Genomic DNA, 55,256 nt, shown 5'->3' on the forward strand with positions numbered 1-55,256 from the left:
ATATGATACTTACATTTCCATGTTGTGTGTGCTAAACTATTCTTATCCTGCATTTAGGATACGCCTCCTTTTGTTTTAAGATGTGGTAGGTCGGGAAACCAACTTCATCTTATCACTTTGGGAGGCTTTTTGTTACCTCGCTGTAAGCTTTCCAGAACCCCCGGCATAGCCAGGGGTTTTCAAAGAACGTTAAAAAAAGCCATTGCTTTGCGTTTTCACAAAGCAATGGCTTTTTTGTTGGTTTTAAACTACTTAAACCGGTACATAAATAATTTGTCCTTCTTCAACCATTGAAGTATCGAGCTGATTTGCTCTTTGAATTTTACTAACCTGAATCCCATACTTATCAGCAATTTGGTCTAATGAGTCATCTTGTTGCACAATATACATCTTCATTTGTGCATAGCGGTCTTCATCACTACCTTCATGATCAAATAAATCAAGTAAGGAAGTTGGGCGTGGCAGCGTTTCTTCAGGCTCTATTTCTTGCTCAGGCTCTACCCGGACCGCTTCAACAATCGGCTCTTCTTCGGGTACTCCGCGTTGTAAGACAACAATATTTGATTCTTCAATTGATTCTTCTTCTACTGGCGCTTCATCGTCGGCAACTTGTAAGTCACGATCCTGCTTTTCTTCGTTCTCAGTTGACTTTAATTTCAAATCAAATTCAATGCGTTCCTCTTCTTCCTCCGCTTGCTCATCAGCAATTGGCTCCTCAATCGAATTGATCCGCTCATGCTCTAAGCCTTGAATTACAACTGTCGCTTCTAATTCAAGCTTGCACGGCTCTGGTAAGTGGTAGTCGAAGCTATCAACACCAACAGATAAGTCCTCTAGACGACTTATACGTTCATGGGGAATCGAAATATCAACAGGAAAGTGATGGACAAACTCACAAATGCCGTCCTCGTCTCGTTCAACACTTTTAAAATACCTTAATTGCGGTGAATCGATTTCATCTATAGTCGTTTCACTTTGATCAATTTCTGATGGTAAGTATTCACCAGTTAGTGCAATAATTCCGCGAATCGCTACATGGTCTGGAAAATCCTGAATCGAAATTTCTGGGTCCAATCCTATTCCTAGCATTTCTGAAACCCCTTCTTGTCGATGGAAAAATAATGTTTCCGATAAATCAAACTGAAATGCTTTTGTTCCCTGATCAGTCACTCCTTCTCCTCCTTTCACCTCAACAAGTCCTCAATAACAGATATATGAATGACAAACTAAAATATGACAAGTTCTTAGGCAGAGCGCCTACATTATACCACTATTAATATAGTAAAAAAGCACGAAAGCTTATTAGCTCTCGCGCCATTTGTTTCGTATATTATACAAGACTTTTAATTTTAGAAAATGCTTGATCTACTGCTTCTATCGTTACCTGAATATCTTGCTCTGAATGAGCAGTTGATAGAAATACGCCTTCGTATGGTGAGGGCGGTAAAAAGATTCCTTGTTCAATCATAGCTTGGTAGTATGCCGTGAACAATTTATGATTAGATTGACTAGCCACCTGATAATTAATAACAGGCTGTTCATTAAAGAAGAAGCCCACCATCGAACCAGCACGATTTATTTGAAGCGGAACACCATGGGCATGAGCTATCTTTTGATAACCAGTTGCTAATTGTTCAAGGCGCTCATTCAACTGATCATAAGCTTTCATATCCATTGCATTGAGCGTTTGGTAACCTGCCATCATTGCGAGCGGATTACCTGAAAGTGTACCTGCTTGATAAATGGTTCCCGCTGGTGCTATTTGCTCCATAATCGAGCGTTTACCACCATAGGCGCCTACAGGTAGCCCACCCCCAATCACTTTCCCTAGGCATGTTAAATCTGGAATGACACCGTAGTGTCCTTGTGCACTATGAAATCCAACTCTAAACCCTGTCATGACTTCATCAAAAATAAGTAGACTGCCTGTTTGTTCTGTTAGTGACCTTAACCCTTCAAGAAAACCAGTCACTGGTGGTACAACACCCATATTACCGGCAACAGGTTCTACAATAACCGCAGCAATATCAGCTCCAAATTGCTCAAAGGCATGCTCAACACTAGCTAAATCATTGTATGGAACAGTAATCGTCTGTTCCGCAACAGAACGAGGAACACCTGGACTGTCGGGTAATCCGAGCGTAGCAACGCCAGAGCCTGCTTTAATTAATAACGAATCACCATGCCCATGATAGCAGCCCTCAAATTTAACAATTTTATTACGACCCGTATACCCTCTTGCTAACCGGAGCACACTCATAGTCGCCTCTGTTCCAGAGTTAACCATTCTAACCATTTCAATTGATGGCACACGTTCAATAACTAATGCCGCTAAATCACTCTCTAACTGCGTTGGCGTACCGAAGCTTGTCCCTTTCCTAACGACTTCAGTTAATGCTTCTACAACCCGATCATCTGCATGACCAAGAATAAGCGGTCCCCAGCTGAGGACATAATCAATATAGTCGTGTCCATCAATATCGGTAATTCTAGATCCTTTTCCTCGTTCCATGAAGATCGGATTCATCCCAACTGCTTTAAAAGCGCGCGCTGGCGAATTCACCCCACCTGGCAGTAGGTTCTTAGCTTGATTATAAGCGGCAATAGATTGTTTAAAAGAATGACTCATAATTACCCTCCCGATCGATCTGACTGAGCTTAAAGAATAACTCAAAATAGTACTTGGCTATTTCACTGTCCTCAGTCACACTTTGCATTTTTAATTGCTTGATTGACGGTTGAACAAGTTGATTCATTGCACTGAACATGTGCTTCTCAATTAATTGTAACTCCTGATCAGTTAGATGCGGCAGCTTAACCGTTATCCGTTTTACTGTATCGTCCTTCACCCGGTCGATCTGGTCATAGAGCTTGGCAATTGAAGGGGCAACTTGTTCAATTTTTTGATCAACTGAAAATTGTTTCAACTCCCTCTTGATTAGTATCTCAATTTGACTAGCCGCCTGTTTTCTTAAGCTGCTGTGCGCATCAATAACCTGATTGAGCTGGTCCAAATCAAATAACTGTATACCCTCAAGCGAGCGAACATCGTGGGCAATACTTCTAGGTACTGACAAATCATAGCAGATAAGAGGCTTCGTCACCACTGCTTGTATTTCCGAGCGGCCAAGTAATGGCTTTGGTGTTGAGACAGTACTGATCAAAACATCAACTTGCTTTAAATAATCTGACAATTGGTCGAGCCCTCCGTGTTTAATTTGATACGGTTTGGCCATTTGTTTTGCCTTATCAGAATCTCGATTAAGTAAAATAATCTGATGCTGGGATGAGTTGGATAGATAGTCAACCGCAAGCTGCCCCATTTTTCCCGCACCAAGAACGAGGAACGTTTTCGATGCAGTTTTATTTAGCAAGCGCTCAGCATGTTTTACTGCAGCATAGCTCAGTGAGATAGGATGATCGTTAATTTGCGTATGCTGATGGGCTTGCTTAGCAAAGCTAAGAACACGTTGAAATAAACGATTGAGTAGCTTAGATGTGGTCGAGTAATCAAGGGCAAGTTGATAAGCAACTTTAACCTGCCCGAGAATCTGGGTCTCGCCAAGAATCATTGCATCTAAACCAGTCGTAACCTTTAGTAAGTGCTCGACTGCTTGGACATTCTCGTACCAGCTAAAGAATGTGTTAATTTCAGCAGGCGATAGTTTAAATAGCTGTTGCAAATAACGCTCAGCTTTTCGTTTATTAAATAGATTTAGGTCAATAGCTAAATAAAACTCTGTTCGATTACAGGTTGACAGTACAACCGCTTCCTCTATCCCGCTAATATGTAACAGCTGTTGTAACACACCTTTTATCTCAAGAAGATTGAGTGCGCATCTTTCTCTGATGGCAATTGGCGCTTTATGATAGCTAGTTCCATACATAATAATTGCCATAGTTACACCTCCATTTATAAATAGGCAAACTGTTGTCTTTCTGATAAAATAAATAAAGACTTGTTCTGGCAAAAACCATGTTTTAAATGTGACAGAACAAGCACTCTAGTAACGTATCATATAACGCTATACCATTCAACAAAAAATCACCAGACAAGGAGGTAGCTATGCGTAAGCAAAACTACTTAACAGCATTTGTTCTAATTGGTGTCGGCTTATATTTTTTTCTGCAACAATTACACATCCCAATTCTAGCAGAGCTTGCAACCTGGCCAACACTTCTAGTCATCATTGGGGTTAGCTTATTGCTCCATAGCTATTTAACGAGGGATCATGACAAGCTCTTTCCTGGGGTCATCTTACTAGGTTTAGGCATACACTTTCTAGCCGTCTCTATGTATCCGAATTGGGTTGAGCACTGGAGTGTTTATGCCATCATCATTGGATTGGCTTTTCTAGTTCGTTATCAAAAGACTAAGTCTGGATTATACGCAGGCTTAGCTACATTATTAATTGGTCTATTCATGTTGTTAACCATTACAAATAATCAATTTTCAACAACCATACAACAATTTATTGGTATCCTTGAAGACTATTGGCCAATCAGCTTAATTATTCTCGGCATTTATTTATTAATCAAAAGGAAATAATAATTTTTGCAACAAAAAAAGAGCAATTGCTCTTTTTTTGTTGCTGCGGATAGGTGGTGCTTTGTATTGTTACAGATACAAGTTTAGCGACCCGGATTTTTACCTCTTTCAACTAATTAGTATAATAGTAAATTCTATTAATATAGCATAAAAGCAATGATGTCCCACAATGATTTATTTACCAGTACTCTTTACAAATAGGACTCGAGGACTCTCCAAGCTTCTTCCTTACCTTGTGCGGTTTCAGCAGAGAATGGAATAAGCTGATCATTTGGATCTAAATTTAGCGTCTGCTTAACAAGCTTAACGTTCTTTGCCACCTGTGCTTTTTTTAGCTTGTCTAGTTTAGTTGCAACAACAATGACTGGAATGTTATGATGCTTCAGAAATTCATACATCCTGATATCATCAGCTGTTGGCTGATGCCTAAGATCAACAAGTAATACGGCAGCCTTTAAATTCTCACGTTGGGTGAAATACGTTTCCAGCATTCTGCCCCATGCTTCACGTTCCGTTTTTGAAACCTTAGCATAACCGTAGCCCGGCACGTCAACAAAGTGAAAAGCTTCATTTATAATATAGAAATTTAACGTTTGTGTCTTGCCTGGTTTTGAAGACGTTCTTGCTAGGGCTTTGCGATTAATTAATTTGTTAATAAACGACGATTTCCCGACATTTGATCGACCAGCTAAAGCGATTTCTGGCAATCCCTCTGAAGGGTATTGCTTAGGCGCAACCGCACTAATCGTTATGTCTGATTTGGTTACTTTCATGTTTTTCCCCCACTAATGCATGTTCTAAAACCTGATCTAAATGACTAACTGCAATAAAGGCTAAGGACGCCTTTACACTTTCAGGTATTTCATCGAGATCCTGCTCATTATCCTTAGGAATAATAATTGTTCTTAAACCAGCACGGTGCGCACTTAATGTTTTTTCCTTTAAGCCACCGATTGGTAAGACACGCCCTCTTAAAGTAATTTCCCCTGTCATGCCAACCTCTTTCTTAACTGGTCGATTGGTAAGGCTTGAAATGAGTGCTGTAGCCATTGTAATTCCGGCAGACGGTCCATCCTTTGGTGTCGCTCCCTCTGGAACATGAATATGAATATCATGCTTTTGATGGAATGCTGGATCTATTTCTAACTGTTCAGCACGGGAACGAATATAACTTAACGCAGCCTGAGCAGATTCCTTCATCACATCGCCAAGCTTACCTGTTAACGATAATCGACCTTTGCCTGGCACAATACTGACCTCAATCGATAAGGTGTCGCCCCCTGCTGCTGTATAGGCTAGTCCCGTTGCTGTTCCAATTTGATCCTCTTCTTCAATCATACCATAGCGGAACATCGGCTTTCCTAACATTTTTTCTAATTGCTTTTCTGTCACAATAATGCGCTTTTTGTCACTCGAAACATACAGCTTCGCAGCTTTTCGACATAGAGCTGCTAGCTGTCGCTCTAATTGCCTAACGCCCGCCTCTCTTGAATATCTGCGGATAAGCTTTAATAAAGCAGCTTCACGTAACTGGAGCTGTCCATGACTCAAACCATGAACTTCTAGTTGTTTAGGCAATAAATGATCACGAGCAATATGCTGCTTTTCTACTTCTGTATAGCCTGGAATTGAGATAATCTCCATGCGATCAAGTAATGGTCGAGGAATCGTTTGTAAATTATTCGCAGTCGCAATAAACATAACCTTACTTAGATCATAGCTCTCTTCAATAAAATGATCACTAAATTGATTGTTTTGCTCTGGATCAAGCACCTCTAGCATGGCTGAAGCGGGATCACCACGAAAGTCATTTGCCATTTTATCAATTTCATCCAACAATAGCACAGGATTAATTGTTTCCGCTTTTCGCATGCCTTGAATGATGCGTCCCGGCATTGCACCAACATAGGTACGACGATGTCCACGAATTTCGGCCTCATCCTTGACTCCCCCTAAAGAAAGGCGGACAAACTTGCGATCAATTGCCCGGGCAATTGACTGAGCAAGTGAGGTTTTTCCAACCCCTGGAGGACCGACTAGGCAAAGAATAGGTCCTTGAAGACTGTTCGTTAATTGCTGAACGGCTAAATATTCTAACACCCGTTCCTTAACCTTATCTAAACCGTAATGGTCTTGGTTTAGAATTTTTTCCGCATGTGCGACATCAAGATGATCCTCTGTTTCCTTTGTCCAAGGTAAGGCAATTAACCATTCTAGGTAATTACGAATAACAGAGCTTTCTGCCGAACTTTGTGGTATCCTTTCAAAGCGCTTAAGCTCCTTAAGCGCTGTTGTTAAAATGCGCTCTGGCATACCTGCTTGCTCAATTTTTTCTTGTAAATCGGCAACTTCACCAGATTTACCGTCCTTGTCTCCCAATTCCTTTTGAATCGCCTTCATTTGTTCACGAAGATAATATTCTTTTTGTGTTTGTTCAATTGATTTCTTTACACGTTGTCCAATTTTCTTTTCCAATCTAAGTACTTCTTGCTCATTGGAGACCAGCTCAATTAACTGTTGTGCGCGTTCTTCAACATTAGTCATCTCTAATAAAACTTGCTTAATTGATAATTTAATTGGTAAATGTGAGCTAATTAAATCAGTTAAGTGCGAAGGGGCAGAAATATCCATAACGCTTTCATAGGTTTCTTTTGTTAATTTGCTTGATAAATCAACATATTTTTTAAATTGATCCAATAATGCACGTGTTAAAGCAAGCTGCTTAATATCATTCATCGTAATTTGCTCTTCTAATGGGATTATGTCAACGGAGAAATAATTTTCAGTCTCATGGTATGCTAATATTTCTGCTCTTTTTGTTCCTTCAACAAGCACACGAAAGGTTCCGTTTGGGAGCTTTAGCATTTGCTTTACATAGGCAATCGTACCAAAATTATAAAGGTCATCCTTAGACGGATCTTTAACTGCACTCTCCTTTTGAGCAACAAGCAGTATTTGGCGATCTTGCATCATTGCCATTTCTAAAGCTTCAATGGATGGCTTTCTGCCAATATCTAAATGCATGACCACCGAAGGATAGACCACCATCCCACGAAGTGGAAGAAGTGGAATTGTCATCGTCATCGTTTCTTTAGCCATAAATGTCCCTCCCTGTTCATTTATTTATAGAATACCCATTTTCTCACGAATGACAGTCTGTTGATAAGAAAAGAAAATCCCTTGCTCTATCACAAGGGATTAATAATTAAAATCATGCACTTTCTTTTGGTTCTTCATCTTCTGCAATGACTGAGCCATCTTCAAGTAATAGCTTTGGTCGATTATCTTCCAACTCAACTGTTTCTTTTGTAATAATGCATGTTTTAATGTCTTTTCTTGAAGGAAGTTCAAACATCACATCTAGCATGATACCTTCAAGAATTGACCTTAAACCACGCGCACCTGTATTGCGCTCCATTGCCTTTTTGGCGATGGCTTCTAGTGCATCCTCTTCAAAATCGAGTTCAACATGGTCAATGTTAAACAAACGCTTGTATTGTTTAACAAGAGCATTTTTAGGTTGTGTTAAAATCTGAATTAACGCACCTTGATCTAATGGCTCCAAAGCACCGATAATTGGTAGCCTTCCAATAAATTCTGGAATTAAACCAAATTTCAATAAATCCTCTGGTAATACTTTTTGTAATAGAGCTGATTTATCCAAATCACCAAATTCAGATTCAGCTCCAAAGCCAATAACTTTTTTACCGAGACGACTTTTAATAATTTGATCAATGCCATCAAAGGCGCCACCTACAATAAACAAGATATTGGTTGTATCAATTTGAATAAACTCCTGATGCGGATGCTTACGACCACCCTGAGGTGGTACACTAGCAGTTGTTCCTTCAAGAATTTTCAAGAGCGCTTGTTGAACGCCTTCACCAGAGACATCTCTCGTAATTGATGGATTTTCAGATTTTCGTGCAACCTTGTCAATTTCATCAATGTAAATGATGCCTTTCTCAGCCTTTTCAACATCATAATCAGCTGCCTGAATAAGTTTAAGTAAAATGTTCTCTACATCCTCGCCTACATAACCCGCCTCAGTTAAAGAAGTAGCGTCAGCTATTGCAAATGGAACATTTAAAATACGTGCTAGTGTTTGGGCAAGTAATGTTTTACCGCTCCCTGTAGGTCCAATCATGGCAATATTACTTTTAGCAAGTTCAACATCATCGGTCCCGCGTGAAGCGTTGATACGTTTATAGTGGTTATAAACAGCTACCGATAAGCTACGCTTTGCTTTCGTCTGGCCAATGACATAATCATCAAGAATATTACAGATTTCCTGTGGTTTAGGTACATCTTTAAATTCAACCTCTTCATCTGCACCTAACTCTTCCTCAACGATTTCTGCACAAAGATCAATACACTCATCACATATATAGACTCCAGGACCAGCAACTAATTTACGCACCTGATCTTGGCTTTTCCCACAGAAGGAACATTTTAATTGACCCTTCTCTTCATTAAATTTATACATCATTTTCACCTCTCAGTTAGATAAACAAGCACGCTCTCGCTTTTAAATTCAACCTTATCCTATCTATATTCGTTAAAAACTGTTACCAAAAGCTGTGGTGCTTTGCTGTCACAGTATCATCATAACAAATAATAGTTCAGATTCAAAACAATATCTCTTGTGCTGTGTTCTTAGTGTTACCAATTTATGAACGCGTTAAACGAGCTAACTTAAGTATATGTAGTTAGTATATGAAAAAAGAGTGCGAGTGTTAAGTTAATCAGCCGTTTTATTCAAGCAAAAGAGTATGCAAAACCTTACTACATAAGAAATGAAATAGAAAAAAGGTCTGTATGGTAGAAAACAAGGCGATAGTTATATTCGCCTTGTTTTCTATACATTTATTCATTCAAAAACACGTTCCAGTACTAGCGACTCATTATTTACTTTTGCTGTTTTCAGCTAAGAAGTCAATCGCTTTTTTAAATTTCAAGTCTTCTTTAATGTTATCTGTATTGCCACCAAGCATTTGCTTAAGTTGGTCTGGCTCAATTTGATACATTTCAGACATTGTTTTTAATTCTTCATTGACATCATCTTCAGAAACTTCTAGGTTTTCAGTTTCTGCAATTGCTTCTAAAACAAGATTTGTTTTAACACGTTTTGCCGCGTCTTCCTTCATCTGTTCTTTAAGAGCAGACTCGTCCTGACCTGAGAATTGGAAATACATATCAAGTGTCATACCTTGTTGTTGTAAACGTTGCTCAAATTCACGAAGCATACGATCCAATTCGGTTTTTTCCATTGCTTCTGGAATATCAATTTCAGCATTATCTGAAGCTTGATTAATAAGTGCTTCGCGCTTATTATTATCAGCTTCTGTTTTCTTTTGCTCTTCTAAGCGTACTTTTGTTTTTTCTTTTAATTCAGCTAATGATTCAACTTCATCATTGACATCTTTAGCAAATTCATCATCTAACTCAGGAAGTTCTTTCGCTTTAATTTCATGAATCTTCACTTTAAAGGTTGCTGCTTTACCAGCAAGCTCCTCAGCATGGTATTCTTCTGGGAAAGTAACCTCAACATCAGCCTCATCACCAGTAGTCTTACCGATTAGCTGCTCTTCAAAACCAGGGATAAATGAACCTGAACCAATTTCTAAAGAATGATTTTCTGCTTTTCCACCCTCAAAAGCCTCACCATCAACGAAGCCTTCAAAATCGAGTACAACAGTATCACCGGTTTCAATTGTGCCCTCTTCTTTAACAACAAGCTCAGCCAAGCCTTGGCGCTGATTCTCAATATCATTATCAACATCTTCATCTGTTACTGTTACATCAGTTTCTTCAACCTCTAAGCCTTTGTAATCACCTAGTGTAACTTCAGGCTTAACTGTAACTTCTGCAGTGAAAATAAATGATTTACCTTTTTCAATCTGAGTAATATCAATTTCCGGCTGATCAACTGGTGAAATGCCAGCTTCATCAACAGCATTTGCATATTCCTCTGGCAAAATAATATCTACTGCATCTTGATATAGCGACTCTACACCAAAACGCTGTTCGAACATACCACGCGGAATTCTCCCCTTACGAAAACCAGGTAATTGAACATCCTTTACTACTTTTTTAAATGCTTGATCAAGTGCAGCATTAAATTTTTCTGCATCTACTTCAACGGTTAGAGTGCCTAAATTGCCCTCTTTTTTCTCCCATTTCGCTGTCATACAATTTCCCTCCATATGCATACATGTAAATTCTATTTGCCGTTCATCCATCAGTTCATCTTATCGTGTTACAAGGCCGAACGCAAATTACAACCATTATATTATAACACAAACAAAGACGCTTTCAACTATTACTATAGAGAAGAGCGCACGAACTTTTATAACCTAACTACTTTTCTGCACTTTTCTAAAAAAAGCAGTTTTTAAAATGTAATAAATTATTTTTTATTCTTCCATTAGTGAAAAATAAATTTGCTCACATTCAAGTATTTGATTCATTCTATCCTTTACTTCAGAAGATAGATGATCCGCCTGTTGCTGATTAGAATGGTAAGAAGCTTTTACTAATGCTACAATTGCATCTTTTAGAATATCAACTTCATCCATGCTAGGAACCATAGGGTAATTCACGTAAAAAAAACGATCAATTAATTGGTTACTAAAGCGATAAAAAGATGGGTCATTATCTTCAATTGATGATAGTCGCTTTTTTAACTCAAGCTGAAAGGGGTGATCATTCATAAACGGAATCTGAATCGGATTAATGGTCCGTTGTTGATTGAATTTTCCCACTTTGAAAAGTCGATCAATTGATTGGGCCTGAAGCAAGCCGACAATAACGGTTTTCACAACAGGATGTACTGCTTCATTTATTAACATTTTCTCAAACAGTGTAAAGTAAGGGGCTAAATTCATTCTTTGCAAATGGTTAACAAGATGCCATTGGGCCATTGTATCTTGATTATCAAGTGCCTCTTCTAATTCGCGCTTTGTCACAAGCATTTCACGCTCAAGCTGTTCGTCAACAAGAGGTTGGTTAACTTCAAAAAGTTTCTTTAGTTGGTTATGTAATTGCTCAGGAATTTGTTCATTCCCTAAAACCTCTTCCAATAACTGACCGACTTCTTTATGTTTGTGAAACTGGAACAAAAGTGTTGCGTATATGTTTATGTATGAAAAATAATCATCATCTTCCCTTGCAATAAGTTCTTCACAAAGATCCTCAGCATCTCGATGTCTGCCTAATTCAATTAAACAGGTGAGCTTTCCCATCGAAATGTCCCGTTCAGTTATTCCATAGTCAATGAGCTGTTCAAAAATCTTTAATGCTTCTACAAATTGCTTACGGTGCAGCGCCTGCTCTGCTTGTTGTTCTAACTCTTTTCTTTGCTTAGGAAACAGGACAACATTTTTATGTTGCTGATCCATACAAGCACCTCCTTTCAGCTTGTTTCCTCTGGCTAAATTCATTCTTTAGTCATTCCTTCCCTATTATTAATCATTTCAAACAAACCAGTTGCCGAAAGTCCTGCTAGCCCACCAGACCATAGCCGCATAATTAATTCTAAGTCGGTAAATGGATAGGCGAGTGCACCTATTAACAACCCGATTAAGAAGCTTAGAAGCGGAATAATATTCTTTGGTAAATTAACTGTCAGTTTAATCATTTCTACAAGAGCCGAAATAACTGGTAGCAGAATCGTAGCAAATATTAATACCTGATCCATTAAAACGTCCCCCTTTATTATAAGAGAATACGCACTAAGACAGTCTTTCATTACGCCAAATTCAATAAATTAATTAATGATGTTGTCTTATTATAGCCCGAAAGGTAGACATTCATCAATTTTATCCGCTTTAAACTGACTTTAGAAAAATATGTGCATGAAGAGCTTGTTCCGTGACTATATTATATAGCGGGGGAGGATTTCTCCTCCCCAATTAGAACTTTAGATGACGTCTCTTTAATCTTCGGGGACGTCTTTTTCTCTTTCTAGTACTTAGCTTGATATCATTAATATCCTTCCATGCTGAGATAAAGTTCTTGAAAATGGTAGCAATTACCGCAACAAGGGTCAAAATCATCTCAACATCCATCATATCACCTCCTCCTATACTAATTCTATGCATTTCCATTTTTCGGCATGTGTAATTTGTTGAAAAAATTACATGAATAACCGAAAATACCCACATATTTAATTAGTTTTCGACTGCTTTTACCGAATAAGACTGACGGACGAGCTGATAATAAGTTTACCCTGATTAAGTAAGGTGGTGAAATAATGGACGCCCAGCGTGCACAGGAAATTACCATGGACCAAGAAATGATTGAAGTTACCTGCAACGGTGAGAAGATTTACATTGAACATGTTGATCAAAATCATGGCCTAGCAACAATTCATCCGCTTAGTAATCCTGAAGAGAAGAAAAGTGTTTCAGTGGAAGAGCTTATTGAGCATTAAAAGAACCGCCCCTAAAGGTAGCAAAAAAACATGCTATCATAGGTGGCGGTTTTTTTAAAAAAGACGGTTTGTCAAAGAGAATCTTGCTTACCTAGTATGACTAGTTAGCCTATTCGCCTACTAGATTATGAAGGTTTAAAAGCATCAATAATTAATGAAGGAAAAACAAGCATATTCTTATTGCGAGGATCAAGTTTTTTGGAGCGAAAAATAATACCAGCAGACTCATCCCAGTCAAGCCAATGAAAATCACCTTGTTCATCACAATACTCTAACAGATGGACATCGAACCCCACCTCATTAAATATATTGGTTAAGCTTTTATATTGATAAACAACTTTATGACTTGCCGCAGGATGATCAATAGAACCAGGCCCACCGACTTGAATGAGTTGTTGATATGAACGACTCCGAAAGTAACCGTCCGGTACCGCACATCTTATATAACCACCGGGCTTAAGATATTGATAACAAATAGTCGCAGCCCTGTTACCTTCTTCTAGCGTTAAATGCTCCCAAACATGTTCAGCCAAAAGAGCATCAATTGAATTTTTTGAGAACTTCCGCTCCCAATCTGCCTCATTCAGTAAACTTAATTCATCCTCTTGCGTATAAATCCAGCCCGGATTATTAAAATATTTACCAGCACCAAGTACAATCTTTCTTTCCATAGTCCAGCCCCTATTACATTATTACCTTAAGTATAACATGATCAGACTGTTATCAAGATGATGAATAAGAAGAACGCCCAGACAAGATGAGCGTTCTTCTTATTATTTAACTCTAAGTCGATCACCCGGTTGAATGATATAGCGCGGTCCGCTAACCTGGGGATTAAGCTGTTTAATGCGATTCAAACTAATCCGGTGACGTTGCGCAATAATACTCAGATTATCATTACGTTGTACAATATAATAATTCCCGTGACCATTTGGATTAATAACAAGTTGTTGACCAACACGAATTAAATTGCGATTGCGAATTTGATTCGCGCGCACTAATTGCTCCACTGTGGTTTGGTAACGTTGCGCAATTCCTGATAATGTATCCCCACTTCTTACGGTATAAACAACATCATTTACTTCATCTTTATGATCAAATTGATTAATATACTGAGTCGGATTTAAACAATTGTTGACACGATCTGCCTCCCAACCAAACTGCGGTGTTGTCCGCTTTCTCACTTCAAAGTGTAGATGTGATCCCGTCACATTGCCGGTTGCTCCTTGTCTACCAATAACAGTTCCCCGACTAATCTGTTGATTGACAACGACCAATACTTGATCTAAATGAGCATAAAGCTGACCACGACCATAACGATCCTCTAATAAGACAACATTGCCATAGCCACCTAAACCTGTTCCAGAACGTCCCATTCCCGAATAAATAACTTTTCCAGCTGTAAAGGCTTCTATTGGTGCACGATGACTTTTAACCAAATCAATTCCAGTGTGAAAATCACGACCACCTCTTATGGGATGCGTTCGCCACCCAAAAGGGGAAGTAATGCGATAGCCATTCCATTCTGCCATCTTAGTCACCTCCTTTGCCTTTTATAATAGATTCTTTCTTCATTCATCCTTAGTTTTGCCGGCACGATTATTAATCACAAGTTCAAATAGGCCTGTGCTCGCTAATCCAGCAAATCCTCCTGACCAGAGCCTTAAAACAAGAGATAATTCAGTAAATGGATAAGCAACAGCACCAATCGCGATACCTAAAATAAAGCTAATCACTGGGACAGCATTTTTTGGCAAATTAACAGATCTTTTCACAAGCTCTACCATTGATGTTACGATTGGCAACAAAATCGTTGCAAAGACCAAAACTTGCTCCATCGCAATCACCCCCTGCAATATAGTAGTCTAGCTTTACAAATATGATTATGCTCTTCACCCTGAGCTACCAAAAAACACGCTTTTATCCCGCTATATTGACAACATATTTAGCCAAATAAAAAACCCAGAAGAAAGAGACGAATTGACTCTCTCTAATCTGGTTAATTTACTTGGTTACAAGGCCACCAATTTTAATTGGACCATCCATTTCCCTAACAATGAATTGAACAGTATACTGCTTAGCAGGTAAATCGTTTAACAAAGTCAGATAACGATTCCCTCTATTTATTGAAGATAAATGAAGCTGTTGCAGAAATTCACCATCCAAGTACACCTCAATTAGTCCACCTTGATTGAAGAAATGTACAGCTAATAGCTCGCCTTCAAACTGAAAAATTAACGAGTCCCCCGCTGATTGAGCAATAAAGAAACCCTCTTCTTTCTCAAAGCCCGTTATTCGCGTTGGTTCATTCGAATATACGACCTGATCATAATTACTACCAGCAAATAAGGGATCATGATTAACATATTGAATTTCCTTTTCTCCTTCAGCTTGCTCAATTAAATATGAAGAAATTTGTTCAGCATAATACATATGACCATCCTCTGTTAGCTTAACTTCGGCTTGCTCAAATGTCAGATAGTCCTCTTCAGCATGCTCTTGTTTATCTGTTGCAGATAAAAATTTAAATCCATAATGATCAGCCATCTTAATGACTACATCTTCTACTTCTGACATACCTTCTTGCTCAATATCACCTTCAAAAATGGTAACAATTTCAGCCTTGTCATTGTGACTAATAATTTTGTCAAGCAATGTTTCTAATTGTAATTCATATTGATGAAAAGAATTTATTATATCACGATCCGCGTCTGATAGAACAAGGAAGACCAAATCATATGAAGCATCTTCAACTAAATCATTTAATTCAACAATACGCCCAAGCACATCGTTAGTATCAAATGATATATAATCCCCTTGCATACGCACATCAAACGCTTCTCTAAGTGATTGCTCGACTAGATCAGACCACCTTTCACCAGAATTAACATCCTGATAGCCAATATGATCACCTAACACTAAATAATTAACCGTTTCACCCTCATTGATTTTCCCGTATAAATCCATTTCAACTAGCCGCTGCTGCCTTTCCTTACGTTCATTAGTATAATTAGCATAAGTAACTTGAGCCTGATCATTAATATCAGCTAACTTCCCTTGATAATAAAAGAATCCAATTACAATAAACACACCAAATATAATGGTACTCAATAAAGCAACAAATAATGACTTCGCCTTCACAAAACCTCTCCCTTACACATCCATGTCTTAATAAGTATAATACAAAATTCAGGATTATCCTACATTAAATTCCCTGACTTCATATTCCATACACTGCCTAGTTCAGTCTACTAAATGCGTTCATGGTTTAACTCAATTTACTATTGAATTCACATTAGGGAGCATAAGACGATCGGCACATGTTTCCTTTTAATGTGTTTTAAAGCCGCACCTATTCCGTTAACAGCTAAACTTTTTACAGGTAGTTCTAAGGTTTTTGTGGTCAAAATACCATAATGGGTTACATACGATCATATGTAAGCGATTACTAAAAAGGAGGCAAGCTGAGATTTTCTAATTGATGATAAGGAGGTTTACGATTTGAAGAAAAAGAAAGTATTGCTTTCACTAATTATTTTTTTCACGTTAGCTATTCCTACTATTTTATATGCCCAAACGATAACAAGCAACAGTATTGGTAACCACAGTGGTTACGATTATGAATTTTGGAAGGATAGCGGTGGGTCTGGCAGTATGACATTGAATAGTGTTGGCACATTTAACGCTCAATGGAACAACATTAATAATATCCTGTTTCGAAAAGGAAGAAAGTACAATGAAACACAGACGCATCAACAAATTGGTAACTTCTCAATTAATTATGGTGTCAACTATCAACCTAATGGTAACTCATATCTCTGCGTCTACGGCTGGACCGTTGACCCGTTAGTCGAATATTATATTGTTGATAGCTGGGGGAGCTGGCGACCATCAGGTGCCAATTCTAAAGGAACCCTTACTGTAGACGGTGGTGTTTATGACATTTATGAAACAACTCGCGTAAACCAACCGTCCATTAAAGGAACTCGAACCTTCCAGCAATATTGGAGTGTGAGACGCTCGAAACGAACAAGCGGAACCATATCTGTAAGTGAGCATTTCCGTGCATGGGAAAGTAGAGGCATGCCCATGGGTAAGATGTATGAGGTTGCCTTAACAATTGAAGGCTATCAAAGCAGCGGTTCAGCACAAGTATACAGCAATACGTTAAGCGTAAACGGTCAAGCCATTCCAAGCTGGTAGTTCAAATACATGTGCTATTAACAAAAAATGAGCTGCTTTTTAAGCAGTTCTTTTTTATAGCATATAGCTCATAAAGCTTATTATAATTTCTCATAAAAACCACAAGAGTAAGAACCCACCTAAAATAAGCACCGATATTAGTACTAAACTTCCCTTCCAACCAAGGCTATTAAATAAATCCACTAAGCTCCCACCTTGATTTCGACCAGCAGCATCTCGTAAATTACCCAAATGGCTCTTTTTTAATTCTTGTTGGCGTAGCATTTCACGTCTTGCTTCAGGTACTTGTTTACCCTCGATGTTAACCACCCCATTCTTAATTTTCGAAATTTTAAATTATTGGATGTATTTGGTTTAAGTCTACGGTTTACGAGCAAACGTGTCAAGCCAGCTTTTAAATTTGTGGTTTCAATTTTTTGTGAAACTATGAACAATTTGTGTCTTTGTTGAAATTGTACTTACCTTTTGTCAAGTTAAATGGTAATATTTTTAAGATATAGTTAAACAATTAGCTGTATTCAATTCTACTCTGAGGTGATCTATTTGCTTAAATTTCATCTAATACGAATTTGCTTGTTAGCCGTTGCCATTTCGCTCGGCATTTACGGCCAATCACTTGCTGATTTCTCAGCTAGTATCTTTACTTCTTTTCATCCTACTGCATACTTAACAGCCTATACTGCTTTAAGTCTCATTCTATTCGCCACTGTTCCAATTATCTCGCGAAAGAATAGAGCGCTTTTTTCTAGTTACTTAGTGTTAACATTAGCGTGTACAATTCCAGTTTCTTGGTTTTCATTGTTTGTAACGATAATGTGGTGGGGTTAATTTGTTATGCTTGGTATAATGTGAATGTATAGTGCGAAATTAAAAAAACTACAAAGTACTTTATAATAGTGTTTTGTAGCTTTGTCTTATAAGGTTTAAGATTATCCAGTTTTTATAAAATAGTAATCATTTGCTATTACACGATAACAAAATAAAGCCTTCACTTTATTCTTAGAATGTAAATCCAATAAATTAATCCGACCAAAGAAAACTAATAATGCGAATATAGCACATTTTCCAAATGTTATTTTTTCCTAAGTTAAAGCTACTCCATAATAATAAAAAAAGAACTGCTGAACTTGACCTTGACTATAGGCACTCTAGTCAAGGTTTGAAATTCCCACATCGCCATACATGGAAAAATGGAGTTAGAAGTGGACATAAAAAATGATTGGAGAAGAAAAAATGAAAAATAGCGAGGGAAATTTTGATGATATGCCAGTTGGTGAAATAATTAGTTACGAACACTTTCTATACCTACTTGACACGGGCCGTGAGATTGAGTTTTATTTTAATAATAAAGAGTATTTCATAGGACATCATAAAGAAGGAAGAGTTCTTTGGCAAAAACAAATTCAACTTAGCGACTATTATAATGGTGATAACAGAATACTTTTAGATACCTTTAAAATTGAAAGTGTTACTCTAAGAGAATTAATTAATAAAGAGCATCTTAAAATAAGCACGGTCTTCTAAACAAAACAGACCCCTCACTAATAATAAGTGAAGGGCCTGTTTTTAATACTTTAGCGTCCCAGGAGAGATTCGAACTCCCGACCCACGGCTTAGAAGGCCGTTGCTCTATCCAGCTGAGCTACTGGGACATGGAGCGGGTGAAGGGAATCGAACCCTCATCATCAGCTTGGAAGGCTGAGGTTTTACCACTAAACTACACCCGCATTACTTATAAATTTTTTCATCATCGGCACTTCTATTGGTTAAAATAATGCGCCACTTTTTCTTACTTTACAGCCAAAATTATGTATACTTTCTTAACGGACAAGATTTATTATAGTAAGATTACGAGCAAATGTCAATTGTTTTTAGCTAAAAAAATCAAATCCAGTATCCTTTGACAAAACTAGCTAGAGAGCACTGGCTACAAACCACTGCTCCCTTCCCCTAGTCTAATCGCGTTGTCATGGCGAGGTCTGTTACCTCATTACCATTCAATTGATAAAAGTGAACGTGATACAACCCATCTTCATCCCAATCTAAGATTGCATAGGTCTCTTCACGTCTGCCTCTTGGCAATCGAATACTGCCAGGGTTAATAACAAGCTGGTCACCAACTTTTGTGGCAGCTGCTAGATGTGAATGACCATGACAAATAATGTTAGCATCTCGTTCACTTGCTCGATATGTAATCGGAGTTAGACTCATTTTAACATTATCCATATGACCATGGGCAACAAAAAAGTTGACACCGGCTACAGTAAAGCTTGCTTCTTCTGGGTACTCGGCGTCGTAATCACAGTTACCTGCGACACGATGATAACCTTTCATGGCATCATCCTGATAATCTAGTTCCGAATCGCCGCAATGAATCAGCTGCTCTACTTGATCCTGATAGTGATCCTTTAAAGCTCTTACCTCTTTTGTCAATCCATGACTATCACTAATAATTAACACACGTGGCATGCTAAGACCTACTTTCTAATTTATCGCTAACCAAGCAGCAAGCTCTTTTAAGGCATTGCCGCGGTGACTAATGGCATTTTTCTCTTCTGGCTTTAGTTGTGCCATTGTAACATCGTAGCCTTCAGGCTGAAAAATCGGATCATAGCCGAAGCCATTCTTTCCAATCTGGGTTGTCGTAATAAACCCTTTGCAATAGCCATGCTTAATCACTGTTTCTTGACCAGGAATGGCCAATGCAAGTGCACAAACAAACTGCGCTGCTCGATCCTCTTGTTTAACGTCAGCCATGTTTTCAAGCACTTTATCAATATTTCGCTGGTCATTTTTCTCAATTCCCGCATAACGCGCGGAATAAACACCCGGTTCACCTTTTAAGGCGGCAATTTCTAGTCCTGAGTCGTCTGCTATGACAGGCAGTTGGAGCTGTTTAGCAATTGTTTCAGCTTTTAGTGTTGCATTCTCAGCAAAGGTTTGTCCTGTTTCTTCAATATCAGCAATTGGTTCTGCTAGATCAAGTAAAGAAATTACTTCAATATTCTTTGCACCAAATAAACCTTTAAAGTCATTTACTTTCCCTTTATTTTTTGTTGCAATTAAAATTTTGTTCATTTAAGCTTCCCTCTCACTAATCAGATCCGCATACGTACCTAAAGCTTGCTTCTGATAACCAAAAAGATCTGTCATCCCTTGTTCTGCTAATTCAAGCATTTGTTGAAGCTGTGAAGCATTGAAAGTTGCTTCTTCTCCGGTACCTTGAATTTCAACAAACTCTCTTGCCCCAGTCATGACAATATTCATATCGACATTTGCTTGTGAATCTTCAAGGTACTCTAGGTCAAGAACTGCATCACCATTAGGCATAATTCCAACAGAGATGGCAGCCAAGTAATCTGTAATTGGAATTGTCTTCAGCTGCTTTCGATCAACAAGTTTACCGAGCGCAAGCACCATCGCAACGAATGCTCCGGTAATAGAAGCCGTTCGCGTGCCGCCGTCAGCCTGAATAACATCACAATCAATCCAAATTGTCCGTTCTCCCAACTGGTCTAAGTCGACCACCGCTCTAAGCGCGCGCCCAATTAACCGCTGAATTTCCATCGTTCTTCCAGACACTTTCCCTTTAGAAGACTCACGAATATTACGTTGCTCTGTTGCACGGGGAAGCATCGCATACTCAGCTGTAATCCAGCCCTTTCCCTGTCCCCTCATAAAAGGAGGCACACGTTCCTCAACGCTTGCGTTACAGATGACTTTTGTATCACCGATCGTTATCAAGACCGAGCCCTCTGCATGCTTGGTAAAATCTGTTGTAATGGTCACCGCTCTTAACTGATTTAGGTTTCTATTATTTGGTCTCATCATTCGTCCTCCTTGATTCTCACGTTCCTATCGTAACATATTTTCTCCCGTTATCATAAATTCACTTTGCTCTAAGCCTGATTTTTTTAAAAAAACAAACAACCCTTATTTAAGCTATTAAAAAATAGTAAAACGAGCATCCTAGAGCAGTCATTCAGAATAAGATGAATGCTGCTAACTTCGATGCTCGTTTTTGTTTTCACAACAATTATAGACTTCCTGTCGGGACAAACATATCTCGGGTAACTGGCTCACTATATGGGACACCATGTTCGTTAAAGATCTGGTCAATGTTCTCCACCGTAACTGAAACAGCTGACACGTCAGGCTGATCGGTTAATGTAAGGACGAGTGTCTCCATCACCTCTTCGGCAATATAGGCTTCGTTGACATCAGCAAGGATTTCCTCACTAAATTCAATAGAAAGTACACCATCATCAAGCTCACTTACTTCAACAAGCTCAATATTGGGGTTAAACACGTGCAGGAGATTTGTCCCATAGCTTGGTCCTTCTAATAATGTCTGTACAATAGAACTATATTTATTAAGACTATCCACTTCTACATGTTGGGTAACTGGGACATAGTAAAAGTTAGGGCCTAACTGTGCTGGGTAATAGACCGTTATTGCCTCACTGTTTAACAGATCGATCCCATCAACCTCCATAATATTTATGCCATTTGCTCTAGAATATCCTTCTGCCATAACTGTCCCAGCTACTGGCATCTCTGTTTGCTCAAAACCATTTACCCATAGCTTAATACGTTCAACATTATCAAACTGGGTTAGTGTATGTGTCATTGCTTGAATAATTTGTTGTTCCTTGCTCGCTTCATAATTATTAAACTCTTCAGAAAGATCAATAATTAACGTGCCATCCTCCTGAATGTTTAAGCCCAGTACTTCTGTTCCTGCTGGTAATACAGCCTCAAAGCCATTAGGCAGCAGATTGGTTACTGGCCCGTCCTTCACAAGGTACTCTAAAACCTGTGCGGCTACCCCATTTGTCTCAATCTTTGGTAACGCTAACGTATGCGGAACCACGACACCTTCCTCACTTAATAAGTAAAGCTGTCTAGCTACCGTCTCTTCTTCGACATCACCCTGTTCTAAACCGTCCTCACTCTCGTCAACTTCATCACCACGATCTTCTGAACCAACAGGCATATCGATCTGCTCCAAGGTTTCTTCAGATGTAAACAAACCACATCCTGCAAGAACTAATATACTTATTAAAACAATAAGAAACCTCAGACCAGTAATTTTTATCAGTGCTCGTTTATTCATGTCACGCCCTCCTTAGATGGTTGTACTAACATGTATACGAGCCCTGTAAATGAAATAGACCTGTTAGATTTGAAAAAAGATGACATTAATCTCTGGTTAAAACAAGAAAAAACAAGCCTTTATCAAAAAGACTTGTTTTTTTCTACCAAGGATTGATCAATGACAATGTTCTCAACATGCTGAACCGGATAGTCCATCCAGCGGTTAGCAATTTGCTCAAATAATTCTGGTGAACCTGTTGTATAAAAGAAGTGTTTAGCTAAGCGGTTCCCTCGATAAGCAAGTGCTTGATAGCTTAGTAGAGCACTAACTTCTCGGGCAGCCTCTTCACCTGATGAAATAATTTCAACATTGGCACCCATCACCTGCTTAATCGGTTCTGCAAGTAATGGATAGTGGGTACAGCCTAATATTAATGTATCTAAGCCACGAAGATTGGTTATCGGCTTTAGCGATTGCTCGACAACATGCTTAGCCGCTTCTGGTGAGAAGTGACCACTTTCTACAATTGGCACAAATTGCGGGCATGCTAGATCATAAATTGTTAAATCAGATGAGATTTGTTTCAATGCTTTTGGATAAGCCTTACTCCCGATTGTTCCATCCGTTCCGATTACAGCAATTGTTTTCGTTTTGGTCACTTTAATTGCTGCCCGTGCACCTGGCTGAATGACGCCGATGATGGGTATTGACAGGCGCTCACGAAGTAAATCTATGGTAAACGCAGTTGCTGTATTACAAGCAATGACCAGTAATTTAATCTGCTTCTTTTGAAGAAACTCGACCATTTCTAAAGTAAATTGTACGACTTCCGCTTCTGGTCTTGGCCCATATGGGCAACGGATCGTATCCCCTAAATAAATAAGCTGCTCTTTAGGCAGTTGTCTCATTAACTCACGTGCTACGGTTAAACCACCGACACCTGAATCGATGACGCCGATTGGTTGATCCAATTCCATCCCTCTTTTTCTATTTAATCACGAGTTATTATCCTGATCCCAGCGCATTTTCTCTAACAATAAGGCAAGTACATTATGAAGGTGATCGACTTGTTCGCCAGATACATCTTCAAGGACAGTGCTAAGGTATGCTTGCCGCTTCTGGATAACTTCATTAATTATTTCCTTACCTTCCGCTAATAAATGAATACGGACCACTCGGCGATCCTTCATATCTCGCTTGCGCTCCACAAGCTGATTTTTTTCCATGCGATCGACTAAATCTGTTGTTGTGCTAAAAGCAAGGTTAATTTTATTAGACAATTCACCAATTGTTAAGTCGCCATCTTCTAACAACCATTGTAGGGCGATGAACTGCGGGGTAGTTATCTTATAGTTTTTAAGTATTTCTCTTCCTTTATGCTTTATAATACCGTTAATATAACGAATATTCTTTTCAATTTGAGCAATCGGACGGTTTACAACTTCATTCTCCACCGTCTTAACCCCCTTCTATATTGACTTAGACACCTTTCTTGTATGATAACATTTTTTTACCGTTTTAGGTGAAAAATAAATCATTCCATTGTTAATTTTGTCACAATTCAACTCGTTTTGCGCTCCTATTTCTGATAAGATAAAGAAAAACCAAAAAGACGGGAGCGCTTTCATGCATAGTTCAACTAAGTCACAACTTACTACTAAACAAATTAATAATCTCGTATCAACTCATTTTCCAGCTCAGCAGATTGAAGCTATTATAGAGTTAACAGATGGTTATTTTAATAATGCCTACCGAATTTCTTTTATCGGTTATCAGCCTGTTATTTTAAAGATCGCACCGACACCTATGACGCAAGTTATGACTTATGAGCACAACATACTCCAAACGGAAGTAGACATGCTTGAGCTGGTAAAGCAAGCAACGAACATCCCTGTGCCGGCTGTCCTAGCCTATGACTTTTCACGGCACCAGTGTCCTTCTGCTTATTTTTTCATGGAAGAGATTATCGGGACACCATTAAACAAAATAGCGAAATTACATGAAAATATAGCAAAGGACATATTTTTATACCAGCTTGGTCAATATAATTTCACCCTTAATCAACTAACAAACACTACCTTTGGCTATCCAGGTGAGAAAAAACTCCAGGCCAACAATTGGTTTGATTGTTTTTATCAAATGATAGTATGGGCCATTCAGGATCGTTTAACGCTAGCGATTCCGTTAAGTGTTTCTGATCAGGCTATACTCGAACTTTTAAAAAAGCACAAGTACTATTTTGAAGCAGTTGAATCCGCACAGCTTGTCCACTGGGACCTATGGGCGGGTAATGTGTTTGTCGATAACAAACAAATTAGCGGTATCATTGATTTTGAGCGGTGCTTGTGGGGAGACCCTTTGCTGGAGGTCGGCTTTCGCAGTCATCAAAACGATCGACCATTTCTAGCTGGATATGGTAAGTCGACTTTTTCAGCGCAGGAACAAATTAGGATAAGATGGTATGACCTGTATCTGTACCTGATTGTTGCACAAGAAGGAACATATCGGCGTTATCAGCAGAATGACTTCCATAGCTGGGCAAACGGCTTATTAAAAGAAACATATGATTTCCTGCTACGTACTTCTTAATAAGATAAAGAAGCTGCCCTCAACAAGCAAATTAACTTGTTGGGGGCAGGATTAAGCTTATTTCATTTTATTGAGATAACGCATGGCCAGCAATAAGGCGCCAACTGGTAAAGCTTTGGCTAAAAAGCGGAACCCTGATGCCACTGGTCCTTTCGTCGAGATCGCTTTCCCGTTTCGACTTGCAGCAAGGACGTGACGTGCTTCTTGCTCAGGCGTTGTTCGAGGTAAACCAGCAATCATTGAACTACGATCCGATTCACCTGCTACATCAAAGAACTCTGTTTCAACAGGACCTGGACAAGCCGCTGTAACGATAATGTGACGGTCACGCAATTCCTCGTTTAAAGCGCGACTGTATGAGATAACGTAAGCCTTTGTTGCCGCATAAATACCGAAATTAGGCTGAGGGGCAAAGCCCGCAGATGAGGCAATCTGAATAATACGACCACCCGGTTGAATATAGGGCAGCACGATACTGGTTACCGCTGTTAATGCCTCACAGTTCAATCTAACCATACCCAGTTCATCATCTAAAGATAACTGTCCAATTTTACCAAACTTACCATAGCCAGCTGCATTGGCTAACAATTTCACATTTGGTTTATGTTCGTCTAGCTTCTCTCTCAGTTCATCATAACTGCTTACTCTCATTAAATCTAATCCGCAAGGTACCAGCTTGACAAGAACTTCATTTTGCAACTCAGTTAAGCGCTCTTCTCGTCGAGCAACAACCCATATCTCATCTAGACTGGCATACTCTTGATCAATTAATTTCACCAGCTCACGACCAATTCCTGACGATGCTCCCGTCACTATTGCGATATTTGCGATATTTTCCATTTTTTATCAATCCTTTCTGTTCCTAGCGTACTCGTTCTAAACTAAAGAAATAGGCTTGCTTATGTTTAGTTTGCTTCATATCCATGACACCAAGTAACGTATCTTGATCAATCTTTCTAAACACATCAATAATTGGCTTGGTATCATAGACCATGCTGGCACTTGCTTTACCACGATAATCTAACAACCGTAATCGTGCTTTACTTTTTGTAGTGCTGGCGACTAGCTCTAATAGCTTAACGCCTAGTGAGAAATAACGCTCTGGAATACGCTCAATCGGTAGCTCTAGTGGAACAAAGCTTGGATCTAGATAGTACAGCGTCTGGTCAGGACGAGCAAACACAAGTGGGTGAACATGCTCCTGATCCTCGAATCTTTTACCAAACCAACCCGTTCCTTCTAAAAGACCATCTAGTGGGTGACCTGTTCTAATTTCTTTTCCGCGCCATAAGCCAAACATCGCATTAACTTCAATTGGCTCTAATTGATCAAAAAAAGCAAAAGCCTCTTGCTCTGTTGCTCCCTCTAACAGCATCCTTGTGAGAACCTCATGATGATTCACAGCAACCACCTTCTTTTATGTAGGATTTGCGTCTATTATACTATGCTTCCCTATTAAGTACCTAATAAAAACCTCACATAAAAAAATAGCGTGTCAAAAAATAGAAACTGTGATAAACTGATCATGAAATATATTCCATTTCTGTGAAAGGATCCATCTCTATGAACAATTTCCAGCGGTTTACAGTCATTTTTTCAGCGGCAATTTTAATTGGTTTTGTTGCCTTTGTTGCAAGCTTAGTTACCCTTTTTATGGGGGGCCATCCACGTATCCCCGTTCTGATTGCAGCGACAGCGATCATGGTGTGGTTAATCATTGTCATTGATGTATATGACATTTTCTCAAAGTCAGTACGGACGAAATTAAAACTTATTTGCGGTGGTTTATGGCTGGTGGTAGTCATAGGCTTTTCCGGGTTCCTCATTTACCAGAATAGCTTAGCAACGTTAGATGGTGAGGAGCCAGAGATGTGGCGGTACACCCCATTTGACAATGACGGCACACTCGCTTCACTTGATCAACCAGCAACCTTACAGTTAACCGATGATCTACCTCGTCTTGATGGTGCAACTGGTTTATATCCTTTATATGCTGCCTTCGCACAAGCAACTTATCCTGAGGGTTCCTACGAATCCTATGACAGTGAGGTAATGCTGACCACAACGCCAGAAGCCTATCAAAACCTATTAGATGGAGCAGTTGATGTTATCTTTGCAGCAGGACCATCTAAGAATCAGTTGCAGTTAGCGGAAACAAAAGGTCTAAGCTTTAACCTAACACCGATCGGCCGAGAAGCTTTTGTTTTTTTTGTTAATAAACGTAACCCTATCGATGAACTATCAATTAAAGATATTAAAGGCATTTATAGTGGTGACATTACCAACTGGTCTGAGCTCGGGGGACGTTCGACCCGCATCCGTGCCTTTCAACGTCCAGAGGATAGTGGTAGCCAAACGGCTTTACAAAACCTAATGGATAACACTCCAATTATGGAAGCACCATCTGAAGATATCATCGATGGTATGGGTGGTATCCTTAATCAAACAGCTAACTATCGCAATTACCGCAATGCCATCGGCTACTCATTCCGCTTCTTTGCAATGGACATGATCGCTGACAATGACATTAAATTTTTAACGATTGATGCTGCCTACCCTTCAATTGAAGCGATTCAGGATGGAACTTATCCACTGAGTAGCGAATTTTACGCCATTACAGTTGATGATACCAATGAGAATGTGCAGGCATTAATTGACTGGATATTATCTGAGCAAGGCCAGCAGCTTGTTGCAGAGACAGGCTTTGTGCCCTTAAGTGACCCGAACTAAGCATTTCCTACTTAGCCATGTTACAATAATGCTAAGAAAGGAATGATAAGATGAAATCAATTGAGCTAGGTACAAGCAACCTGAACACGAGTGCCATTTCATTAGGCTGTATGCGTATGAGTGGGTTAACAAAAGCAGAAGCACAACACGTCATTCACAACGCCCTTGATCTGGGCGTAAATCTATTTGATCATGCCGACATTTATGGTAGAGGTTTATCTGAACAAATCTTTGCTGATGCCATTGACATGTCCCCTACTATTCGGGAAGAAATAATTCTGCAATCTAAGTGCGGCATTCGCAAGGGACAATTTGACTTCTCAAAACAGCATATTATCAACTCCGTTGAAGGTAGCCTAAAACGGTTAAAGACTGATTACTTAGACATCCTCCTCTTACATAGACCAGATACACTCGTCGAACCAGAGGAAGTTGCTGAGGCATTTGCTGAACTTAAAGCAGCAGGTAAAGTTAAGCATTTTGGTGTCAGTAATCAAAACCCAGGCCAAATAGAATTGCTTAAAAAATATCTAGAAGAAGACTTAATTATTAACCAGCTTCAATTCAGCTTAATGCACACCCCGATGATTGATGCTGGCTTCAATGTTAATATGGCGCACGACAAAGCAATTGTTAGAGACAACGGCATCCTAGAATACTGCCGGCTCAACAATATGACGATTCAGGCATGGTCCCCTTTTCAATTCGGTATGATGGAGGGTGTCTTTATCGGACACAAAGAATTTCCAGAGTTGAATCAGAAGCTCCAAGAACTAGCGGCTAAATATGAGGTAACAGACTCCGCTATTGCCATTGCTTGGATTCTCCGCCATCCAGCTAAAATTCAACCCGTTGTCGGAACCATGAATCAACAGCGACTTGCTGATATTGCCAAAGCAACTGAGATTAAGTTAACCCGTGAAGAGTGGTATGACCTGTACCTAGCAGCGGGAAATAAGCTGCCTTAAAACACAAGTAAGGAGGTGTTGCAATTAATGCAACACCTCCTTATCTGGCGCTTAAATGCTGATCCTTAGCACTATTGGTCATAAGTAAGTAATCCTCTAATGACTGACGTAAACTCAGTAAGGTCGTATACTCACTTTGGAGCATGTCTAATACAGCCATAACTAATTGGTAGCTAATAACGATAGCCAAGAACACTAAACTCATTAAGGTAAAACTGTCATCTAAATTCACCCATAAATCTTGTTCCCCGATCATTAGACTAAGCAAGCGATGCCAGACTGGATAAGCGAAGACACCAAGTACAGCCAGCACAACTAATAACTTATTCCGTTTTTCCTTAAGACGCTGCCCAATACTACTTTGAACAATTTGAAACTGACTAAGCGTTAACGATTGAGACATAAAAAGGGCTTCAAACTTTTTCTGAAGCTCAGCTCGATCGAATTCGCGCAAAACTAATCGAGTTCTAATTTTCTTTATGATAAACAGACACAAAGCAAAAATAAAGAAAGTTAACAAGGAAAAGGCCTTGCCATCAAGAAAAGCAGCGTATCTCCTTACTAGTTCGAAAATAATGAAATAAACAATGAGGACAAGCGCTGATAAGGTGTAATATTTCTTTTTGTTTTTATGTGATTGAATAAAGTCCAACTGTATTTTTATATAATCTTTCCTTAATTGATCAATGTACATATTCTTACTCCTTATAATTAAGCTATTAGTCTGTTAAGCTAGATTTGCGTTTAGTGAGACGCGAAGCTACATAAATTGTTAAATGGAATTATTAGAATCACTAAATTCACAACACCTGTTATTCAATAACATTTAAATTAAAGCGGACAAATTGTTGACCAAGAACCATCGAATTCTCATCAATCCACTGAAAAATAATAACAGCTCTATTAAGACCAGGTTCATGATCTGGCGCGCTATATTCGACTACTCCTTTACTGTCTATTTCAAGCTCCCACCATGACCTTGATCCATCCTCATAATTAGCAATTCCAAAACCTTTATTAGGCTGGTCCGCAGCATTAGCAAAATCAAATTGGAGCCAATATTTATTAATCTTTACTTCATAGGGCTCAGCCTCTACACTTGATAAGCTAAACACAAGGTTAAGTAAGTCATCTTGGGTAAACACCTCAGGCTCTTCATTCCAAAAGGTGGTTTCAATAATTAAACCATCTTTACTTTGCAGTTCTGACTGATCAGGGTTATCTCCAGCTCTGGCAATTTTTAATTCAAACTCTGGTGGAGAATCCATAGTCAATGTATAGCTGTCGCTACATGAAATTATTAATGGAAAAATAATGATGAGTAACAGCATAAATTTATTGTTTGAACCTCTCATACTATCACCACCAATCGTAAATTCAACACTTAAATTGACAATACAATATTATGGTAATTAAAGCTATCTTTTTTATGATGTTTTTTTTGCTTTTTCATTAATTGTTCACTATTTGATAACAACTACCTTAAAAAAACAAAAAATTTGTTATTATATATTGATAAAAAAATAATTTTTATTGATAAACAATAAATTTAAGGCTATAATTAGCTTATCATTTAATGACATAGATAAATATTAAAAGGTGGTTTTATAGTTGATTATTGTCATTTTGTCGCTCTTAATAGCTTCGCCCTTTATTGGAGTTTTTCTCCTAAATAAATACAAGTGGATGGGTTGGCTACTAATTTCGTTGCCATTCGTCCCGGTATTATTCTTTCTAATCTGGTCAGGACTAGAAAGTCAGCATTATTTTGTTAGAACAACTACCTTAGCTAATGAGCAGATTGCAGGATTTTCCTTAAATAGCAGCTTGTCGGCTAAACAATTAAATTATCTAAATCAGTTTGAGCGGATGATGAATGAGGATGACGGCTATCTATTTGAAAGCAATGATTTTCGCATAACAATGGATGGTGATGATAGGGTCATTTCTTTATTAGTCAGTGACCCGTCCATCGTTACCAGCTCAGGACTTAAAGTGGGGCTTACAGTAGAAGAGGCTATTGCTATTTACGGAGAGCATTATTACACCTATCGTGAAATGTGCATGGGAACAGCAATAGTTTATGTAGATAGAGAGAATCGCTATGAGCTTAAGATTTGGATGAGTGATGAGACTGTTTCTTATTTTTCGTTTTCGGTTTATTAATGTTGGATACTATGTTTGAATTAAAATCTCATAAATAATGCCAAGGTTCTTCGCAGTTACTTAAAGGTAAGATTTTTCTAGTCACTTTATGGAGGTATGTTAATTAGTTGAAGTAATGTGTTACTTACCTGACCGCGTTATACTCATTAAGCTATTTAGCTAGTGAAATTTTTGAATAATATCTAAAAGGACAAGCAATTATGCTTGTTTGTATATGTTAACTGAAAAGTGAACCAGTTGTTAAGTTAAAATTGAACCACTCATAGTTTGTGAATCCCGAACTTTCACTCTTAATATGGAGTGGCGATCATGATACCCTGATGGGGATGCGAAATCCTTTGCTACCGCTTTCCTTCGCCAAATAGTCATGCTAGCAGAGACTCCATGTCAAGCCGCGCAGTAATAAAATCAATACTCTAAGTTTGTGAATTCCCCCTTTCGAGGTGGTTCAAAATTAAATTGCGAAATAGTTCATTTTTTAATTGCGAAATACACTCATGTAGAGTGCGACCCCAATTAGGAAGGGAGCTAGACAACGTGGCAAATGATTTCAATCCACGCACTCATGTAGAGTGCGACTACAAATAAATTAAAAACCCTTCAAAAGTAGCAGGACCTTGTGTAGGTGCGTGGATTGAAATTAAGAGTTGCGTGGATATGAAGGGACGGACATGGAGTCGCACCTTGTGGGGGTACGTGAATTAAAATACTACTATTGGTATATTGAGCCATAGTCTCGTAGCACCTCGTGTAAAAATGCATCAGAGAAGTGAGTTACTGCAACATTTTTAATAGCCGTTAGTATTGAACTGCTTTTCAACTAAGGAGGGAAAATCTTGATTAATGAAGAAAGATATAAAATTCTATTTAGTAGTAGATTTGATCATTTAAAGTTAGTTTCAATCTTTTTTCTCCAAATAATGTTATTCTTATTTTTTCTTAATACTTCTTGGAATCTCAATACAAATTTATTGTCTTTCTTGATAACTAATACCTTAGTTATCATTTATAAATTGTTTAAGGTCATATTTTATCAACGAGTACATAAGGAAAAAGAAATAAAGTATATCCTGATGTTCGTTGTTATATGAATAATACTTGTTTTACTTCTAATCGTTTATTGACATGTTTGGGCTGTGCTTTTAACTAATGAGAAGCTGTTTATAAAAGAATCGAATATGGTAATATTATTATCCTTACACTAATAACAAAACCGACTTCCAAGAAGGAAAGTCGGTTTTGTTTAGAGCTGAAGCTCCCCCATACGCAAAAGCTCTACAACAGCCTGTGAACGCCCCTTAACACCTAGTTTTTGAATCGTGTTTGTAATACGTAGTGATTGCAAATCAATGCACTTCATTCGCAATTGATAATTATGTAAATAATTGTTGTAAAAAGAGGAAAAATAATAGTATAATTGATTCAATAGGATCTTAAATAAATATATACCTAATTGTTGAGACAAAGAATTACTTTTCTAAATAGGAGATGACTAACTTGACAGAAAAAAGTACAGGAACACTATACATTTTTGAGGGAGTAGACAATGTTGGAAAAACTACTATTATAAAAAAAATTAAGAAAAGATTAGAGAATGAATACATTCCTTGTTCAGTTTATAGTTTCCCCGGTAAACAAAAACGGACCTTGGGTCAATTTGTCTACAAATTCCATCATGATATTAAAAAGTACATAGATAATGATTTAAATAATATTAGCCTCCAGCTATTGCATATAGCTTCGCACATAGACATATTAACAAGGTGCATCTTACCTGATTTAAAGCAAGGAAAAACTGTACTTCTAGACAGATCATGGTGGTCTACTTATGCTTATGGGATAGCAAATGGGATTTCTGAAACTCAAATGAATATGATACTTTTACCAGAGATGGAAATCTTAAAAGAGATTAATATAGGAAAAGTTTTTTTAATTAACCGAAATCAAGATAAACTAGAGTACAGTAAAACTATTCATGAAGACATTATATCAGCTTATAAAGACTTAGCTAATAAACACAAAGAATTAGTTTTTAAGATTTATAATAATGGAAAGCTAAAAGATTCCACTGATATTATTGAGAAAATTCTACTAAGCCAAGTAATAAAAAAAGACAGTCAGAAAAATAACAAGATCCTAGACAAAAAGATAAGGAGTATAAATGTTTCACAAAAACCTGTACCATCAAAAATATACGATAACTATTGGATGTTTGCTGCGAAACGCCAAGAAATTTTTTTAAAAAAACTAGAAAATCAAAATCCTCCTTTTACAGATGATCCAATTCTATTAAAGTATCGCTTCACTAATGCTTACAGAGCATCAGATAGAGTAAGTCAATATTTAATTAAGAATATAATATATAAAAATTCAGATTTACTTCCAGAAGACATTCTTTTCCGAATTTTGCTATTTAAATTATTTAATAAAATAGAGACTTGGGAATTACTAGAGAACAATTTAGGGGAGATTACATATAAGAATTATGACTTTCACACCTACGATAAAATCCTCAACGATCAACTGTTGAATAATGTGAGAATTTATTCAGCAGCCTATATTATGCCTTCAGGAAAAAGCTCATTTCAATATCAAAAGAAGCATCAAAACAATTTGGCTCTTTTAGAGACAATAATGAAAGATAGATTATCACAAAAGATAGCTAAAGCTAAAAGTTTGGAGGAACTTTACAACCTACTAATAAAATATCCAACTTTCGGGAAATTCTTAGCTTTTCAATTCAGTATTGATATTAATTATAGTGAATTGTGTAATTTTAGTGAAATGTCCTATGTTGTTGCAGGGCCCGGAGCAAGCAGCGGAATAAAGAAATGTTTTGATAGCACAGGAAATTATACCGATGAAGATATTATACGCTACATGGCAGAGAGACAACACCAAGAATTTGAGTGTTTGGGTCTGAGTTTCCATAGCTTGTGGGGAAGACCACTTCAATTAATTGATTGTCAGAATCTTTTCTGTGAAACTGACAAATATACTCGTGTAGCTTATCCTAGTCTAAATGGGGAATCCGGCCGTTCTAGGATTAAACAATTATATAAACCAAGTGAAATGGGGTATATTAAATATTTTTATCCTCCTAAATGGAATATTAATCAGTATATAAATTAAAGTGAGGTGCAAAAGTGTTATGTTTTATTCGTTTACAGGAAAGGATGCGAATGAGGTCTGGAGTAAAGCAACAAGTGAATTAATGAGTGAGCAAAATATAACTACACCTAGTAGGTCAGGCAACAATATAGAATTATTACATGCTCTCATTCATATTGAAGACCCCACACAACGTTGGACAACAAATAGAGTCCCCCCTATTAGTATAGGCTTTGCTCTTGCTGAATTGATTTGGATTCTATTTGGAAGTAAAGATGCTAAAGTTATAAATTATTGGAACCCATCACTTCCAAGGTTCTCTGGTATTAGTGATCAATATCATGGTGCATACGGATATAGGATTAGACATAATTTTCAAATCGACCAATTAGAACGTGCTTATTTAACACTCAAAAATAATACAGATAGTCGTCAAGTTGTAATATCAATTTGGGATCCTAAAATTGATTCCCCCGATAACCAAGGACAGCCTGTTAATCAAGATATTCCATGTAACATTTGCTCTTTATTAAAAGTTAGAAATAATAAGTTAGAATGGACACAAATTATGAGAAGTAACGATATTCTTTTAGGTCTACCTTATAACTTAATTCAGTTTACAAGTTTACAAGAGGTCATAGCTGGGTGGTTAGATGTTGATATTGGATCCTATACTCACTATAGTGATAGTCTTCATTTATACTGTAGGGACCTTGAAAAAGTAGGTATTTCTAATGACTTGAAAATATTAAATAAAGACAGTTTATTCCTAGGAAAAGAAGAGTGCTTTTATAACGTAAATGAAATTTATAAGCGAATGATGAAAATAGCCTATAATGATAATATTTCAGAGGATGAGCTATATGAGATTAGTGAATTAGACAGTAATAGTTCAGCATATCGTAATATTATGTACATTATTACTCTGTATGTCGCTGATAGAAAAGGGTTCAAACTATTATCAGAAAGAATACTTAAAAAATGTACAAACGAGCTATTTGTGTTTCTATGGAGAAATTGGAAAGGGGAGAAGTGATATGTCTGAAAAAGTAAACTTATTCGTATCTCATTATGGAGGCGATGAGCAATATATAGAATCTTTTAAAAATTTAATATCAAAGAAATATGATATTAGAGATAGTTCTATCATCGAAAGCGAGCCTAATAATGCAACAAATAAAGAGTATATAAAATCAATTTTAAGATCCCGAATCGATTGGGCTGGTAAAGTGGTAGTTTTAGTAGGACTTAAAACACATGAACGAGAGTGGGTGAATTGGGAGATTAATTATGCAGCAATGAATGGTGATAAAAGAGTTGTAGGCGTTTTTTTACCTGGTGCAACGGACGCTGATTTACCAGAAGCATTAACAGATTATGCTGATGCATGTGTTCCTTGGAGTTTTCCAAAAATCATTTCTGCACTGGAGGGAAATGATTTATGGGAAGATGCCTCCGGTGAACCAAGACCCTATTTGGGTAATCGTGGAACTTGTTAGGAGTGATGTAATTGAATTTGTATAGCTATATAGTTACAAGAGATTATGGATTTGCACCAAACCCCTTCACATCATACTGCACGTTAGCTACATGTAAACCTATATTAAGGCGCAATGCATGCATTGGAGATTGGGTGGTTGGAATTGGTTCTGCATCAAAAAATAGCCCTTTTAAAAACAAAGTAATATATGCAATGAAGGTTAGTGAAAAAATGAGTTTCGACGACTACTGGGATGATCTACGTTTTATCAAGAAACGACCCAAAATGAATGGAAGTAAACGTCAAATGTACGGAGATAATATTTACCATAGGACTAATATAAACTCTCCATTTGTTCAAGAAGATTCTCACCACAGTTTGCCACATGGTGAAACAAACACATTAAACTATAATAGAGATTTAACAGGAAAATTTGTTTTAGTATCAAAGGATTTCTGGTATTTTGGAGAAGAAGCTATTCAAATTCCTGAGAAATTCATTTCTATAGCCAAAGTAATTAGAGGATACAAAAAAACTAATTCCGAGAATTTTATTAACGAATTCTCTGACTGGTTAAATCAATTTCCGCAAAAAGGATATATAGGAAAACCATACATGTTTAATAAGGTATTTACACGTTACTCTGGAAATTAAAACCATTAAATTATATGAGGTAAACTAATGAAGCGTCTAACTTTTTTATTTTTAATTATTGCCCTTACATTCGTGTTGCTTAATTTCGAACTTCAAAGTATCAAAAATTCTTATCTTTCAACTTTTTGGTTGAATTTACAGTTTATATCGACTGGACTTTACATGATTATCCCTTTGATTCTACTAACTGGCCTCCTACTACTTCTTTTTACGAATAAGTGGGCTTTGCGTGTAGAGAAAATGAACATAGGTGGGTTTAATATAATATTTGATAATCCAGCTTACTTATATAAAAAACAAATAAGAAATTATCTTGATACTAAAAGAACAATATTTAAAGTGAATTTTGAGTATGATAATTTTAGCGAAACTATTGATTCCTATTTTGAGATATATAAATTCTTTCGTGATGAAATTAAGATTCTTGGAGATACTGGAAAAAAGCGTTTTCGAAATAATGATGCAATTTTCCTGTATAATTTAACTAATCAAACAATTAGAATTCTAAATTCTTTTTTAACTGAAAATCAAAGTAACTACCGTAGATGGTACACATATATAAACAAGAATGATCAGAAAAACTATTACTTAACACCTATTGGGGAACTCCAAAAGCAATATCCCTATTATGATAAAATTTGCTCTGAATTTGAAATAGTCAATAATTTTTTTGTGAACAAAATTGCTGATGAGTTTGGTGTGGACATAGAAAAATGGAGTTTAAATTTAAAAAAAGAGAAATAAAAACACGTACACTCTCAATCCTGTTGAGAGTGCGTGTCAATTAAAGCATAAGCAATAGTTCTGTATATCAATACTTTAATTTATATTTTAATGTTTTTTTTAAATGAAAACCCTAAATCTATGCAGCCATCTTCATAAACAACCCCTTTATCTATAAGAGTTCTAAAGACATGATACAGATCTTGTTCTGTGTCGTTCAGCTGCTCAAGAGCATCTTTAATATGCTCCACGTTATATTTATGTTCATCCTTGCTGTGCAAAAGAAAAATTTGTTCTTCTGTACGCTGTATTTTCATATCTAATTCACGTTTCTTATCATCAAATTTCTGCTTATCTATAATACCATCCAAGTATATATCCAATAGCCTTTTTTGTTTGCCAGTTAGTTCTGATTGTTGTTTCTCGAGTTGTTTGATCTTACCTTGATTACTATGTAACAGCGCTTCATTAAAATTAAGGCTTATCTTATCACTTTCAATCTTTAATTCCTGGAGAATAACCTCTCTAAGATCTTCATAAGTCATAGGCTTATGATTCACACACAAACCTGATCTTCTCCGCTTACTGCACTTTAAATATTTCCAATGTGATTTGGAACCATCCTTTTTCTTCTTCCATGATTCTAAAATTACCATGTTTGAACCGCAGTGGGCACATTGCAATAATCCTCTAAATTCATTCCATGGTGTAATCTTTCGCTTACGGTTAATAACATCTTTACTATTCGCTTTTTGATAGACCTCTTTTGAGACAATGCCAGGATGATGCTCTTCGATAATAACCCACTTACTTTTAGGGTTCTCAATCCGTTTCTTCCTGCCATCTACTTTTATTTTAGAAAAGCGATTGTAGATAAAGTCGCCACAGAAGGTTCTATTCTTAATAATGCTGTTGATAGTAGTTAGCTGCCAGTATGAGCCGTGCTTTGGTGGAGGTACTAAACCTTGTTCCATTTGCTCATTAAGCTTTACTGCAATAGTTTTCATGCCAATGTTATCATTGACGTACCAGGAGAAGATTTTCTTAATAACCTTTGCTTCGTCCTTTTTTATAACAAGCTTGTTTTCAACACGATCATAGCCGTATGGCACTTTACCTATGTGATCCCCTCGTCTAACTTTGGCAGACATAGCAGCACTAATTGATACGGAAAGTGTTTTAGGGTATTGAGCTGCAAACATGGAGAACATTTCAAACTTCATGTCGTTTTTGCCTTCATATTCGCTGTCGTAACCTTCCTCAATAGTCACCACACGGACATTGTGACCAAGAAGCACCTCCTTAACCTCTAAGGCATCCTTGAGGTCACGAGCAAGCCTGTGAATGGATTTAAAGACAACCATTTTAATATCTCGATTACGTGCTTTCTTAAGGATTAATTGAAGTGCTGTACGTTCAAGAAAAAGCGTTCCTGATTTCCCTTCATCCTTTAATATGGAACGCTCATCCCATTCGTAGTCATGCTGCTCCAACCAGTAACGACAAATATCAATCTGGTTAGATAGTGAATCCTTCTGTTCGTCCTTATCGGTAGAGACACGAGTATAAATGAGATAAGGATAGTCTTTATATGTGTGTAATTGCTTATCCTCAGACATTTGATCACCTCTAATAATATTATAATCGAATTCCGTCTAAAAAGGAACATATGTTCTAGTTATTTTAAGGAAATATTACATTAGGAAATCCAAAGAATTCTTATAATTCGATCATTAAACCTCTCTCTCCAATACCCCCCATCCATACTCTCATAAGCCACCCCAGTACTTCCTTGCGCCCCAATAAACATGCCATCCCCTGCATATATACCCACATGTCCATCAACCTTATAAGTATCAAAAAACACTAAGTCCCCTGGCTGAATATTCTCATAGCTAACCGAATAACCCACATATTTAAGTGTATCAGTCGTTACACTTGTCCTATTACCTAATTCAATACCCACTTGATCAAATGCCCAGTGAACAAAAGAGCTACAATCAAACAATCCTTGTGCAATTTCATAATCATTGCGCCCACCACCAAAGGCATATGTGCTGTTATTGATCCAGCGTTCACCAACTGTCACAACTTCAGGCAATTCACCCTCATAGGATTGATTAATGTCCAAATCATCCATAACCCCACCACCAGAAAGCTTTCGATATGCTCGAACATATTTAGCTGTCTCATTTTCTTTTCTGGTAAGCTCAATTAACTTTGAACGATCTGTTACTGCATTTTTCTGATCCACAATAGTGAATAGTTCACTTTCATATACTCCTAACAGCTCTCTACTTGCTGAAACCTCCCCCGTCATAACAAAAAATCCGATTAACAGCAGCATAACAATTCTACGCATAAGCGAGTACCTCAATCTCTGCTTTAATATCTACCAAGGCTTGTAGCTGCTCTTGATCTATCTGACTTACTTTATTGTTTGTCGCTTGCTTTAGAACTTTTCTTACTTTCGGCACGTACCAGTCAGTAAACGCATCGATCATTTCCAGTTCAACAACACTTAATAACAGTCGGCAATGTTTATCCCCTTGGCCATCTGATAAACCATTTATATTCTGTTCTAGATGTGATTTAATGCCGTCATACTGTTCTAGTAAGTGCTTATTACCTGCCTTTTTAAAAGTGCGTTTTACGTTCCGCCTCGACATACTCATACTTAACAAAAGAACAGCAGCATGACTTTGTTTAATGATCAAGTCCATTTACTCACACCCTTTTATCAATTTGAGGATAATAAACACAATACCTACGATCATAGTTATTGAAGTAGCTACTAACCTCAAATTCTATCTCTCTTGTTTTGTGATCAATGACGGTCATTAGGTTAATAATCTGACTATATTCTATGTCACTGAAATCTTCGTTTAGGTACTTCTGTTGAACTGTTTTTAAAAGTAACTTTGAAAATCGCTTTAACACTCGACTGTCACTTTGTATCTTTTCAGCTAATGTCTGGTTCATGACCAACCTCCTCAATTAAATAATCCCTCAGCTTATTAAGCTCACCTTTGGTAAGCTCGTGTGGTCTGAGCATAAAGAATGATTTACGTCCGATCTTTACTTTGCGATCTACACCGTAATTCTTTGCTCGCTGCCAATGCATGCAGCTGTAGGGTAATAATAAAAAGCCATTCCGCCTTGCCAAGTCCTCAGCTACTTCTAACGTTTGATAGTAGCTGAAAGCTTGTACTTTTTTAGCGTATGCAACAATGTTTAATGTCTCTGGATATAAGTATGGTAGGGTTCGAGGATCTTTCTTTTTATAATCACGAGGTACTAATGATAGGTTGCTTAGATCCACGTTTTGTTTTCCCCCTTGCTTCATTATGAATTTGATCTAATGTCTCAAAGAAATCTCTTCCTTCACGTTCAGTGCTAGGCAATGGAAAACCTTGCACCATGTTATATGTGTCGTAAAGGTTCAGCTTAAAAATACGCTTAGCCTTCCACATTGGAATGAATTGTGTATGCATGAACTGTTTCGTTTGATAGTCCATAAAGTGGAGCTGAAAGCCACGATCACCCATTTTTCTAACGGTTATCAGAATCTCAACAATTTGCCTAATGCGACTATCGACATTGTTAATGCTAGGACTACAATACATTTGTACCGACTGCATTTTCCTTGTAAACATCAATACCTCTGTCGCTACTGTTGAGCCGTACTTGCTCCACTTTCTGTTACTAAAAGCCATCTGTGACTCATCCCAGCAGCATATAGAGCCTTGTGCTGCGGCTACCTTATACCAATCGGTGTAATGGGTCATCGGATAGCTGTCGGCAAGCTCATAGTTTGAAAAAAGCGCAACCTGACCACCGTTACGCTCTGTCTTCTCCTTCCAGTAGTGCGCCAGTAAGCTCATTAAGAATGTTTTTCCCGATCCTAATGCCCCCTGGATAAAAAGATGATGTGCCATTATCTTTTACCTCCCTTATCGCCAGGAGCCATTACAATTGGCTTCGGTGGTTTAGGGATTAATGCTTCGATTGTGTCGAGGTAATAATCAGGGTTAGCAACATCTGTTTTCCCCTGCTTCGTAATATAGTCATAAATCTCTTTGTATGGATTTTTGTCAGGGTATAGGTACTTGTTTTCACCCAACCTTTTCAAAAAAATTAATGCCTGCATTTGTGGCTCTCGAAGTGATTGTGATTTACTGGTCATTTCCTCAAGTACTTGCTTCACATCTGAAATATGAGCAACCTGTGGAAATAGATCATCCGATATGACGCTTTGTAGTTTATCGGCATTATGCATACCTTGCTGCATGTCCGTATTCTGCATTTACTGAGTTATCCCCTTTCTCTTCAAAGTTAATTGCATCTGACAGCTTACATATACTGCTATGAAATAAAGATCATTGCGATAAATGCAACAAATAGGAGTCCGAACAATAGTAGCTTGGTCATATCCATTGTGTTAGGCGGTTCTGGCGGACGATAGCTTGTGATTTGAGTGAGGACGATTTTTTGCTCCAGCTGCGCTAATCGTTCCACCTCTTCAATTGATCGGGAAGGTGCTCGGTAAAAAAAGTGTCTGCCCTCTTTACCCACAGTGATCTCACAATTTTGCAACGGCACTTTATAATTGCCATTAACCGTTACCGATTCTTTATCTAGGCTCGTCACAACCTTTATGTCTGACGTTTTCTTTTCATCATCAAAGACAATGAGCAGATCGGTCGTTTCATTTGCGTATTCCTCATCTGTCTTTTTATTTAATAAGCCCACTCAGCTTGTCCCCCTTCTTTTTCTTGACTGACCGTTGGATAACCTTCCATGCTAGATAAACGACTGTTGCAACACCTAAGCTTGCTCCAGCTCCTAACACGTACATATAGACAAAAGCATCAACCATTTCCTTTCCCTCCCTTTCGTTTTTTTCTAAATGTATTGATTTTCTCAATCGCTAAGTAACTACCGACAACCACATTCGCTAATAAAAGAAACCCTAAAATATGATAAATCGCTTCTAAATGTATTGGCGCTACTACCACCAGTGCACCCCCTCTTTAATGGCGTAATATAACCGCATTGTTGAACGAAATGTTAAAAGTGTACCTAACAGCACTGTCGAAGCTAAAGCAGAGGTGATCACCATTTGCCATTCACTAGGTAGATCACCAAACACGCTAAAGTACTGCCCTAAATTAATCCCTTGCGCCATCACCAATCGCACACTTTGTAGTCTTTCAATCGCTAAATCTAAAAATGAAATCGGCGGTTGAAAAATCGAATCGATGAATTGGCGAATGGTCTCATAAACGTTAAACATGCTAGCTCCCTCCTACTCGAATAGAAGAAATCAGTTTCATTGCTGAGATTGCGGTAATAAACCAGAGCGCAAACGATAGAATATAAGCAATTGGAGAGAGCTGCATGGGTTCCAGGGCATCAAACAACTGACCAATCGTTTCACTATAGCCATGACCACCTGATCCTCTTGGTGAATACGCTAGACTTGCTAACGTATTACCGAACCCGACAATTAATGACCATAATATTTGCGCTGCTTCTAGCAAAACCTGAAACAATCTTATAGCTAGAACACCGATCATATAAAGCAAGTAGAGCAACCCTCTAATCACATCAAAAATCACATTGACAAAGCCTAAAAACAGATCAATAAAAAACTGAAAGAATGAGCCGATTCCTGATAAGATCCACTCCCCTACAGACCAAAGCAGATCAAATAAGTTCCCAAATGCTCGTGTAATAATTCCCATTAACGATACTTCCTCTTGTCAAATGCATCATAGATCAAGTCAATTAACCGATCAGCAAATAGTGTTAGCATCATTAAGAAAAGAAAAGGTGCAACATAGAGCATGTGCCCACTAAATACAACTTCAATTACTATGTTCAATAACGCCATATTCACGCTTACACCCTCCCTTGTCTTGGTTCTCTACGCTGTCTCGACCCTATTCTTCCTTCTCGTGGTGCTCGCCCAGAGCCAATTGAATGTGATCGCTCCACTTGTCGCATTGCCCTCGCCTGTGCTTTTTCCTCTCGCACCGAGAAATTAGCTTGAGCTTGCCCCTCTCTGTCAGCTGAACTTCTATTTTTAATAGATCTACGAATGAGCTGAACAACTTTTGGAGCAAAAATAAACGCTAACCCTAGTAGCACAAACGATCCAATTAACATCAACAAACCATTAGTTGTTGTGACAAGATCAACAACCGTAAAAGGAACTTCTGCATTGCCTTGATCAGAATCAATAGGTGGCGATTCTTCGCCATTTTCCCCAATCGTCTGAATACTCACGAGCGGTCTTCCTAAAGAACTGTAGCGCATATCAGCTGCTGGAATCGTAAAAGCATGATCAGAGGCAGGTACAGTTACATATTCCCTACCATCTACTAAAATCCTAACTTGGCCCGTTTCAGGTTGTTGCCAAGTGACAAGGTAATCACCGTTTGGTAGCTCTTCGTAGTCATCACCATCAAGATCTGGTGCAGGCATTAAGCCAGTTGTTGCCTGCACGATAACACCTTGACTTTCTACTCCTGCGTACTCTGTCGTGAGCTTGTACTCATATGAGCTATTCTCTTCTACCGATAGATCATTAAAGTATGTGCCATTGGTCTCAAACAGTGGCGCAAAATCCTCGCTTGCGTTGACGATCATAGGCTTAAGAAAATCTAGCATACTTATTTCTTGTTCGGTGGTTGTTCTTCGATAAATGTTGACGTGATCAACGTAACCACTGCTAGGCATACTCCAAGATAGATCGACCCGATCATGACTTGCTTCTACCTCTACATTCACAATTTCTTCTATCTCTGGAATAGGTGCTGTTGTTACATTAACGTTTGCGTCCCCTGATTCGTAACCCTCTGTACTCACACTCACAAAATTGAAATCATAATTTGTTTCTGGTGCGAGTCCTCTCGCTGTGTAAATACCTTGATTTAATTCATCTGGCGCTATATCGTCCACTAGACTTCCATTTTGATAGACTTTGATTCTTTCGGTTATATCATCAATATTGCTGATATTGAAATCAATTTCGTTATGTCCAGCTCTATGGATGTCCACATTGACAGCTGAGGGTAGAGTGATGTTGTTACTACTTGGCACTCCAAAAAAATCAACTTCTCTGATTCTTACAGATTGACCAGACTGTGCGGATGCAATATTTATCGATAAGACATTTTTAATGTCTACTTCATGGTACATATCGTGATCGAATCTATTGGGCTGAAGTCTCATACTCTCAACGGTTTCCTCTTGCTCGTTATAATATAGTACCTCTATATTTATGTGGCTATACGTGGCTGAGAAATTCATGATAAAGCCTGTAATATCCATGAGGTAGTTAAATTCAACTTTATTTTCTACCTGATATCCAATTCGCGGTGAAATAGTGTCCAAATCAAGATCATAAGCTTCTATCGGAAAATCATTTCTCTTTACAGATGTACCATCATGAAGAATCCCGTCTCCATACCACAAGTTTTCGTTTGCTCCTATCTCCATAAACGGCAGGAAGGCAGACAACAAAATGGTTAGTGTTAAAATTTTAATCATTCATCCGACCTCCTTCCTGGTATCGGGGCTGCTCCGTTGTCTCTACCTGGCATTGGTGCTGTTTCATTCCCTGCCCCTGGAATCGGTACTGTTCCACCATCACTACCGGGGATTGGCGCTACACCTCCCCCATCGCCAGGTACTGGTGCTTGATTATCTCTATCTCCTGGTATCGGGGCTGTTGTCCCATCTCCATCTCCTGGGCTTGGTGCGAAGTTATCACCTTCGTCTGGTGCTTCTGGCGCCATGTTCTCTTGCTCATTCGGGCTTGGTGCTGTTCCCTCAACGTCTGGCGGTGTTGGTGCTATATTCTCCTGTTCCTCTGGTGCTCCAGGCGCTAGATTATCGCTCTCATCTGGATTGGGTGCTGTACCTCCCACATCTGGTGGACTTGGGGCAATATTTTCTTGTTCCTCCGGTGCAGCAGGTGCTTCCGCATCCACTTCTGGAACTTCTGGTGCAATCATGTCACCTTCATCAGGAATATTGTCTTTAAACTCATCCTGACTAGGAAGACTGCCAATTGGATCTAAAATGTCAAAGCCACCCGTCGGATCTTCCCTTACTTCTATTTCCTCAGCTCCCCCTCTAATATCATCAGCGCTAAATCCTGCATCATCTAATCCCGAAGGCAGCTGCCCTCTTGGCGCATCGATCTCACCAGTAAGATTATGATTAAAAGCTGGTGCAGATGGTGGATTGGGGGCATGTCCTAAAAGATCACCCAAGTCACTAATAAATCTAGGCACTATTGTGTCCCGAAACGTATTCGCTACCTGCTGCCAATTTGGTGGAGAAGGAATCGCATTAATAATGTCGTCAATTCGATCCATGTAATCAGACCAACCAGGGGTATTAAAGATACAGCCGCAATCATTCCCTGATCCCCCACCATCATCGCCACCATTATTGCTGCTACAGCCGTCAAACTGTACTTCATTACCGCTGCTGGTGCGTGCATAAGAAATACAGACTTCTCCACCATCATTGGAAATTAAGCGAATTGCAGTTGTGCTTGCGGGCGGTGTTACGCTTCCCGAGCCATTAGATAAGCCTTGTGAACTGATAAAACTAGCCGAATCATCAATCGTACGGTAAAAATTCATTTGGGCTGAATTAGATGCACTAACATAACTAATTGTGGTAAAGGTTCTAACCCCGTTATAGAGATCTGCCCATAAATATTGACTTTCATCTGTGGTACCGAAATAGGGATGATTCTGCGCCATTAAAACTTGTGAGCTAATCAAGAACACGCACAAAGTAGCAATTAATGTTTTCTTAATCATAATGTCCTCCTATAAAAAAAATCCGAGTGGGTAGCTTTACACTACCTACCCGGATCTTTTCAGCTCCCTTATGCCTTACCACGATTAGAAAATGCTTGGCGAATAAGTGCAATGATTTTTGGTGCGAACATAAATGCAAGACCAAGTAAAACGAATGTTGATACTAGACCAATTAATTCAAACCCTGACTCAACTAAATCTGCAACTGTAAATGGTAATGATACGCCTTCAAACATGTTATTTCCTCCCCTAATAGTTAGTTAACCTTTAAATTTTTATAATATAGGCAAAGCCTATTATTAATATTCTCGGTACTCATAATCCTGCTCATCATCAGTATTTGCTTTTTTAAAAGCGTTAATGATAATAGGGATTAAAAAGCCAACTGCTGCAACGGCTGCGGCTAACATCACCCCTGGTCCAGCCGTTTCAAGTAACATTCTCACATAACCCCAAAACTCAAGCATGTTCTCCTGTGTCCAAAAATTCATTCTCATGCTAACTGCGCCCTTCTCTAACCGCTTTTATCACGACAGTTAATAGCATACCAACAGCGATAATTGCTACAATGATCATTAAGAATGAAGCAACAGTTCTTAAAATGAAGCCAAACGTGTCCCAAAAAAACGACCAATCCCACACACCTGATAAATTCAATTCCTTCACCCCTTACAGTTTTGTTTTATGATAAATCTCAATGACTGTAAGTATAATTGCGATGCCTACTGACCAGCTAAGTAAAACAGCCATTATATCGGGGTTCCCTATAAACGCTTTGAAGGCTTCTGCCATCAGACCGCCTATCTCCATTTATTAGTGCCCCTCTCAATAGCCGTCATAATCAATTGTGTGAGTGGGAAAGTAAATAAGCTTGCTGAGATAAAAACAACGTAGACAAGAGCTATCTCTGTTTTGGTAAAGTCAACAACCTCATACAACGCTTTTCCTCCTAATCACCGAGCTAATCAGCATGAAAATTATAATGGCAAACAAGGCAGTTACGATAAGCAAATCACCTAGCGTGATCTCATGAATGATATGCAGCTCCCCACTATCCGTAACAATCCTTGTCATTTCTCGTGGATCAACAGGTACAACTACCGTTTCACCATGCATTCAATCACCCCTGCACTTGCTTGTTAACTCTAGTTTAACGAGCTGAAAAACATTTGTGTATCCCAAAACGGGGTGTTGGTATGCCAAAACACCAAAATAAAAACAATGGCATAACAGCCACTGTTTTAAAAGTCATTAATATTTTCAACCCTATATTCTTCTAAATAGAAAATTAATTTATTAATTAACATTTTTTTATCAAAAATATCAAAAAAGATAACGGGAATTATGTATTGTCCGAACATAGATAATGCAATAACTACTATAGAAGTAAATACTAAAATAATAAAGTTCTCTATATTAGCACCAAAATTTACAGTAAAAACTGCCCAAACAGGAACTAAAACAGCACTTACTGTTTTCTCAATCTTAAAAGTTTTACTAAACCAATTCTGGCTGTCTTTTTTAATGAATTCAAAAATATATTCATACCTTTTTTCTTTCTTCAAAATATACCTATTAAAAATATTTTCTTTTACAATTTCATACAAATCACTTTCATCGGCATACGTAAAGAACATCCTTTTGTATATCATTGGTTCAAAAACAATAAAAAGTATTAGTAGAATCATAGTTATCATAATTAGTGCGTTAAAATAAGAGCTATCCTCAATATTTTCTATGTAGACTCTTACTAATGCAAAAATATAAGTAAAATAAACACATAAAAAGAAAATGAATAACCTCCGATAATTTTTGAAATTATGATGGTTTCTAACGTGTAATTTTACGGTTTTAAAAAAATCTCTCTTTAAATTCGTTATGATCATTGCACCTTCAGTCTTGTTACGCATAATAATCCTCTCCTCTTTTTTAAAAATTATAACAAAAAAATACTTATAGTGCTTTTGAAAATTATAAAACCGTGCAAATTTAAATATATATCTTATATTTAAACACTGCACGGTTTGCACCTAAAACTATTCAATTTAAATCCTTACTACTCACGGCATTCATCAAACCCTTTGGAAGTACTTTTCGATCACATTTCTTCTCAATTTGGCTATCACTCTTTTCCTCTACCTCCTGAACCCCCGAACCGCCCATGCCCACTTTCATATTACCTTTCACATACAATCTTAATAGTGTTTTGATAAAGCCTGCCATATTATCGCATTGCTCAAGGAATTGATAGACTTCTGGATCATTTGTTTCCTTTACGACTAACTCTACCCTTTTACGCTTCATTCGGCTGCATCACTTTCCTGTTGCTGTTGCAACGCTCTTAAATATTTGAAATAGCCTCGAACTGTTGCTGTCTCTGAATCCTCCACTAGATAGGAGTTTTTAAAAACCTGCTTTAATTCATCACTGTTTAGCACATTTGGACCGCCACCAGTGAACAGCGCTGTATCTATTTGTGATTTATCCTTCAGCGTGGTGTTGATCGTATTAATTACCTCACGGGTATATATTTTCTGTGCTGTTAGGATGATCTCTGTTAGATCAATACACTCATTTTTATTAGGTTGATAGCTATAACCACTTTCACTGTTACCCCTTCGCACAATCTGTTCTATCTTGTACTCTGTTAACCCTCTAATCCCTTTTTGCTTAGCAAGGTTCTTTATTCGTTCAAAAAGATCATAAGCGCCATTATCTCTTTGTCCACTTTGTTTTTCATCAAGGTTTAAACTTTTCAAAGTGTCAATCAGAAGTGTACCGCCGCCAATATCAACCACAACAACATTTTCGTCCAGAAAGGATTCATTTTCGATATAACCGTTGCTATCCAATAACTCATTGTAGATCGTGCCGATTGGCTGCTGGATAACGAAAACCTCTTTCACTCTAATATTTAAGCTCTCCCCATTTAGTCTAACGTTATGATCCCCTTTGATAGCTGTGATAATATCCCTAATTGCTTCGTCATGATAATCACTTGATGGTACACCTGTTGCCACAGTGCATTCAAGAATACTCATTTTTGCTGCTGGATAATCTTTAGCCAGATTGGCAAGTGAAAAGTCAACCAATAGCTTAAATTCATTTGTGCGGTAACGATTGTCAAAGCTAATTGTATCAATGTACTTATCCGTACTTACCTGAGCAATCTCTTTTCCCCATGCATAAGTAAAGTCAGGATCAATATTCGATTCGTAACTATCTATTAACCTTTGCTGTCCGATCAATGTAAGTGAGCTTCCTAGATCCTGCTTTAATAAATAATAGGATGGGAAAACATCACTTGTCTTTTCCGATACCATTTTTGTTTGCTTGTTACCAATATCTAATGCGAATTGTTCTATCATTTTTTATACTCCTTCTGTTTTACCGTTACATTAACGGTATTAATTCAACAAAAATCCCGTCAACCCGTTAATATAACGGTATAAATTATTTTCGTTTTACAAATTCTAAAATATCCTGCCGTTCTGCACATCTGATAACATATAGCTGTCCTTCAATATGAATAAGCTCAACGTCACCCTGTTCTAAGTTTTCTAACGTGCTTAATAACCAATCTATCTTGCATTGCTTATTGTTCATGCCTTCACCCCAAATACTCAAAAATATCTGTTTGCTCTGCGAATGATCGACCTGTTTTATGTATGCCAGTCTCTAAGGTGTTGATCCAGTCGGCAATATCCTGCCTTGTGCAGCCTTCCTTCACTAGTTCATTGGGTAGCTTGTCCCCTAACTGCCAGCTATACAATTGCTTGAGCGCTTTTTCGATCCTTCCAAATCTGAACACTGTTTTTGTGTTATTGCTATAGTTGGGACGTACACAGTACTTACGCACGTACAGGTACGTCTTTCCTTTGGCTTTAACACGTTCAAGATACAATATAATCCCTCCCTGAAATCACTTCCTATCAAGCTTAAAACGGCAAATCATCATCTGATATATCAATGGGTTCCATATTCGGATTTGTCTCCTGGTGCGGCTTATTTTCCTCTTGCTGATCAGTCCCGGTCTTCTTTTTCGATTCCAAAAACTGAACTGCTCCTGCCATAACCTCAGTCACATAAATACGTTTTCCATCTGAATCCTCATAGCTGCGTGTCTGAATACGTCCATCCACACCGATCAAGCTTCCTTTATGCATATAGTTTGCTAGATTCTCTGCTGACTTTCGCCACGTCACACAATTGATGAAATCGGCTTCCTGATCGCCCTGCTGATTGGAGAAAGGGCGATTGACTGCAATAGTAAAATTCGTCACCGCTACCCCATTAGCGGTATAGCGTAAATCTGGATCTCTTGTTAAACGTCCGACTAACACAACTCGATTTAACATCTTAATACCTCTTTCCGTTTTTCTTATTTAACCAATCTATAAAACCTTTAGCTTCTTTAAACGCTTTTTCAAAACTGCTGTTTTTGCGGATAATTTTAAGCTTGTAGGGCTTATCGCCACCTTTAGGATAATTCGCCCGCCAGGCAGTGACTAAATCGTTCGCAGAGCGTTCGATATACAAATAAGAGCCAAAGCCATAGCGATATTCATAAAGATCACCACTACCATAAATATTGAATCCTACTGAGCGAGCTTGCTTATTTTCAAGTAATCGCTGCATGATTTTCAGTTTGTTTTTTGTTATTTGATTTTTTAGTTCATCTGTTACGTTGTTTTTTTGATATAATAGCTTTAGCTTTTGATTATCACTAATGATTAATTGGATATTATTATGGACTAGTTGATCTAATAGGTTATTTATCATCTTAAATTTCCTCTTCGATCATTTCAGAGTTACTTTTAGTTACTTTAGTTACCTTAAGTGACCTATTTTCCTGTTTATCCTGATTATTTTCTTTATATGGTGGGTTACTGGAACTTGAGTAACTTTGGGTAACTAAGTAACTATTAGATAACTCGTGCTCACAATCAGACAAAAAACCTAAACCAAAAAAGAAGGTTTTATTACCAGTAGACTTACGCTTTTGAAAGCCTTTCATAGCAATACGATTATTGAAGGCCCTTTTCTTCAATGGATACTCCCCGTTTTCCTCCGCCCAGGCAAGGTACTCCTTATGTAGCTCACCAACCTGAACCTTTGCTTCTGGTCTAATCACACAACATTCATCTAAAAAGCTTGATAGCAAGTCCATTTCTTCCTTGTATTCATCAGTTGCGTTCTTAACGTCATCTGGTTCTTGCAAACCATCCTGCTGCCACTTTAAGCAGCCTTCTATTGCCCAATTGAGGATACCAGCTAATTCAGCTTGTAATTTCTCTGGCAGCTGCTTATCGACCTCTTCTTTCGGGATCGTGAAATCGAATGGAATTAAACGAATCCTGCGCCATATCCCTTCATCATCACCTTTGACAATCGGCTTATGGTTCGTGGTAAAGAAAATCTTAAATTCTGGCATGAACTCGAAAAACTCTCGCCTTAAAAATCGTGCTGTGATTGGCTCACCACCAGTTAGCTGTTTAATTAATGCTTCTGACAGCTTTTGTCCGTCCTCTGATTCGACAGCTGAGACAAAGCGTGAGCCATGTAGTCTAGCTATATCGTTGTTAATACCGCCATCATGAATTTTGCTTGTGAATGTATCAGCGTTAGTCTGCTTGCTGTAATCGCCTAGCAGCTCCTTGATCGTATTTATCAAGGTACTCTTACCATTACGCCCTGTCCCCCAAAGGAAGAAGGCGACTTGCTCGCTTGTATCTCCAGTTAAGGCATAGCCAACAGCTTTTTGAATAAATTCAATTAGCTGTACATTTACTTCGCCTTTAGGCTGCCTAAAAATACTCTCTAAAAAGCTCAACCAGTTTGGACAAGTAGCGTTCGGATCATAGAAAATATGGGTATTCTTCGTCATTAGAAAGTCACGCTTATGTTTTAAAAATTTGCCCTGCCTAAGATCAACAACTCCATTGACACAATTCAGCTTAAACGGATCTTTGTTCAGCTCACCTTGCGTAACTGGCAGCATAGCTTGAGCACGATTAATGCTATTTAAGAAAACTGAGCTTCGTTCACTTGATTGCGCCCACTTATAAATTTTCTTGCGCTGATCGGTGTCGTCTACAGTCGCCATTTCACTGTACATTTCACGAAATGTTTTGATGGCGACACGCTCAATTTTTCGTTTCTTATCCTCAACCCACGTTGCCCCATCCCATAACAGCCACTCCTCAAACTCAATGCAATAGCGCAAGTTGTGCCCATTACGGTACACAAGGCGCTCAGCATTGCCCATTTCCGTCATGTTAAACGTTGGCGTTGGAGGTTCGGTTGTTTCATTTTGACTTGGTGGTGAACCGTAATTTGTTCCACTTGGTTCATGCTGAAAGGCACTGGTTAAGGTTGCTTGAAACTCACGATCTTCAATTGACGGCATGAAGAAATACTTATTTAAAAAGCGTAAAATATAAAGGCTATCTTTCTGTGAGTAACCAAATTCAATTAAACGGCAACCATGAGCATATAAGGTGTTATTCCTGCCCCCCTCATAGACTGGAATCTCAAACGGACGACTCTTTCCATCAATTTTTTTCAATCGCTCAAAGAAAATCGGCATTGGATCTAAGTCGGTATCACAAAGGTGTACCCATTCCCGACCATCTGTGTTCTTACTGGGCATCACGACTTGTCCTCGCCCAGCAAGGCGATAATCACCAACAAAACCACCTGCCATTAAAACTTTCGCATCTTGTCCTGGCACCTTACCAGTCGACTTAAAGAAGAACTGATACCCCCTCACTGTCTGTATCGCATGAAAGTTAAACGATGCCGCACGTAATGCTTGAAAAATTGCTTCCCCTTCCTGCATATCGTCTATATCAATCACATCATAGCCGTCTGGAATGACTAAGCCTGTCCACCCTTTTTGGTTGAGCCAGGTGATCTCCTGGTGTTGATCAAGACCTGGCTCATTGAGATCCTGCCATTTCTTCATGAACGGACGCTTCGCCACGTCATATTCACTCTGTTTATTCATATTGGAATACCCAATTAATTTAATGATCTTTAACGGCTTTTCGGTTGAGGGAAACAACCGAGCCAGATCAATTGAATCTGTCTGCAATAAAGCTACATTCATATGCTTAGTTGCTCCTTCCTAGCCACTTGAAAAATAATTTAAACATGTTACAGTTAGTGTGTATGATTATTTATGCAGTAAGTGTTGGCGCACTTGCTGTTTTTTTATGCGCTTAGCTTGTCCAGCATTGGCATAAAAAGAGCTTGCATAATCAATTTGAAATCCTCTCGCTCTCAGTGATCGCATCACTTGCGCTAAGGCTTTTTGCTTCTCTATCTTTTTCATCTAACCAACCTCTCTAAGAAATGGTACAATTAGGATACGATAAGTTCTCTTTTCTCTGGATTAAAATACGGCTCAACTGCTTTGTTAAAGGCTTCTTCCTTTGGGATAGTCCCATACGTCCTTGTGCCAATGTAGATGACTGATTTTCGTTTCTTCTTCTTTTTTTCCGGCATGTAATCCCTCCTTTGCTTTTAACTTATGCAGCACAGTGAGTAGGACTAACCATGTTTTTCGTCTGCGTAATAAGCAGCTTGGAATGTTTTAATGTGTTCGGTCAATTGTTCAAGGTAATAATTAGTGAAGAACATCTTTTCCTTGAGCAAATAACGATTCGGTTGTCTGCTATCAGCTTCAAAACGGTATTGAAACGTACAGTCAAGGTCAATAATAGAAATGTTGATACAATGAAACTGCTTATATTCAACCGTCTTAATGACATAACCGATGAACATATCTTTTTTGAATAACCAATCTGTTAGCTTCTGTTCAATGGTTTCAGCAATATCAGGTGTTGTATGTTCAGCAATTTCTTTTAAATCGAATATCTGTCCTGTGTGAATTTTGGCTTTTTTAGCTAGTGGCATGATTTCATTCCCTTTAAGCTGTTTCATTTAAATTTCTCTTTTCGAGAATTTTAAAGTCTTGATAAAGTTCACTTATATGCACGTTCAAAATTGCGGCTATTAACGGTACTTTATTTGCGTCAAGACCTTTCTTACCCGATTCGATTTCACTGATCATCGAAGCCGATTTATAACCTAATTTCTTTGATACATAAGCTTGAGTAAGTCCTCGTGACTTTCTTAGAATTTTAATTTGTTCACCAATGTTATTCATTAAATCACCACCTTTAAATTCTCGAAACGTGAACTGTTGTACCCATTATATATTCTCGTAATGTGAATTTCAATAGTTTTATTCCTTTTTCGAGAATATTTATTCTCATATTGCGAAATAATGATAAAATTAATTGAAATGGAGGGCTGTTTGATGAAGTTTCATGAGCGTTTAAGGAAATGTCGTGAGGAAATCGGTCTAAAACAAAATAGTGTGGCTGAAAAAATCGGAGTAAAAAACAATACTCTCTCTAGCTATGAAAAGGGAATTAGACAACCAGATTATGAAACACTTAATAAGCTAGCCAAGCTTTACAATGTTTCTATTGATTACTTAATCAATGGAAGTCAAGAATCTGAACAGCATGAAAATTTGTTCTTTTTTGATATGGAAGGTTTATCTGAGAAGGAAATTGATGATATAAAAGAGCATATTCGATATGTTAAATGGAAGTCTGAACAGGGAAAGGAAGAGTAGAAATTGGATAGAAAAAGGGCTAAAGCCCTCATTGATTTATTTAGAATGCTTACAATGTTTGTTGCACTTTATTTTGTATTTACACTTAGATTACACTTCTACTACACTTTAGCAGCGATTATCATTCCTAATGCACTGGCACAAATTCTTATTGTAGCATTGCCTAAAAGAAAACAAAGCAAGAAAAAAACAGCTCCAAAGAAAGCTGGCAAAAAGAAACCTACTGCAAAATCAAGCAAAGTTCCTACAACAAGACTTCTCCCAGACAAACAGATCTTAAAAATGCCATTAGAAAAAATGTCAGGTTCTGAATTTGAACGTTTATGTTACATGTACTATAAGGCTAAAGGTTACAGACCAAAAGAAACGGGTAAGGGAGCTGATGGTGGTGTTGATCTACTTATCTATCAACGAGAGCATAAAACTTATGAAGCTGTACAAATCAAGCATTATATTAACTCAGGAAGACAGATTACCGTTGAGCCTATAAGAATGTTACATGCAGCAAAACAAAATAAAGGTTGTCAACTTGCACGCTTTATCACCACAACTACATATACCAAGGATGCCATGCTGCAAGCCGATCAATTTTATATTGAAACACATGGGATTGAGTGGGTCAGACGCAAGATAGACACTTGGAGAAAAGAGCAGGCAAAGAGAATTAGCTAATATCTTTAGAAGATATTAGCTTTTTAGGGTTGAAAAACAGAACGTTTGTTCTTATAATGGTTTTGAGGTGATTATTTTGTACCAGAACTATAGACCATTTGATGCAGAAATTTATATTATGAATCTTTACAAGAAAATGGGGATTAATGAACCCTATCAAATTAATGAAGAAAAGATTGCATATGAATTGGAAATTAATTTAACATACTCGAACAAACGTTCTTACAGTTACCAATACAATGATTACAAAGCCATTAATATCTATTCTAATTTATCTGTTCGAGAAAGGAGAGAACGTTTCTTCCATGAATTGGCACACCTTTTAAGGCATCAAGGATGGCAATTGGAGTTACCGAAAAGCTTTATTGAATGGCAGGAGCTTG

The 55,256-nt window shown here is 38.0% G+C and carries 74 protein-coding genes, 2 tRNA genes and 1 pseudogene (1 of these 77 running past the window's edge); 17 read left to right on the top strand and 60 right to left on the bottom strand.

Annotation, left to right across the window (positions count from 1 at the left end):
- Window positions 1-252: 252 nt before the first annotated feature.
- The 3 genes from BM000_RS14425 to hemA all read right to left on the bottom strand — a co-directional run bounded on the left by BM000_RS14425 (window position 253) and on the right by hemA (window position 3,899).
- Entirely contained in the window at window positions 253-1,170 is a 918-nt protein-coding gene (locus tag BM000_RS14425; protein ID WP_091499814.1) for a LysM peptidoglycan-binding domain-containing protein, read from the bottom strand.
- A 160-nt stretch (window positions 1,171-1,330) separates the two neighbouring features.
- Window positions 1,331-2,629, bottom strand: coding sequence for a glutamate-1-semialdehyde 2,1-aminomutase (gene hemL / locus BM000_RS14430; RefSeq protein WP_091499815.1), 1,299 nt, complete (start codon window positions 2,627-2,629; stop codon window positions 1,331-1,333).
- Window positions 2,613-3,899, bottom strand: coding sequence for a glutamyl-tRNA reductase (hemA, locus tag BM000_RS14435; protein ID WP_091499817.1), 1,287 nt, complete (start codon window positions 3,897-3,899; stop codon window positions 2,613-2,615). The genes hemL and hemA overlap by 17 nt, the downstream gene beginning before the upstream one ends.
- A 167-nt stretch (window positions 3,900-4,066) precedes the next feature.
- Between hemA and BM000_RS14440 the strand changes: the two genes are divergently transcribed.
- Entirely contained in the window at window positions 4,067-4,549 is a 483-nt protein-coding gene (locus tag BM000_RS14440) for a LiaI-LiaF-like domain-containing protein (protein WP_091499818.1), read from the top strand.
- Window positions 4,550-4,740: 191 nt separating this feature from the next.
- Here the strand turns inward: BM000_RS14440 and yihA are convergent, their stop codons facing one another.
- The 7 genes from yihA to BM000_RS16825 form a co-directional block, all read right to left on the bottom strand.
- On the bottom strand, window positions 4,741-5,322 hold the full coding sequence (gene yihA / locus BM000_RS14445) for a ribosome biogenesis GTP-binding protein YihA/YsxC (RefSeq protein ID WP_091499820.1): 582 nt from the start codon (window positions 5,320-5,322) through the stop codon (window positions 4,741-4,743).
- On the bottom strand, window positions 5,291-7,648 hold the full coding sequence (lon, locus tag BM000_RS14450) for an endopeptidase La (protein ID WP_091499821.1): 2,358 nt from the start codon (window positions 7,646-7,648) through the stop codon (window positions 5,291-5,293). Before lon ends, yihA begins: the two co-directional genes overlap by 32 nt.
- A 112-nt stretch (window positions 7,649-7,760) precedes the next feature.
- Window positions 7,761-9,035, bottom strand: a complete 1,275-nt coding sequence (gene clpX, locus BM000_RS14455; protein ID WP_091499823.1) for an ATP-dependent protease ATP-binding subunit ClpX — start codon at window positions 9,033-9,035, stop codon at window positions 7,761-7,763.
- A gap of 418 nt (window positions 9,036-9,453) precedes the next feature.
- Window positions 9,454-10,740, bottom strand: coding sequence for a trigger factor (tig, locus tag BM000_RS14460; RefSeq protein ID WP_091499824.1), 1,287 nt, complete (start codon window positions 10,738-10,740; stop codon window positions 9,454-9,456).
- Window positions 10,741-10,965: 225 nt separating this feature from the next.
- The gene (locus BM000_RS14465) at window positions 10,966-11,949 is read right to left on the bottom strand and encodes a DUF3196 family protein (protein ID WP_091499826.1); all 984 of its coding nucleotides are present in this window, start codon (window positions 11,947-11,949) and stop codon (window positions 10,966-10,968) included.
- A gap of 38 nt (window positions 11,950-11,987) precedes the next feature.
- Window positions 11,988-12,248, bottom strand: a complete 261-nt coding sequence (locus BM000_RS14470) for a holin (protein WP_091499827.1) — start codon at window positions 12,246-12,248, stop codon at window positions 11,988-11,990.
- A 214-nt stretch (window positions 12,249-12,462) separates the two neighbouring features.
- Window positions 12,463-12,621 carry a hypothetical protein gene (locus BM000_RS16825; RefSeq protein WP_177178312.1) on the bottom strand — a complete coding sequence of 53 codons (159 nt, stop codon included), beginning with the start codon at window positions 12,619-12,621 and terminating at the stop codon, window positions 12,463-12,465.
- A 182-nt stretch (window positions 12,622-12,803) separates the two neighbouring features.
- On the opposite strand from BM000_RS16825, the gene BM000_RS14475 reads away from it, so the two are divergent.
- Entirely contained in the window at window positions 12,804-12,983 is a 180-nt protein-coding gene (locus BM000_RS14475) for an H-type small acid-soluble spore protein (protein ID WP_091499829.1), read from the top strand.
- A 125-nt stretch (window positions 12,984-13,108) separates the two neighbouring features.
- Here BM000_RS14475 and BM000_RS14480 read toward each other — a convergent pair whose 3' ends face one another.
- From BM000_RS14480 to BM000_RS14495, 4 genes are all read right to left on the bottom strand, one after another.
- Window positions 13,109-13,654 (bottom strand): class I SAM-dependent methyltransferase, encoded by a 546-nt coding sequence (locus tag BM000_RS14480; RefSeq protein ID WP_091499830.1) that lies wholly within the window; start codon window positions 13,652-13,654, stop codon window positions 13,109-13,111.
- A 102-nt stretch (window positions 13,655-13,756) separates the two neighbouring features.
- On the bottom strand, window positions 13,757-14,515 hold the full coding sequence (locus tag BM000_RS17115) for a M23 family metallopeptidase (protein ID WP_281246009.1): 759 nt from the start codon (window positions 14,513-14,515) through the stop codon (window positions 13,757-13,759).
- Window positions 14,516-14,554: 39 nt separating this feature from the next.
- Window positions 14,555-14,821 carry a holin gene (locus tag BM000_RS14490; RefSeq protein ID WP_091499832.1) on the bottom strand — a complete coding sequence of 89 codons (267 nt, stop codon included), beginning with the start codon at window positions 14,819-14,821 and terminating at the stop codon, window positions 14,555-14,557.
- Between the two features lie 166 nt (window positions 14,822-14,987).
- Entirely contained in the window at window positions 14,988-16,124 is a 1,137-nt protein-coding gene (locus BM000_RS14495) for an SGNH/GDSL hydrolase family protein (protein WP_091499833.1), read from the bottom strand.
- Between the two features lie 360 nt (window positions 16,125-16,484).
- On the opposite strand from BM000_RS14495, the gene BM000_RS14500 reads away from it, so the two are divergent.
- On the top strand, window positions 16,485-17,186 hold the full coding sequence (locus BM000_RS14500; RefSeq protein ID WP_091499835.1) for a glycoside hydrolase family 11 protein: 702 nt from the start codon (window positions 16,485-16,487) through the stop codon (window positions 17,184-17,186).
- Window positions 17,187-17,276: 90 nt separating this feature from the next.
- Here the strand turns inward: BM000_RS14500 and BM000_RS14505 are convergent, their stop codons facing one another.
- On the bottom strand, window positions 17,277-17,495 hold the full coding sequence (locus BM000_RS14505; RefSeq protein WP_091499837.1) for a DUF6366 family protein: 219 nt from the start codon (window positions 17,493-17,495) through the stop codon (window positions 17,277-17,279).
- Between the two features lie 234 nt (window positions 17,496-17,729).
- Between BM000_RS14505 and BM000_RS16685 the strand changes: the two genes are divergently transcribed.
- Both BM000_RS16685 and BM000_RS14510 read left to right on the top strand, forming a co-directional pair.
- Window positions 17,730-18,014 carry a hypothetical protein gene (locus BM000_RS16685; RefSeq protein WP_143063946.1) on the top strand — a complete coding sequence of 95 codons (285 nt, stop codon included), beginning with the start codon at window positions 17,730-17,732 and terminating at the stop codon, window positions 18,012-18,014.
- Window positions 18,015-18,401: 387 nt separating this feature from the next.
- Window positions 18,402-18,710, top strand: a complete 309-nt coding sequence (locus BM000_RS14510) for a hypothetical protein (protein WP_091499839.1) — start codon at window positions 18,402-18,404, stop codon at window positions 18,708-18,710.
- 54 nt (window positions 18,711-18,764) lie between these two features.
- Here the strand turns inward: BM000_RS14510 and BM000_RS14515 are convergent.
- The 8 genes from BM000_RS14515 to BM000_RS14550 form a co-directional block, all read right to left on the bottom strand.
- Window positions 18,765-18,838: transfer RNA gene (locus BM000_RS14515), tRNA-Arg, on the bottom strand.
- A 1-nt stretch (window position 18,839) separates the two neighbouring features.
- Window positions 18,840-18,913 (bottom strand) — tRNA-Gly (locus BM000_RS14520).
- A gap of 223 nt (window positions 18,914-19,136) precedes the next feature.
- The gene (locus BM000_RS14525; RefSeq protein ID WP_091499840.1) at window positions 19,137-19,655 is read right to left on the bottom strand and encodes a metallophosphoesterase; all 519 of its coding nucleotides are present in this window, start codon (window positions 19,653-19,655) and stop codon (window positions 19,137-19,139) included.
- Window positions 19,656-19,670: 15 nt separating this feature from the next.
- Window positions 19,671-20,264 (bottom strand): XTP/dITP diphosphatase, encoded by a 594-nt coding sequence (locus BM000_RS14530; RefSeq protein WP_091499842.1) that lies wholly within the window; start codon window positions 20,262-20,264, stop codon window positions 19,671-19,673.
- Complete coding sequence (gene rph, locus BM000_RS14535) at window positions 20,265-21,014, bottom strand: ribonuclease PH (protein ID WP_091499844.1); 750 nt, start codon at window positions 21,012-21,014, stop codon at window positions 20,265-20,267.
- 208 nt (window positions 21,015-21,222) lie between these two features.
- Entirely contained in the window at window positions 21,223-22,302 is a 1,080-nt protein-coding gene (locus BM000_RS14540) for a GerMN domain-containing protein (RefSeq protein WP_091499845.1), read from the bottom strand.
- 122 nt (window positions 22,303-22,424) lie between these two features.
- The gene (gene racE / locus BM000_RS14545; RefSeq protein ID WP_091499847.1) at window positions 22,425-23,255 is read right to left on the bottom strand and encodes a glutamate racemase; all 831 of its coding nucleotides are present in this window, start codon (window positions 23,253-23,255) and stop codon (window positions 22,425-22,427) included.
- Window positions 23,256-23,279: 24 nt separating this feature from the next.
- On the bottom strand, window positions 23,280-23,738 hold the full coding sequence (locus BM000_RS14550; RefSeq protein ID WP_091499848.1) for a MarR family winged helix-turn-helix transcriptional regulator: 459 nt from the start codon (window positions 23,736-23,738) through the stop codon (window positions 23,280-23,282).
- Between the two features lie 172 nt (window positions 23,739-23,910).
- Between BM000_RS14550 and BM000_RS14555 the strand changes: the two genes are divergently transcribed.
- A complete protein-coding gene (locus BM000_RS14555; protein WP_091499850.1) occupies window positions 23,911-24,873 on the top strand; it encodes a phosphotransferase family protein in 963 nt (320 codons plus the stop codon).
- Between the two features lie 57 nt (window positions 24,874-24,930).
- Here the strand turns inward: BM000_RS14555 and BM000_RS14560 are convergent, their stop codons facing one another.
- Both BM000_RS14560 and BM000_RS14565 read right to left on the bottom strand, forming a co-directional pair.
- A complete protein-coding gene (locus BM000_RS14560) occupies window positions 24,931-25,713 on the bottom strand; it encodes an SDR family NAD(P)-dependent oxidoreductase (RefSeq protein ID WP_245751695.1) in 783 nt (260 codons plus the stop codon).
- 22 nt (window positions 25,714-25,735) lie between these two features.
- Window positions 25,736-26,275, bottom strand: a complete 540-nt coding sequence (locus BM000_RS14565) for a DUF4334 domain-containing protein (RefSeq protein ID WP_245751696.1) — start codon at window positions 26,273-26,275, stop codon at window positions 25,736-25,738.
- Window positions 26,276-26,436: 161 nt separating this feature from the next.
- On the opposite strand from BM000_RS14565, the gene BM000_RS14570 reads away from it, so the two are divergent.
- Together BM000_RS14570 and BM000_RS14575 are read left to right on the top strand one after the other, a co-directional pair.
- On the top strand, window positions 26,437-27,603 hold the full coding sequence (locus BM000_RS14570) for a PstS family phosphate ABC transporter substrate-binding protein (protein WP_091499852.1): 1,167 nt from the start codon (window positions 26,437-26,439) through the stop codon (window positions 27,601-27,603).
- Window positions 27,604-27,653: 50 nt separating this feature from the next.
- Window positions 27,654-28,571, top strand: a complete 918-nt coding sequence (locus BM000_RS14575) for an aldo/keto reductase (RefSeq protein WP_091499853.1) — start codon at window positions 27,654-27,656, stop codon at window positions 28,569-28,571.
- A 40-nt stretch (window positions 28,572-28,611) separates the two neighbouring features.
- Here BM000_RS14575 and BM000_RS14580 read toward each other — a convergent pair whose 3' ends face one another.
- Together BM000_RS14580 and BM000_RS14585 are read right to left on the bottom strand one after the other, a co-directional pair.
- Window positions 28,612-29,265 (bottom strand): hypothetical protein, encoded by a 654-nt coding sequence (locus BM000_RS14580; RefSeq protein ID WP_091499855.1) that lies wholly within the window; start codon window positions 29,263-29,265, stop codon window positions 28,612-28,614.
- 118 nt (window positions 29,266-29,383) lie between these two features.
- Entirely contained in the window at window positions 29,384-29,926 is a 543-nt protein-coding gene (locus BM000_RS14585) for a hypothetical protein (protein ID WP_091499857.1), read from the bottom strand.
- Between the two features lie 256 nt (window positions 29,927-30,182).
- On the opposite strand from BM000_RS14585, the gene BM000_RS14590 reads away from it, so the two are divergent.
- Entirely contained in the window at window positions 30,183-30,737 is a 555-nt protein-coding gene (locus tag BM000_RS14590; protein WP_091499858.1) for a hypothetical protein, read from the top strand.
- 1,243 nt (window positions 30,738-31,980) lie between these two features.
- On the opposite strand, the pseudogene BM000_RS14600 reads toward BM000_RS14590, so the two are convergent.
- Window positions 31,981-32,067: pseudogene (locus BM000_RS14600) on the bottom strand (helix-turn-helix transcriptional regulator); the annotation flags it as partial.
- 167 nt (window positions 32,068-32,234) lie between these two features.
- On the opposite strand from BM000_RS14600, the gene BM000_RS14605 reads away from it, so the two are divergent.
- Genes BM000_RS14605 through BM000_RS14625 form a run of 5 tightly spaced genes read left to right on the top strand, consistent with a single transcriptional unit; the run spans window position 32,235 to window position 36,726 of the window.
- The gene (locus BM000_RS14605; RefSeq protein WP_177178314.1) at window positions 32,235-33,869 is read left to right on the top strand and encodes a nucleotide kinase domain-containing protein; all 1,635 of its coding nucleotides are present in this window, start codon (window positions 32,235-32,237) and stop codon (window positions 33,867-33,869) included.
- A gap of 19 nt (window positions 33,870-33,888) precedes the next feature.
- Window positions 33,889-34,884 (top strand): thymidylate synthase, encoded by a 996-nt coding sequence (locus BM000_RS14610; protein WP_091499863.1) that lies wholly within the window; start codon window positions 33,889-33,891, stop codon window positions 34,882-34,884.
- Window position 34,885: 1 nt separating this feature from the next.
- On the top strand, window positions 34,886-35,347 hold the full coding sequence (locus BM000_RS14615; RefSeq protein ID WP_091499864.1) for a TIR domain-containing protein: 462 nt from the start codon (window positions 34,886-34,888) through the stop codon (window positions 35,345-35,347).
- 11 nt (window positions 35,348-35,358) lie between these two features.
- Window positions 35,359-35,982 carry an Nmad2 family putative nucleotide modification protein gene (locus tag BM000_RS14620; RefSeq protein WP_091499865.1) on the top strand — a complete coding sequence of 208 codons (624 nt, stop codon included), beginning with the start codon at window positions 35,359-35,361 and terminating at the stop codon, window positions 35,980-35,982.
- A gap of 27 nt (window positions 35,983-36,009) precedes the next feature.
- Window positions 36,010-36,726, top strand: a complete 717-nt coding sequence (locus BM000_RS14625; RefSeq protein ID WP_091499866.1) for a hypothetical protein — start codon at window positions 36,010-36,012, stop codon at window positions 36,724-36,726.
- Between the two features lie 80 nt (window positions 36,727-36,806).
- Here BM000_RS14625 and BM000_RS14630 read toward each other — a convergent pair whose 3' ends face one another.
- From BM000_RS14630 to BM000_RS14745, 32 genes are all read right to left on the bottom strand, one after another.
- Entirely contained in the window at window positions 36,807-38,324 is a 1,518-nt protein-coding gene (locus tag BM000_RS14630) for a recombinase family protein (RefSeq protein ID WP_091499867.1), read from the bottom strand.
- Between the two features lie 80 nt (window positions 38,325-38,404).
- Window positions 38,405-39,067, bottom strand: a complete 663-nt coding sequence (locus BM000_RS17160) for a C40 family peptidase (RefSeq protein WP_091499868.1) — start codon at window positions 39,065-39,067, stop codon at window positions 38,405-38,407.
- On the bottom strand, window positions 39,060-39,428 hold the full coding sequence (locus tag BM000_RS14640; RefSeq protein ID WP_091499869.1) for a hypothetical protein: 369 nt from the start codon (window positions 39,426-39,428) through the stop codon (window positions 39,060-39,062). The genes BM000_RS17160 and BM000_RS14640 overlap by 8 nt, the downstream gene beginning before the upstream one ends.
- Window positions 39,429-39,432: 4 nt before the next feature.
- Entirely contained in the window at window positions 39,433-39,687 is a 255-nt protein-coding gene (locus BM000_RS14645; RefSeq protein ID WP_091499870.1) for a hypothetical protein, read from the bottom strand.
- Entirely contained in the window at window positions 39,668-40,027 is a 360-nt protein-coding gene (locus BM000_RS14650; protein ID WP_091499871.1) for a hypothetical protein, read from the bottom strand. The genes BM000_RS14645 and BM000_RS14650 overlap by 20 nt, the downstream gene beginning before the upstream one ends.
- Window positions 39,993-40,643 (bottom strand): ATPase, encoded by a 651-nt coding sequence (locus tag BM000_RS14655; protein WP_091499872.1) that lies wholly within the window; start codon window positions 40,641-40,643, stop codon window positions 39,993-39,995. The genes BM000_RS14650 and BM000_RS14655 overlap by 35 nt, the downstream gene beginning before the upstream one ends.
- On the bottom strand, window positions 40,643-41,011 hold the full coding sequence (locus tag BM000_RS14660; protein WP_091499873.1) for a hypothetical protein: 369 nt from the start codon (window positions 41,009-41,011) through the stop codon (window positions 40,643-40,645). Before BM000_RS14660 ends, BM000_RS14655 begins: the two co-directional genes overlap by 1 nt.
- Before the next feature lie 59 nt (window positions 41,012-41,070).
- Window positions 41,071-41,457, bottom strand: a complete 387-nt coding sequence (locus tag BM000_RS14665; protein ID WP_091499874.1) for a hypothetical protein — start codon at window positions 41,455-41,457, stop codon at window positions 41,071-41,073.
- Entirely contained in the window at window positions 41,441-41,584 is a 144-nt protein-coding gene (locus BM000_RS16835) for a hypothetical protein (RefSeq protein ID WP_177178315.1), read from the bottom strand. Before BM000_RS16835 ends, BM000_RS14665 begins: the two co-directional genes overlap by 17 nt.
- Entirely contained in the window at window positions 41,577-41,723 is a 147-nt protein-coding gene (locus BM000_RS16840; RefSeq protein ID WP_177178316.1) for a hypothetical protein, read from the bottom strand. Before BM000_RS16840 ends, BM000_RS16835 begins: the two co-directional genes overlap by 8 nt.
- A complete protein-coding gene (locus BM000_RS14670; protein ID WP_091499875.1) occupies window positions 41,717-42,001 on the bottom strand; it encodes a hypothetical protein in 285 nt (94 codons plus the stop codon). The genes BM000_RS16840 and BM000_RS14670 overlap by 7 nt, the downstream gene beginning before the upstream one ends.
- Before the next feature lies 1 nt (window position 42,002).
- Window positions 42,003-42,452 carry a hypothetical protein gene (locus BM000_RS14675; protein WP_091499876.1) on the bottom strand — a complete coding sequence of 150 codons (450 nt, stop codon included), beginning with the start codon at window positions 42,450-42,452 and terminating at the stop codon, window positions 42,003-42,005.
- Window positions 42,452-42,607 (bottom strand): hypothetical protein, encoded by a 156-nt coding sequence (locus BM000_RS16845; RefSeq protein ID WP_177178311.1) that lies wholly within the window; start codon window positions 42,605-42,607, stop codon window positions 42,452-42,454. Before BM000_RS16845 ends, BM000_RS14675 begins: the two co-directional genes overlap by 1 nt.
- 2 nt (window positions 42,608-42,609) lie before the next feature.
- Window positions 42,610-44,262 carry a fibronectin type III domain-containing protein gene (locus BM000_RS14680; protein ID WP_091499877.1) on the bottom strand — a complete coding sequence of 551 codons (1,653 nt, stop codon included), beginning with the start codon at window positions 44,260-44,262 and terminating at the stop codon, window positions 42,610-42,612.
- Window positions 44,259-45,551, bottom strand: coding sequence for a prolipoprotein diacylglyceryl transferase (locus tag BM000_RS14685; RefSeq protein WP_091499878.1), 1,293 nt, complete (start codon window positions 45,549-45,551; stop codon window positions 44,259-44,261). Before BM000_RS14685 ends, BM000_RS14680 begins: the two co-directional genes overlap by 4 nt.
- Before the next feature lie 68 nt (window positions 45,552-45,619).
- A complete protein-coding gene (locus tag BM000_RS16850) occupies window positions 45,620-45,787 on the bottom strand; it encodes a hypothetical protein (protein WP_177178317.1) in 168 nt (55 codons plus the stop codon).
- A 63-nt stretch (window positions 45,788-45,850) separates the two neighbouring features.
- Entirely contained in the window at window positions 45,851-46,048 is a 198-nt protein-coding gene (locus BM000_RS14690; protein WP_091499879.1) for a hypothetical protein, read from the bottom strand.
- Between the two features lies 1 nt (window position 46,049).
- Window positions 46,050-46,208, bottom strand: a complete 159-nt coding sequence (locus BM000_RS14695) for a PTS ascorbate transporter subunit IIC (RefSeq protein ID WP_091499880.1) — start codon at window positions 46,206-46,208, stop codon at window positions 46,050-46,052.
- Between the two features lie 12 nt (window positions 46,209-46,220).
- A complete protein-coding gene (locus BM000_RS16855) occupies window positions 46,221-46,361 on the bottom strand; it encodes a hypothetical protein (RefSeq protein ID WP_177178318.1) in 141 nt (46 codons plus the stop codon).
- Between the two features lie 120 nt (window positions 46,362-46,481).
- Window positions 46,482-46,667 carry a hypothetical protein gene (locus BM000_RS14700; RefSeq protein WP_091499881.1) on the bottom strand — a complete coding sequence of 62 codons (186 nt, stop codon included), beginning with the start codon at window positions 46,665-46,667 and terminating at the stop codon, window positions 46,482-46,484.
- A 125-nt stretch (window positions 46,668-46,792) separates the two neighbouring features.
- Window positions 46,793-47,461 (bottom strand): hypothetical protein, encoded by a 669-nt coding sequence (locus BM000_RS14705; RefSeq protein ID WP_091499882.1) that lies wholly within the window; start codon window positions 47,459-47,461, stop codon window positions 46,793-46,795.
- A gap of 130 nt (window positions 47,462-47,591) precedes the next feature.
- Window positions 47,592-47,855 carry a hypothetical protein gene (locus BM000_RS14710; protein WP_091499883.1) on the bottom strand — a complete coding sequence of 88 codons (264 nt, stop codon included), beginning with the start codon at window positions 47,853-47,855 and terminating at the stop codon, window positions 47,592-47,594.
- Window positions 47,852-48,919, bottom strand: coding sequence for an Alp7A family actin-like protein (locus BM000_RS14715; protein ID WP_091499884.1), 1,068 nt, complete (start codon window positions 48,917-48,919; stop codon window positions 47,852-47,854). Before BM000_RS14715 ends, BM000_RS14710 begins: the two co-directional genes overlap by 4 nt.
- 85 nt (window positions 48,920-49,004) lie before the next feature.
- A complete protein-coding gene (locus BM000_RS16860; RefSeq protein WP_177178319.1) occupies window positions 49,005-49,157 on the bottom strand; it encodes a hypothetical protein in 153 nt (50 codons plus the stop codon).
- A gap of 4 nt (window positions 49,158-49,161) precedes the next feature.
- A complete protein-coding gene (locus BM000_RS14720; RefSeq protein WP_091499885.1) occupies window positions 49,162-49,455 on the bottom strand; it encodes a hypothetical protein in 294 nt (97 codons plus the stop codon).
- A gap of 34 nt (window positions 49,456-49,489) precedes the next feature.
- On the bottom strand, window positions 49,490-49,909 hold the full coding sequence (gene ssb, locus BM000_RS14725) for a single-stranded DNA-binding protein (RefSeq protein ID WP_091499886.1): 420 nt from the start codon (window positions 49,907-49,909) through the stop codon (window positions 49,490-49,492).
- 1 nt (window position 49,910) lies between these two features.
- Window positions 49,911-50,333 (bottom strand): hypothetical protein, encoded by a 423-nt coding sequence (locus BM000_RS14730; RefSeq protein ID WP_091499887.1) that lies wholly within the window; start codon window positions 50,331-50,333, stop codon window positions 49,911-49,913.
- Between the two features lies 1 nt (window position 50,334).
- A complete protein-coding gene (locus tag BM000_RS14735; protein WP_091499888.1) occupies window positions 50,335-52,662 on the bottom strand; it encodes a phage/plasmid primase, P4 family in 2,328 nt (775 codons plus the stop codon).
- 66 nt (window positions 52,663-52,728) lie between these two features.
- Window positions 52,729-52,887: a hypothetical protein gene (locus tag BM000_RS16865; protein WP_177178320.1), complete on the bottom strand. Its 159-nt coding sequence runs from the start codon at window positions 52,885-52,887 to the stop codon at window positions 52,729-52,731.
- A 29-nt stretch (window positions 52,888-52,916) separates the two neighbouring features.
- Window positions 52,917-53,060: a hypothetical protein gene (locus BM000_RS16870; RefSeq protein ID WP_177178321.1), complete on the bottom strand. Its 144-nt coding sequence runs from the start codon at window positions 53,058-53,060 to the stop codon at window positions 52,917-52,919.
- Between the two features lie 45 nt (window positions 53,061-53,105).
- Entirely contained in the window at window positions 53,106-53,498 is a 393-nt protein-coding gene (locus tag BM000_RS14740; protein WP_091499889.1) for a hypothetical protein, read from the bottom strand.
- Entirely contained in the window at window positions 53,485-53,724 is a 240-nt protein-coding gene (locus BM000_RS14745; protein WP_091499890.1) for a helix-turn-helix domain-containing protein, read from the bottom strand. The genes BM000_RS14740 and BM000_RS14745 overlap by 14 nt, the downstream gene beginning before the upstream one ends.
- 153 nt (window positions 53,725-53,877) lie before the next feature.
- Here BM000_RS14745 and BM000_RS14750 point away from each other — a divergent pair, with 153 nt between their 5' ends.
- From BM000_RS14750 to BM000_RS14760, 3 genes are all read left to right on the top strand, one after another.
- Window positions 53,878-54,201: a helix-turn-helix domain-containing protein gene (locus tag BM000_RS14750; RefSeq protein WP_091499891.1), complete on the top strand. Its 324-nt coding sequence runs from the start codon at window positions 53,878-53,880 to the stop codon at window positions 54,199-54,201.
- Between the two features lie 3 nt (window positions 54,202-54,204).
- Entirely contained in the window at window positions 54,205-54,873 is a 669-nt protein-coding gene (locus BM000_RS14755; protein WP_091499892.1) for a restriction endonuclease, read from the top strand.
- A 76-nt stretch (window positions 54,874-54,949) separates the two neighbouring features.
- A protein-coding gene (locus tag BM000_RS14760; protein WP_091499893.1) for an ImmA/IrrE family metallo-endopeptidase crosses the window boundary here: on the top strand, window positions 54,950-55,256 show its 5' portion. 188 nt of this gene lie beyond the right edge of the window; the window shows 307 of its 495 coding nt (coding positions 1-307); the start codon lies at window positions 54,950-54,952; its stop codon lies off the right edge, out of view.

Origin of the sequence: Amphibacillus marinus, assembly GCF_900110345.1 — a bacterium.
GTDB classification, from domain to species: Bacteria; Bacillota; Bacilli; order Bacillales; family Amphibacillaceae; genus Amphibacillus_D; species Amphibacillus_D marinus.

What these genes read in the sequence shown, in the direction of transcription:
- hemL (WP_091499815.1), bottom strand. Translation starts at nt 2,629, where the DNA reads ATGAGTCATTCTTTTAAACAATCTATTGCCGCTTATAATCAAGCTAAG.
- hemA (WP_091499817.1), bottom strand. Translation starts at nt 3,899, where the DNA reads ATGGCAATTATTATGTATGGAACTAGCTATCATAAAGCGCCAATTGCC.
- BM000_RS14440 (WP_091499818.1), top strand. Translation starts at nt 4,067, where the DNA reads ATGCGTAAGCAAAACTACTTAACAGCATTTGTTCTAATTGGTGTCGGC.
- yihA (WP_091499820.1), bottom strand. Translation starts at nt 5,322, where the DNA reads ATGAAAGTAACCAAATCAGACATAACGATTAGTGCGGTTGCGCCTAAG.
- lon (WP_091499821.1), bottom strand. Translation starts at nt 7,648, where the DNA reads ATGGCTAAAGAAACGATGACGATGACAATTCCACTTCTTCCACTTCGT.
- clpX (WP_091499823.1), bottom strand. Translation starts at nt 9,035, where the DNA reads ATGTATAAATTTAATGAAGAGAAGGGTCAATTAAAATGTTCCTTCTGT.
- tig (WP_091499824.1), bottom strand. Translation starts at nt 10,740, where the DNA reads ATGACAGCGAAATGGGAGAAAAAAGAGGGCAATTTAGGCACTCTAACC.
- BM000_RS14465 (WP_091499826.1), bottom strand. Translation starts at nt 11,949, where the DNA reads ATGGATCAGCAACATAAAAATGTTGTCCTGTTTCCTAAGCAAAGAAAA.
- BM000_RS14470 (WP_091499827.1), bottom strand. Translation starts at nt 12,248, where the DNA reads ATGGATCAGGTATTAATATTTGCTACGATTCTGCTACCAGTTATTTCG.
- BM000_RS16825 (WP_177178312.1), bottom strand. Translation starts at nt 12,621, where the DNA reads ATGATGGATGTTGAGATGATTTTGACCCTTGTTGCGGTAATTGCTACC.
- BM000_RS14475 (WP_091499829.1), top strand. Translation starts at nt 12,804, where the DNA reads ATGGACGCCCAGCGTGCACAGGAAATTACCATGGACCAAGAAATGATT.
- BM000_RS14480 (WP_091499830.1), bottom strand. Translation starts at nt 13,654, where the DNA reads ATGGAAAGAAAGATTGTACTTGGTGCTGGTAAATATTTTAATAATCCG.
- BM000_RS17115 (WP_281246009.1), bottom strand. Translation starts at nt 14,515, where the DNA reads ATGGCAGAATGGAATGGCTATCGCATTACTTCCCCTTTTGGGTGGCGA.
- BM000_RS14490 (WP_091499832.1), bottom strand. Translation starts at nt 14,821, where the DNA reads ATGGAGCAAGTTTTGGTCTTTGCAACGATTTTGTTGCCAATCGTAACA.
- BM000_RS14510 (WP_091499839.1), top strand. Translation starts at nt 18,402, where the DNA reads ATGATTGGAGAAGAAAAAATGAAAAATAGCGAGGGAAATTTTGATGAT.
- BM000_RS14525 (WP_091499840.1), bottom strand. Translation starts at nt 19,655, where the DNA reads ATGCCACGTGTGTTAATTATTAGTGATAGTCATGGATTGACAAAAGAG.
- BM000_RS14530 (WP_091499842.1), bottom strand. Translation starts at nt 20,264, where the DNA reads ATGAACAAAATTTTAATTGCAACAAAAAATAAAGGGAAAGTAAATGAC.
- rph (WP_091499844.1), bottom strand. Translation starts at nt 21,014, where the DNA reads ATGAGACCAAATAATAGAAACCTAAATCAGTTAAGAGCGGTGACCATT.
- BM000_RS14540 (WP_091499845.1), bottom strand. Translation starts at nt 22,302, where the DNA reads ATGAATAAACGAGCACTGATAAAAATTACTGGTCTGAGGTTTCTTATT.
- BM000_RS14555 (WP_091499850.1), top strand. Translation starts at nt 23,911, where the DNA reads ATGCATAGTTCAACTAAGTCACAACTTACTACTAAACAAATTAATAAT.
- BM000_RS14560 (WP_245751695.1), bottom strand. Translation starts at nt 25,713, where the DNA reads ATGGAAAATATCGCAAATATCGCAATAGTGACGGGAGCATCGTCAGGA.
- BM000_RS14570 (WP_091499852.1), top strand. Translation starts at nt 26,437, where the DNA reads ATGAACAATTTCCAGCGGTTTACAGTCATTTTTTCAGCGGCAATTTTA.
- BM000_RS14575 (WP_091499853.1), top strand. Translation starts at nt 27,654, where the DNA reads ATGAAATCAATTGAGCTAGGTACAAGCAACCTGAACACGAGTGCCATT.
- BM000_RS14580 (WP_091499855.1), bottom strand. Translation starts at nt 29,265, where the DNA reads ATGTACATTGATCAATTAAGGAAAGATTATATAAAAATACAGTTGGAC.
- BM000_RS14585 (WP_091499857.1), bottom strand. Translation starts at nt 29,926, where the DNA reads ATGAGAGGTTCAAACAATAAATTTATGCTGTTACTCATCATTATTTTT.
- BM000_RS14610 (WP_091499863.1), top strand. Translation starts at nt 33,889, where the DNA reads ATGTTTTATTCGTTTACAGGAAAGGATGCGAATGAGGTCTGGAGTAAA.
- BM000_RS14615 (WP_091499864.1), top strand. Translation starts at nt 34,886, where the DNA reads ATGTCTGAAAAAGTAAACTTATTCGTATCTCATTATGGAGGCGATGAG.
- BM000_RS14625 (WP_091499866.1), top strand. Translation starts at nt 36,010, where the DNA reads ATGAAGCGTCTAACTTTTTTATTTTTAATTATTGCCCTTACATTCGTG.
- BM000_RS14630 (WP_091499867.1), bottom strand. Translation starts at nt 38,324, where the DNA reads ATGTCTGAGGATAAGCAATTACACACATATAAAGACTATCCTTATCTC.
- BM000_RS17160 (WP_091499868.1), bottom strand. Translation starts at nt 39,067, where the DNA reads ATGCGTAGAATTGTTATGCTGCTGTTAATCGGATTTTTTGTTATGACG.
- BM000_RS14640 (WP_091499869.1), bottom strand. Translation starts at nt 39,428, where the DNA reads ATGGACTTGATCATTAAACAAAGTCATGCTGCTGTTCTTTTGTTAAGT.
- BM000_RS14645 (WP_091499870.1), bottom strand. Translation starts at nt 39,687, where the DNA reads ATGAACCAGACATTAGCTGAAAAGATACAAAGTGACAGTCGAGTGTTA.
- BM000_RS14655 (WP_091499872.1), bottom strand. Translation starts at nt 40,643, where the DNA reads ATGGCACATCATCTTTTTATCCAGGGGGCATTAGGATCGGGAAAAACA.
- BM000_RS14660 (WP_091499873.1), bottom strand. Translation starts at nt 41,011, where the DNA reads ATGCAGAATACGGACATGCAGCAAGGTATGCATAATGCCGATAAACTA.
- BM000_RS16835 (WP_177178315.1), bottom strand. Translation starts at nt 41,584, where the DNA reads ATGGTTGATGCTTTTGTCTATATGTACGTGTTAGGAGCTGGAGCAAGC.
- BM000_RS14670 (WP_091499875.1), bottom strand. Translation starts at nt 42,001, where the DNA reads ATGTTTAACGTTTATGAGACCATTCGCCAATTCATCGATTCGATTTTT.
- BM000_RS14675 (WP_091499876.1), bottom strand. Translation starts at nt 42,452, where the DNA reads ATGGGAATTATTACACGAGCATTTGGGAACTTATTTGATCTGCTTTGG.
- BM000_RS14680 (WP_091499877.1), bottom strand. Translation starts at nt 44,262, where the DNA reads ATGATTAAAATTTTAACACTAACCATTTTGTTGTCTGCCTTCCTGCCG.
- BM000_RS14685 (WP_091499878.1), bottom strand. Translation starts at nt 45,551, where the DNA reads ATGATTAAGAAAACATTAATTGCTACTTTGTGCGTGTTCTTGATTAGC.
- BM000_RS16850 (WP_177178317.1), bottom strand. Translation starts at nt 45,787, where the DNA reads ATGTTTGAAGGCGTATCATTACCATTTACAGTTGCAGATTTAGTTGAG.
- BM000_RS14690 (WP_091499879.1), bottom strand. Translation starts at nt 46,048, where the DNA reads ATGAGAATGAATTTTTGGACACAGGAGAACATGCTTGAGTTTTGGGGT.
- BM000_RS16855 (WP_177178318.1), bottom strand. Translation starts at nt 46,361, where the DNA reads ATGGAGATAGGCGGTCTGATGGCAGAAGCCTTCAAAGCGTTTATAGGG.
- BM000_RS14700 (WP_091499881.1), bottom strand. Translation starts at nt 46,667, where the DNA reads ATGCATGGTGAAACGGTAGTTGTACCTGTTGATCCACGAGAAATGACA.
- BM000_RS14705 (WP_091499882.1), bottom strand. Translation starts at nt 47,461, where the DNA reads ATGCGTAACAAGACTGAAGGTGCAATGATCATAACGAATTTAAAGAGA.
- BM000_RS14710 (WP_091499883.1), bottom strand. Translation starts at nt 47,855, where the DNA reads ATGAAGCGTAAAAGGGTAGAGTTAGTCGTAAAGGAAACAAATGATCCA.
- BM000_RS14715 (WP_091499884.1), bottom strand. Translation starts at nt 48,919, where the DNA reads ATGATAGAACAATTCGCATTAGATATTGGTAACAAGCAAACAAAAATG.
- BM000_RS16860 (WP_177178319.1), bottom strand. Translation starts at nt 49,157, where the DNA reads ATGAACAATAAGCAATGCAAGATAGATTGGTTATTAAGCACGTTAGAA.
- ssb (WP_091499886.1), bottom strand. Translation starts at nt 49,909, where the DNA reads ATGTTAAATCGAGTTGTGTTAGTCGGACGTTTAACAAGAGATCCAGAT.
- BM000_RS14730 (WP_091499887.1), bottom strand. Translation starts at nt 50,333, where the DNA reads ATGATAAATAACCTATTAGATCAACTAGTCCATAATAATATCCAATTA.
- BM000_RS14735 (WP_091499888.1), bottom strand. Translation starts at nt 52,662, where the DNA reads ATGAATGTAGCTTTATTGCAGACAGATTCAATTGATCTGGCTCGGTTG.
- BM000_RS16865 (WP_177178320.1), bottom strand. Translation starts at nt 52,887, where the DNA reads ATGAAAAAGATAGAGAAGCAAAAAGCCTTAGCGCAAGTGATGCGATCA.
- BM000_RS16870 (WP_177178321.1), bottom strand. Translation starts at nt 53,060, where the DNA reads ATGCCGGAAAAAAAGAAGAAGAAACGAAAATCAGTCATCTACATTGGC.
- BM000_RS14740 (WP_091499889.1), bottom strand. Translation starts at nt 53,498, where the DNA reads ATGAAACAGCTTAAAGGGAATGAAATCATGCCACTAGCTAAAAAAGCC.
- BM000_RS14745 (WP_091499890.1), bottom strand. Translation starts at nt 53,724, where the DNA reads ATGAATAACATTGGTGAACAAATTAAAATTCTAAGAAAGTCACGAGGA.
- BM000_RS14750 (WP_091499891.1), top strand. Translation starts at nt 53,878, where the DNA reads ATGAAGTTTCATGAGCGTTTAAGGAAATGTCGTGAGGAAATCGGTCTA.